Here is a 57,671-nt window from a genome sequence, read left to right as displayed (position 1 = left end):
GGTCTACGACCTGTCCACCGCTCTGGAGTTGCAGTGGTACGAGGATCTCTCGCTGTGCGCGGAGGGTGAGGGCGCCAAGCTGCTGCGGGAGGGCGTCACAGCGCTGGGCGGTCGTACACCGGTGAACGTGAGCGGCGGGCTGGCCTCGTTCGGGGAAGCGGTTCCCGCCCAGGCGCTCGCCCAGGTCTGCGAGGTGACCCGGCAGTTGAGAGGGCAGGCGGGCGGACGTCAGGTGGCCGACGCGCGCGTGGGCATCACCGCGAACCAGGGGTTGTTCGGGCACGGTTCGGCGGTCATCGCGGTGCGGTGAGGGACGGTCGTTCACCGCCGGAGGGCCGCGAGCGAACAAGAAGCGGCAGCCGTCGTCGTACCCGAGCGCCTCCCGTGCGCGTCGTACGCTGTGTGACCAGCTCGGAAGCCTGCATGAACGTCTCATGAACTGGGCCTGGGCAGACGTCGGGAACGCCATCATGCTCCCGTGCGCTCCTGGACGGATACCCTCCGCTTCGCCTTCCAGCCGGTGGTCAACCTGGCCACCGGAGCGGTGGCGGGGCTGGAGATACTCGCCCGCCCGGAGAGCGGCGACATCCTGGCCCAGGCTCGGCGGGACCCCGAACTCGACGGCCAGGTCGCCGTGTTGGCGATCCGGTCCGCGGCGCGCAGGGAGACGCTGTTGCCCCTGCATGTGAACGTGTTCACCGGCACTCTGGCCGATCTCGGCGGGCTCTCCCCGTTGTACGACGCGGTGCGCGAGGCGGGCCGACTGCCGTGGGAGGTGACACTGGACGTCGTGCCGCCGTACACGCACGTGCCCCAGCCCGCGCTCCTGGAGGCGCTGGCCGGACTGCGGGAGCAGGGCTTCCGGATCAGCGCGGACGGCGTCGGCGACGGGGACCTTCCGCTGCGGCTGCTGACGTACATCGCGCCCGACCTGGTGAAACTCGACGCGTCTCTGCTGACCCGGCCGGCCGCGGTGCGGGCGATGCGGACGCTGTGCGACGAGCTGGGGGCGTTGCTGGGCATCGAGGGGGTGGAGACCGAGTTGCAGTGCGCGACAGCCCTGTCGGCCGGTGCGCAGCTCGCCCAGGGTGAGCTGTTCGCGCCTCCGGCCCGGCTGCCCGCAGCGGACGTGTACCTGCCTCCGCGCGCCGTCGACGGCACCTCGGCGCCCCGTTCGGGCCCGTCGGTGCGGGAGTTCGTACGGCCGGCGGCGCTCCTGCCCGCAACCGCTTCCGCCGGTCACGTGCGGGCGCTGCTGACCGGCTCGCCCGACGTGTCCGGGGTGCTGCTCGTGGACCGCACGGGAGTGCCCGTCCGCTCGCTGCACCGCTCGCGCTTCCTGCTGTCGATGTCGGCACGCTACGGACACGCCCTGTACGCCGACCGGCCCGCGGCCAAGCTCGGTGATCCGCCCCGGACGGTCGGCATCGACGCGACGGCGTGGGAGGTCCTGGACGTGGTCGCGGACGGCGACCGGGACCGCACCTCCGACGACGTCGCCGTCGTCGACCGCTACGGGCGGTGTGTGGGCGTCGTCCGTCTGGCCGACCTCGTGCGGGCGCTGGCCGAGTCCCGGGTCGAGGAGGCGGCGGGGCTCAATCCGCTGACGCGGCTGCCGGGTTCGGACGCGATCACCGGCGAGGTGGACCGGCGGATCGCGGACGGCCGGTCCTTCGCCCTGAGCTGGCTGGACGTCGACCACTTCAAACAGGTCAACGACGCCGCCGGGTTCGCCGCGGGCGACGAGTTGATCCGCGCGGTGGGGCGGGCGCTTCAGTGCGCGGCATCCGGCAACACGCGCGTGGGAGCCATCGGCGGGGACGACTTCCTGGTCCTGGCCGATCCGGAGGGCCTGGCTCCGATGGCCGCCTCGGTGCTGGACGCCCCATGGTCGGCGGGTGGGCTTCCGGTCACGCTGTCGCTGGCCACGGTCGTGTGTGTGCCGGGCAGTGTGACGGATCACCGTCAGGCGGCGGCCTGTCTGGCGCCGCTGAAGAAGGCCGCGAAGGCGCTGCGCGGGGCCAGTTGGGTGCTGGGGCGCGCGGGACTGCCGGGGCACGAGATCCGGCGAGGGACGTCGCCGGTCGTGACGGCGGGGCCGGGGTCGGGCTCGGTCGGGGAAGCCGTAGGAGTCGAACCAGGGGCTGTCTGATGCCCCTTCGGGGCGGCGGAGAGGTCCGCGAGGCAGCCGGCGGGCGAGCCTCAGCGGGGCTCCTGGCCTTCCCCGAGGGGCACACCAGAGCGTCGGGGCGCGTCGGACGTTGGTCCGGGCCAGTAATCTCGCCAAGGGCCTGAGAGGCCGCCGTGGAGAGCCTCCCGCGCTCCTCACACGGCGGTGGCGGGCTCCCATGACGTCACGCGCGCAGCGTCCGGCGGGATACCGGCCGCCGCGTGGACGGGTCGTACCCGCGCTCCCCAACCGTTGCCGTCGGCCTCCTTGACGCTCCCTGGACGCCGGTGAACACTTCCCGTTGTCAGCCGACATCGCCGTACATTCTCGGCGTATCCAGGCGTTGCGCCACAAGGGCTCCATGCCCTCATGGCCCCTTCCTCCAAGGGCGATTCGGCTTCGACGGCACGCTCGTCACGGACGCCGGGCGGGGCGCGGGACCCCCTGCCCTGGCTGAAGCGGCCACGGGAACCGCACCCTGCACGGAGCGCCGGGGACCATCACCCGGGCCGGGCCTAGGAGCCGCCATGAGCAACGGAGACATATTCGTCGGCGAGACCATCGGTACCGCCATTCTCATCCTGTTCGGCGCGGGCGTCTGCGCCGCCGTCACGCTCAGATACTCCAAGGCGCGGGCCTCGGGATGGGTCGTAATCGCCTTCGGCTGGGGGTTCGGTGTGCTGGCGGGGGCCTACACCGCGGCGCCGCTGTCCGGCGGGCACCTCAATCCGGCCGTCACCCTCGGGATCGCGGTCGACACGGGCGCATGGGGCAAGGTCTGGGTCTATCTGCTCGGCCAGATGGTCGGCGCGGTGATCGGCGCCGTTCTCGCCTACCTGGTCTATCTGGCCCAGTTCCAGGCGAACGTACGGCAGACCGGCACCACGGAGGGAACGGCCGAGGAACCGACGCCGACCCTCGGCATCTTCTCGACCATCCCCGAGATCCGGAATCCGGTCGCCAACCTGATCACCGAGATCATCGCGACGATCGCGCTCGTCCTGCCGATTCTCGCCTTCGGCCTGACGAAGGGGCTCGGCGAGTCCGGCACCCTCGTGCTGATCGTGTCCCTGCTCGTCGTCGGGATCGGCCTCTCGCTCGGCGGACCGACCGGCTACGCCATCAACCCGGCACGCGACCTCGGTCCGCGCATCGTGCACACGTTCCTGCCCATCCCGAACAAGGGCACCTCCGACTGGGGCTACGCCTGGATCCCCGTAGTCGGTCCGCTGATCGGCGGAGTGCTCGCGGGCCTCCTCTACAACGTCGCCTTCTGAACCCAGCCCAAGGGGTAGCCATGACGGACAACGCCGAGAAGTACGTCGCCGCGATCGACCAGGGCACCACCTCCAGCCGCTGCATCATCTTCGACCGGAACGGCGCCGTCGTCGCCGTCGACCAGCGGGAGCACCGCCAGATCTTCCCCAGGCCCGGCTGGGTGGAACACGACGCGACCGAGATCTGGTCCAAGGTGCAGGCGGTCGTCGCCGGGGCGATCGCCAAAGCCGGCCTGCGCGCGGACCGGATCAGCGCGCTCGGCATCACCAACCAGCGTGAGACGACCGTGCTGTGGGACCGGGCCACGGGCAAACCCGTGCACAACGCGGTCGTGTGGCAGGACACCCGGACCACCGCGCTCTGCAACGAACTGGGCGGCACCGACGGACAGGACCGCTTCCGCGAGCAGACCGGGCTGCCGCTGGCGAGCTACTTCTCCGGCCCCAAGGCGGCCTGGCTGCTCGACAACGTGCCCGGTCTCAGGGACCGCGCCGAGCGCGGCGAGATCGCCTTCGGCACGATCGACTCCTGGCTCATCTGGAATCTCACCGGCGGCGTCGACGGCGGCCGGCACGTGACGGATGTGACGAACGCCGGGCGCACCATGCTGATGAACCTGGAGACACTCCAGTGGGACGCGTCCATCCTCGCCGCGATGAACGTGCCCGAGGCGGTCCTGCCGGAGATCAGGTCCTCCGCCGAGGTCTACGGCACGGCGGTCGGCCAGCTCTCCGGCGTACCCGTCGCCTCGGCGCTGGGCGATCAGCAGGCGGCGGTGTTCGGGCAGGCCTGCTACGACGTGGGGACGGCGAAGAACACGTACGGAACGGGCAGCTTCCTGCTGCTCAACACCGGCAACCGGCCGGTGCCGTCGAAGAACGGGCTGCTGACGACGATGGGATACAAGATCGGCGGGGAGGCGCCGGTCTACTGCCTGGAGGGTTCGATCGCCATAACGGGCGCGCTCGTCCAGTGGTTCCGCGACCAGCTCGGCATCATCCGCACCGCGGACGAGATCGAGACCCTGGCGGCGAGCGTCGACGACAACGGCGGCGCGTACATCGTGCCCGCGTTCTCCGGCCTGTTCGCTCCCTACTGGCGCGCCGACGCGCGCGGAGTCGTCACCGGGCTCACCCGGTACGTCACGAAGGCACATCTCGCGCGCGCGGTGCTGGAGGCGACGAGCTGGCAGACGCGTGAGGTCGTCGACGCGATGTACCAGGACTCCGGGGTGCGGATCACCACCTTGAAGGTGGACGGCGGCATGACGAAGAACAACCTGCTCATGCAGCACCAGGCGGACGTGCTCGGGGTGCCCGTGATCCGGCCCCGGGTCTCCGAGACGACCTGCCTGGGCGCGGCGTACGCGGCCGGGCTGGCCACCGGTGTCTGGAACGACCTCGACGAACTGAAGACGCACTGGCAGAAGGACGTCGAGTGGACGCCGGCGATGGAGGCGTCGGTCCGGGACCGCGAGTACGGCAACTGGCGCAGGGCCGTGGAGAAGAGCTTCGGGTGGCTGGAGGACGGCGAGGGGTAGCCCGGGGCCGGCACACGCGCGTGCGTCTCCACGAGCCGCGGCCCGTACCCCGGTCGGCGGGGGTACGGGCCGTGCGGGCGCCTCAGGTGGTGACGGTCTGTCGGCGGTCGGCGTCGTGGTCCATCGCGTGCTGGACGACACCGACCAGCACGTCCTTCACCGAACTCCGGTCGCGGGCGTCGCACAGCAGCACCGGTACGGCGTCGTCGAGGTCGAGGGCGCGGCGTACGTCCCCGACGGGGTAACGGGCCGAGCCCTCGAAACAGTTGACGCCGATGAGGAAGGGGATGGAGCGGCGCTCGAAGTAGTCGACCGCGGCGAAGCAGTCCTCCAGTCTGCGGGTGTCGGCGAGCACGATGGCGCCGAGCGCGCCTTCTGAGAGCTCGTCCCACATGAACCAGAACCGTTCCTGGCCGGGCGTGCCGAACAGGTACAGCACCAGGTCCTCGCGCAGGGTGATGCGCCCGAAGTCCATGGCGACGGTGGTGGTGTGCTTGCGCTCGACGCCCGTGGTGTCGTCGACCGGCCGGCCCGCCTCGGTGAGGAACTCCTCGGTGCGCAGCGGCCTGATCTCGCTGACTGCGCCGACAAGGGTGGTCTTGCCCACGCCGAATCCGCCTGCCACCAGGATCTTGAGCGTGACGGGCTCGACCGGGGGCTTGCCGCGCTCAGAACGCCCGAAGATCATCGGTTACTTCTCCTGCTCGATGGGGTCGTGGGGCGGTGGGCCGTAGCCTCCGCCGCCGGGGGTCTCGATGACGAGGACGTCGCCGGGGCCGACGTCCACGGAGCCGCTGCCGCCGAGTTCGACGACGGTGCCGTCGGCGCGTTCCACGCGGTTGGCGCCCAGTGCTCCGGGGGCACCACCCGCCATGCCGTACGGAGGGACACGGCGGTGCTGGGAGAGGGTGGAGACGGTCATGGGCTCCAGGAACCGGATGCGGCGTACGGCGCCGTTCCCGCCGCGCCACTTTCCGGCGCCGCCGCTGCCGTGCCGGACGGCGAACTCGTCGAGCCGCACGGGAAGCCGCCACTCCAGGACCTCGGGGTCGGTCAGGCGGGAGTTGGTCATGTGGGTCTGGACGACGCTCGCGCCGGGGAAACCGTCGCCCGCGCCGGATCCGGAGGCGAGGGTCTCGTAGTACTGGTGCCGCGCGTTGCCGAAGGTGACGTTGTTCATCGTGCCGGAGCCTTCGGCCTGGACGCCGAGGGCGGCGTAGAGGGCGCCCGTGATCGCCTGGGAGGTCTCGACGTTGCCGGCGACCACGGCGGCGGGCGGTTCCGGAGCCAGTAGCGAGCCGTGCGGGACGATGATCCTGAGGGGACGCAGGCAGCCGTCGTTGAGGGGGATGTCGTCGGCGACCAGAGTGCGGAAGACGTACAGGACGGCCGCGTTGACGACGGCGTAGGGGGCGTTGAAGTTGCTCGCCTGCTGCGCTGACGTGCCCGTGAAGTCGACGGTCGCGGAGCGGTGCTCGCGGTCCACACGCACCCGTACCCGGATGAGGGCGCCGGCGTCGGTCTCGTAGGCGTACTCACCGCCGTCGAGGGCGTCGATGACGCGGCGCACGGCCTCCTCGGCGTTGTCCTGCACGTGCCGCATGTACGCCTGTACGACATCGAGCCCGAAGTTCTCGATCATGCGGGCGACTTCGTCGACGCCCTTCTGGTTGGCGGCGATCTGGGCGCGGAGGTCGGCGAGGTTGGTCGCGGGATTGCGGGACGGGTACGGCGCCTCGGTGAGCAGGCGGAGGGTGTCGTCCTCGCGGAGGCGGCCGTTCTCGGCGAGCAGCCAGTTGTCGAAGAGGACACCCTCTTCGTCGATGGTGCGGCTGTCGGCCGGCATCGAGCCCGGGGCGATGCCGCCGATCTCGGCGTGATGGCCGCGAGAGGCGACGTAGAAGAGGATCCGCGGGTCACTCTCCGTGGTGCTGCCGCTTCCCATGTCGAAGACCGGCGTGATCACGGTGACGTCGGGCAGATGGGTGCCGCCGTGGTACGGATCGTTGACCGCGTAGGTGTCGCCGGGGCGCATGGCGGGGCCGCGGCGGCTGATGACCTCCTTGACGCTGGTTCCCATGGATCCCAGGTGGACGGGGATGTGCGGGGCGTTGGCCACCAGGTTTCCGTCGGGGTCGAAGAGCGCGCAGGAGAAGTCGAGCCGCTCCTTGATGTTGACCGACTGGGCTGTCGACTCCAGGCGGGCGCCCATCTGTTCGGCGATGGACATGAAGAGGTTGTTGAAGACCTCGAGGAGGACGGGGTCTGCCTTTGTGTCGAGTTCGGAACTCTGTGTAATCGCCGCGCGTTCCATGAGCAGATGCCCGTCGTGGGTCGTCGCGGCTCGCCAGCCCTCGTCGACGACGGTCGTCGCGCTGGTCTCGGTGATGATCGCCGGGCCGGTGACGGTCTGGCCGGGAGGCAGGTCCTCGCGGCGATGGAGGGGTACGTCGCGCCAGGTGCCGCCGGTGTGGAGGCGAACGGTGCGGGGTGCGGCGGTGCGGCCTTCGTACGGGGCGAGGGCGGAGAGATCGGGGGGTTCCGTGACGCCGGTGCATTCGACGGAGAGTGCTTCGACGACGATCGGTCGGTCGAGCGCGAAGGAGTACGTGGCGCGATGACGTTCTTCGAAGGCGTCCCGCATGGTGGCGGGATCGGTCAGCTCGACGGTGAGGGTGGTGTCGGTGCCGTCGTAGCGGAGCTGGGCGCGGCGCGCGACCTGGACGCGGTCGTCGGGGACGTCCTCGGCGCGGAGTTCGGCGCGGGCCGCCGCCTCCAGGTCGTCGGCCGTCTTGAGGATCCCGGGCAGGGAGGCGGCCCCCAGCGGTGCTTCGACGGACTGTTCGCGCATGGCCGTGGTGTCGGCGAGGCCGATGCCGAGCGCGGACAGGACCCCGGCCATGGGCGGCACGAGCACGGTGCGGATACCGAGGGAGTCGGCGACCATGCACGCGTGCTGACCGCCGGCGCCGCCGAAGGTGGTGAGGGCGTAGCGGGTGACGTCGTGGCCCTTCTGCACGGAGATCCGCTTCACGGCGTTGGCGATGTTGGCGACGGCGATCTGGAGGAATCCCTCGGCGACCTGCTCGGGTGTGCGCTCGTCGCCGGTCGTCTCACGGATCTCGCGCGCGAGGGCGGTGAAGCGGTCGCGGACGAGTGCGTCGTCGAGGGGCTGGTCGCCTTCGGGGCCGAACACCTGGGGGAAGTGGGCGGGCTGGATGCGGCCGAGCATCACATTGGCGTCGGTGACGGCGAGCGGGCCGCCGCCGCGGTAGGAGGCGGGACCCGGGTCCGCGCCGGCCGAATCGGGCCCCACGCGATAGCGGGAACCGTCGAAGTGCAGGACGGAGCCGCCGCCCGCGGCGACGGTGTGGATGTCGAGCATGGGTGCGCGCAGGCGCACGCCCGCGATCTGCGTGGTGAATACGCGTTCGTACGCTCCGGCGAAGTGGGAGACGTCGGTGGAGGTGCCGCCCATGTCGAAGCCGATGACGCGGTCGAAGCCGGCGAGCTGGGACATGCGGGCCATGCCCACGATGCCGCCCGCGGGCCCGGAGAGGACGGCGTCCTTGCCCCGGAACTGGCTCCCCTCGGCGAGTCCGCCGTTGGACTGCATGAACATCAGCCGCACATCGCGCAGTTCGTCGGCGATGTGGCGGACATAGCGGCGCAGCACCGGCGAGAGGTAGGCGTCCACGACGGCGGTGTCCCCGCGCGGGACGAGCTTCATGAGCGGGCTGACCTCGCTGGACAGCGAGATCTGCGGGAAGCCGATGCGGGCGGCGAGTCGTCCCACGGCCTGTTCGTGGGCGGGGTGGCGGTGGCTGTGCAGGCAGACCACGGCGACGGCCCGTACCCCGTCGTCGTAGGCCCGTCGCAGCGGCTCCGCGAGGGCGTCGAGGTCGGGGGCGCGCAGGACGGTGCCGTCGGCCGCGATGCGTTCGTCGACCTCCACGACCCGGTCGTAGAGGAGTTCCGGCAGGTCGATGCGACGGGCGAAGATGTGGGGGCGGTTCTGATAGGCGATGCGCAGGGCGTCGCGGAAGCCGCGGGTGATGACGAGGAGGGTGCGCTCGCCCTTGCGCTCCAGGAGGGCGTTGGTGGCGACCGTGGTGCCCATGCGCACGACCTCGACGGGTTCCCGCGCGTCGCCGAGCAGGGCGCGGACGCCGGCGACGGCCGCGTCCGCGTACCGCGCCGGGTTGTCGGACAGCAGCTTGTGCGTCAGCAGCCGGCCGTCGGGGCGGCGCGCCACGATGTCCGTGAAGGTGCCGCCCCGGTCAACCCAGAACTGCCAGCCTGCCACGTCCTCACCCCGCTTCCGCGCTGCTCACAGCGCTCGGAGGCCGTTGATCACGTCGCGCAGAATACTCTCGTCCGGCAGTTCGGCCGGGGGTACGGGCCGGTTCACGTGGACAAATTCGGCGTTCACGAGATCCCCGACGAGGACCCGGACCACGCCGATGGGCAGGTCGAGTCCGGCGGCCAGTTCGGCGACCGACTGGGGGGCGTCCCGGCACAGGTCCACGATGTCGACGTGTTCCGGGGAGAGCGCGAGGTCCGCGTCCGGGTCGTCGGCGTGGGGCTCGGCCACGACGACCGCGATCAGATCGAGTCGGTGCTGGACCGCACTGGTGGTGCGGCCGCGCGTCATGGCGTACGGACGGACGACCGGTCCGGCCTCGTCGTCGAACCAGTGGCTGCTTCCCTGACCCTCTGTGCTCATACCGTCCCACTACCCGCCCGAGGGCAGATCGGTGCGCGGGGCGGTACCCAGATGTACGCCGACCCGCTTCACCAGGAGCGTCATCTCGTACGCCACCAGTCCGACGTCCGAGTCGGCGTCCGAGAGGACGGCGAGGCAGCTGCCGTCACCGGCGGCGGTGACGAACAGGAATGCCTCGTCGAGCTCGACGACGGTCTGGCGGACGCTGCCGGCCTCGAAGTGACGGCCGACGCCCTTGGCCAGACTGTGGAATCCGGAGGCGACGGCCGCCAGGTGTTCGCTGTCCTCCCGGGTCAGGTCCTGGGACGCTCCGGTAGCCAGGCCGTCGCCGGAGAGCACGACGGCCTTGCGGATGCCGGCGACGCGGTCTACGAGGTCGTCGAGGAGCCAGTTCAGTTGGCCGTTGTCGGTCGTGGTGTGGCCGGTCGTCTTCGGTGCGGTCATCGACCGTCCCCCTTGTTCGTTCGTGGTGGTGCTGTGCCGCCGTGGGCATCGTCGTCCGCGGTGTTCTCCGCCCGGCCGCGCTGCCAGCCGCGCTGGAGGGAGGCCATGCGGCTGCGGACCTCGTCAGCGTCCCGGTCAGCGGGTTCCGAGCGCTCCTCGGCGGGTCGCTCGGGGCCCTGCCGCAGCTGTGGGGCCAGGTTCGCCTGCCGTACGCGGCGGGGCAGGGCGCCCGTCCCGGAGCCGGTGTCATGAGGCGCGCTGCCGGGGCTGCCGGTGGCGCCCTCAGGGGTGCCCGGCGCCGGCTCCTCGGCGTGGTGGGGCGCGTCGCGCGTGAGGTCGGCCGTCTCCTCGTCCGGACCGGCGGACCGTCCGCCACGGCTCGGCGGGGCGGGTGGCTGCGACGGCTGGTCGGTGCCGTCGCCGGAGTGCTCGGTGGAGCCGGTGCTCCGTGGGATCTGGGGCGTCGCGCCGCGGCGGCGGGAAGGCAGCGGGGCCGGGCCGTCCTGCTCCGGGCGGCGTCCGGCCGACCACGACGGGGATTCCTCGCCCGCCTCCGGGCGACGGGACCGCTGGTCGGTGACCGGACGGCCGTGCGAGCTGACCAGCTTCGGCGTCCGCCGGCCGGGCAGGGGCACGGGATCGGCAGGGTCGCCCTGTGCGGGACGGTCCGGTTCGCTCCGGAGGTCGGACAGTCGGCGGCGTGGCTCGACGGGGTGGGCCGCCGGTCCCTCCTGCGTACGGGTGAGGGAGCGGCTGGGACGGAACAGGCCGCCCCGCTCACCGCTGTCGTCATCCAGCGGGGCGGCGAAGCCGCCGAAGCTGTCGAGGTCGACCGGGGCCTCCAGCTCGACCGGCCCGTCCAGCAGCGCGGGCGGGCCGGGGAGCGGCACCGGCGTCTGGGCGGGCGCGGACCTGCGGATCTTCCCGGGCTCGGTCTCCTTCGGAGGCCGGGGACGGTCGAGGCGGAAGCCGATGCCGTTCGTGTCGGGGACGTCGTCGGTGAGCAGCGCGTCGGGGATGAAGATGACCGCGGTCGTGCCGCCGTACGGGGAGGGCTGGAGGGAGACGCGGACGTTCTGCCGCTGGGCGAGCCTGCTGACCACGAACAGGCCCAGCCGGTCGGTGTCGGACAGTTCGAACTCCGGCGTCTCGGCGAGCCGGAGGTTGGCGTCCAGGAGGGCCTCGGGCGCCATGCCGAGCCCACGGTCGTGGATCTCCAGGGTGAAGCCGTTGGCGACCCGGTCACCGAGGACCTGGACGGCGGTGTGCGGCGGGGAGAAGACCGTGGCGTTCTCCAGGAGTTCGGCCACGAGGTGCGTGAGGTCGGCGACGGCGGGTCCGGTGACGGCGACGCGCGGGAGGCGCCGGACCTCGATGCGCTCGTAGTCCTCCACCTCGGCGACGGCGGCGCGCACGATGTCCATCAGCTGGATGGGCTTGCGCCACTGCCGCGAGGGGGCTGCGCCGGAGAGGATCACCAGGCCCTCGGCGTGCCGTCGCATACGGGTGGTGAGGTGGTCGAGGCGGAAGAGGTCGGCGAGTTCCTCGGTGTCCTCGGTGCGGCGCTCCATGGTGTCGAGCAGGGTGAGCTGCTTGTGCAGCAGGACCTGGCTGCGGCGGGCGAGGTTGACGAAGACCTCGGAGACGCCCGAGCGCAGCTCGGCCTGTCGGACGGCGGCCTCGACCGCGGCGCGCTGGAGGGTGTTGAGGGCCTGGCCGACCTCGCCGATCTCGTTCTTGTCGTACTCCAGTCGCGGAGCCTCGGTCTCGACGTCGATCTGTTCGCCCGCGGAGAGGCGGCGCATGACGCTGGGCAGCCGGACCCCGGACGCCTCGTGGGCCTCCAGGCGCAGTTGGCGCAGGTCGCGGATGAGCCCGCGGCCGATGCGCACGGAAAGGACGAGGGAGACGAGCAGGGCGATCAGACCGAAGACTCCGGCCACGACCGCCTTGACGATCACCTCGATCGCCACGGGGCGAACGCGGTCCTGGTAGCGGTCGTTGGCCTGTTCGTCGAGGTTGCCGAGTTCGTCGAGGACGTTCGCGGCCGCGATGTCCCAGGTCCTGGCGGTGACCCCGCGGGGCATCTTGCCGGGCTGTGTGGAGACGACCGCCTGTTCCGCCGTGCGCAGGGGGGCGGTGGTGGCGTTCTTCCAGAAGCGCTCGTAGCGTTCGCGCTCCGCGACGGGCAGTTGAGCGAGGCTGATGTCGTAGACGACGTTGCGCTGGGCCTCGAGATCGGAGATGTCACGGATCTCGTCGCGGGTGACCCGGCCCACGACCAGGGCGGAGCCGAGCAGGGCGTCCTCCCGGGAGAGCAGCTCGCGGGCGCGGGCGACGCTGACCAGGGCCCGGTACTGCTTGTCCATCTCCACGCTGTCGACGACGTCCAGTGTGGCGAGCAGGATGTAACAGGGGTCGATCAGACGGTTGTAGAGATCCAGCGCCTGGGCGCGGGTCACGGTCCCCTCTTCGACGCTGCGGCGCAGGGAGTCGACGCCGTCGAAGGCGTCGAGGATCGCCGTCAGGCCCTCACTGTCGTCCTGGTCCAGCACCTCGCGTACGTCAGGGTCCTTGGCGTTGGTGCGGATCTCCGCGAGAGCCTTGTCCGTGGCGGTCCGGGTGCGGCGCAGAGCGGACAACGCGTCGGAGGCGCGGGGGTCGGCGAGGTAGACGAGGGTCTGGCGGCGTTCCTGCTGGGCGATTCGGACAGTGTCCTCGACGGGGTAGCCGACCTTCTCCACGACGTGCGACACCGTGAACAGGCGGCTTGCCTCACGGCCCGTGAGCACCGTGGCGAAGCCCCAGAGGGCGGTCAGGGACACCAGCGGCACGAGCAGCAGCGCCACGATCTTCCGGCGGATCGACTTCCCGCGAAAGCGCATGGACTCCCCCAGCTCGAACCCCCACCGGCAGGGGGTACGCATGTGCGTCAACAAACGGCGCGAGCCTACTACCGACGCACAGTTAACTCGAAGAGGCGTCCGGAATCTGAACGTCCGTATAAGCGTGGGGGCAGGGGGAGTTGTCCGCCCATTGCGGGAGATTGCCTCCCGGAACCAGGTCTTCCGAGCGGTGTCGGATCCGCTCGTCATCGTCGAGGAGTTGGCCAGAATTTTTCGCAGTTCGGGAATCTTCGGGGCGGGTCGGTCGTCCTACTCATTGGGAATTGGGGGCGGAATCGGCCACAGGAGCCGCATGCCGCACCTGGGCGGCGTAAAAGAGCGCAAGCCGGGCAGCCGTTGAGGGGCCGGTTCTTGGAGCCGGGGGCAAGCGGTCTGCCGGCGGTGGGGAGTGACACGTTGATGGGCACGGCGGAGCGGCGCGATGCGCCCGAGGACGGCATGGCTGCGCGCGGTACGGCGTTGCGGGAGCCCGAGGCACCGGATCGTGACATTCCGGTGAAGGGGCGCAGGGCGACGGGGCGAAGTGAGTTTCCGGCAGCCGCGTCGGCCGTCGGCGACACAGCCGAGGGCCCGGCCCGGAGCACCGGTCGGGTTGAGGCGGCCAAGGACGTTGGCGCGTCTCGCACGGAGCAGGAACGGGCCGTGTACCGGCCGTTGTGGGTGGAGGAGCCCGCCCGGCGGCGCCGGCTTCCGGACCCGGTGCGCAGGTCGGCGGTGCGGGCGGTGCTGTTCATCGCTGTGACACTGCTGCAGGCCATGGTCGCTCTCCTGTGCACGCTTGCCGGATCCTGGCTGGCGTTCCCCATGGTCATCAGCAGCGTGGTCAGCACGGTGGTGGCCACCTGGGGAGCGCTGGACGTCTGGGTGACCCGCCAGGTGTGGAACCAGCGCAACGGTGTCGTGTCGACGCCGAGCAGCACCGCGCGAGCATTGCGCCGCGAGCGTCGCCGGACACGTCGGCAGGAGCGGACCGCCAAGCGCGCGCAGGAGCGGATACGTCGCCGGAGCGGCGCCGGGCAGCTGTCCCACTCCTGAGACCTGGAACCGGTCTCCCGAGGCACGCCGCTCAGCCCTCCTGCCACACCGGCCATACCGGCCGCGGTCCGTGGCGTCTGCGTGGGCGGTCGGTCACGTCGTCCCGGACCTCACCCGTCCCTCCTCTCGCGCCAGTTCGCGCCGTACCCGCATGAATGGGCGTGGACGGTCGACGGAGAGCACGGCGGTCGTGCGGCCGTCGCGTTCGTAGAGGGCGAGGAAGCCACCGTCGGTGGGGGCGCCGTCGGTGAGTTCTCCCTCAGCGATGCGGACGGTGTCGCCGTCCCCTCGCCGGCCCGCGAACTGGATGCGTGAGCCGTACTGGTCGGACCAGAAGTACGGTACCGATCGCAGGGTCCGCGTGGTGCGGCCGGCAAGCAGGTTGGCCACGGCGACGCGTGGCTGCTCCGTCGCCGAGGTCCAGTGCTCGGCGCGGGAGCCACCCACGCGGGCGACATCGCCGACGGCGACGACCTGTGGAAGGGCCGTGGCACAGCCGTCGTCGCACAGCACGCCGTCGTGCAGCGCGAGTGTCGAGCCCGCCAGCCAAGCGGTGTTGGGCGTTGCGCCGATGCCGACGATCACGATGTCGGCGGGCAGGGTGCGGCCGTCGGAGAGTTCCACTCCGGTGACGACGCCGGTCCCGCGCAGGCCGGCCACACCGGTGCCGGTGATCAGGTCCGCCCCTCCTCGTCGGTGCAGAGCGGCGCACGCGGCGGCCATGTCGGCGCCCAGTTGGGGCTCGAGCGGAAGCGAGGCCGCTTCCACGACGGTCACGGAGTGACCGAGCGCTGCACAGGAGGACGCGGTCTCGGCGCCGATGAAGCCGCCGCCGATGACGACGATCCGACGGGTGCCCCGGCCGAGGTCCTCGCGCAGCCCCCGGGCGTCGTCGAGGGTACGCAGGGTGTGCACCCCGGCGAGGCCGTCACCGGGGAGCCGTCGGGCCGAGGCACCGGTGGCGATGACCACGCCGTCGGTGGCCACCGTACGGCCGTCGCCGAGGAGGACCGTGCGGCCACGGGCGTCGAGGCCCCGGGCGCGGACGCCGAGAAGCCACTCCGCGTCGAGGCCGTCGGTCTCCTCGGCATCGGTGAGGGCGAGTTGGGCCTCGTCGGCGCGGCCTGTGAGGAAGTCCTTGGAGAGGGGAGGGCGGTCGTAGGGGGCGTGGGGCTCCTCACCGATGATCACCAGGCGTCCGTCGAAGCCCTGGGCGCGGAGTTCGCGGGCCGCGTAGAGGCCGGAGAGGGAGGCGCCGACGACGGTCACGGTCCTCATGGGATGCGATTCCTCTCGGACGGGCAGGGCGGGACGGACAGCTCGGACAGTTGGGGACGGAGCTGGGGAGACCGCGGTGGCGGTGGGGCGTCGGCCGCGACGGGAACGCGCTGCTCCCGGACCGGCGCCGCAGACTTGGACGTGGGCTTGTTCATGCCGCCGTCCCCTCCTCCGCCACCAGGTGGACGTGGACCATGCCGTCGTCGACGGTGACGCGGTGGGTGCGGACGGGGCGGCGAGCCGGGAGGCAGGTCGGTTCGCCGGTACGGAGATCAAAGGAGGCGGCGTGCAGCGGGCACTCGACGAGGCAGCCCTCCAGCCAGCCCTCGGAGAGGGAGGCGTCCTGGTGGGTGCAGGTGTCGTCGATGGCGTATAGCCGGCCGTCCTCGGCGTGGAACACGGCTATGGGCGGGGTGGTGTCGATGCGGACGGACTCACCCTCGGGGAGGTCTTCGAGGCGGCAGACGGGAATCATGGGCCCCCCTCTCGGTCCTGGACACTGGGTCCGGGACCTTGCGGTCCAGACGGATCAAGGAGTTCGCGGCAGTTCTCGGGATACGCGGACCGCCGTCGTCCCGGACCCTCGTTGGTCCGGGCTCGGCCGGTCCGGCCGGCGTCGGCTCGGCTGTCGGCGCGTCCGTCGGCAGCCGGAGTTGTTCGGCCCCTTACGGGCGCCGGACGCTTCGGTAACATGATGTTTCGCACGGCGCACGAGTTCGCGCTATGCGCAACAGAATCCGGGCGGGGCGACCGTCGCGTCAAGGGTTTCCCGCAGATGCGGCCCGAACCGGGCCGACAGGTGGTGAGAGTTGAGCCATGACCCCCACGCACAAGCAGTCCGACCCGAGTGAAGAGAAGAACCCGACCACGGAGAAGCAGAGCGGCAGGGGCTCGGCCAGCGCCGTGCAGTCGGTGGACCGGGCGGTGAGCGTGCTGGAGATCCTCGCCCGGCACGGCGAGGCGGGCGTCACCGAGATCGCCGACGAGCTGGACGTGCACAAGTCGACCGCCTTCCGGCTGCTCGGCGTCCTGGAGAACCGAGGCCTCGTCGCCCAGGCGAAGGACCGGGGCAAGTACTACCTGGGGGCCGGCGTGCTGCGCCTGGCGGGCGCGGCCGCCGTGCGGCTCGACATCTCGCAGGAGGGCGTCCCCGTCTGCCGCGAACTCGCCGACGAGCTGGGCGAGACGGTCAACATCGCCGTGCTGGACGACGACGCGGCCGTGAACATCATGCAGGCCCGCGGCACCGCCTCGGTGACCGCGCAGAACTGGCTCGGCAGACGCACCCCCCTTCATGCCACGTCCAGCGGCAAGGTCCTCCTCGCCCATATGCCGCCCACGCTGCGCGAAGGTCTCCTCGCGCGCCCTCTCCCCCACTTCACCGAGCGCACGATCACCGGGGCGTCCATGCTGCGCGCCGAGCTGGAGGCCGTCGTCGAGCAGGGATACGGCCTCACCGTCGAGGAGCTGGAGCTGGGGCTCGCGGCCGTGGCCGCGCCGATCAGGGCGCACGATGGCAAGGTGATCGCGTCGATCAGCGTCTCCGGACCGGTGTACCGGCTGAACACGGACCGGCTGCCGGAGCTGGCGAAGCGGACGGTCGCGGCCGGCGCCGAGTTGTCGCGCCGGATGGGCTACGGCTTCTGAGGGACCACAGGGCGGACGCCCAAGCGGTTCTCCGGCGGGCCCGGGGCGGGCCGGGGCGGGCCCGCACCGCGATGTCCCGCTTCGGACACCTCTGTTCCACCCCACCACGGCGGCGCGGAACCAGGAGATCCCTGGTCCCGCGCCGCCGTGTGTCCGACACGTTTCGCCGGTCCCGTTCCTTTTGCCAAGGGTTAACTCGCACCTCTTGACGGCCGCTCGGTGGCGTTCCCACTATGTTCCTCATCGCGCAACACATCGTGCATTGCGCAACAGCAGAGGAGGGTGTCGTGCCCCATGAGGTCCGTGCCGTAGTCGCTGTCGAGAAGGGCGCACCCGTCGAGGTCCGGACGATCGTCGTCCCCGACCCCGGGCCGGGAGAGGTCCTCGTCTCCGTCCAGGCCTGCGGGGTCTGCCACACGGATCTGCACTACCGCGAGGGTGCGATCACGGACGACTTCCCGTTCCTCCTGGGGCACGAGGCGGCGGGGACGATCGAGGCGGTGGGCGAGGGGGTCGGCGACCTCCGGCCCGGCGACTTCGTGGTGCTCGCCTGGCGCGCCCCCTGCGGGAGTTGCCGTTCCTGTCGCAGGGGCCGCCCCTGGTACTGCTTCGACTCGCGCAACGCCGTCCAGCCGATGACGCTGCTCGACGGCACCCCGCTCGCCAACGCCCTGGGGATCGGCGCCTTCGCCGAGAAGACCCTGGTGGCGGCGGGCCAGGCCGTGAAGGTCGATCCAGCCGCACGCCCGGAGGCCGCCGGTCTCATCGGCTGCGGCGTGATGGCCGGCTACGGCGCGGCGGTCAACACCGGCAACGTGGGCCGCGGCGACTCGGTGGCCGTCATCGGCTGCGGCGGCGTAGGCAACGCGGCGATCGCCGGGGCCTGCCTCAACGGTGCCATGAAGGTGATCGCCGTCGACATCGACGACCGCAAGCTCGACCAGGCGGAGAAGTTCGGTGCCACACACACCGTCAACTCCCGCGGCACCGACCCGGTCGAGGCGGTCCGGGCCCTCACCGACGGTTTCGGTGTGGACATCGCGATCGACGCGGTCGGCCGCCCGGAAACCTTCGAGCAGGCCTTCTACATGCGGGATCACGCGGGCCTGCTGGTGCAGGTCGGCGTCCCCTCCGCCGAGATGAAGGTCGACCTCCCGCTGATCGACGTGTTCTCGCGGGGCGGCGCGATCAAGTCGTCCTGGTACGGGGACTGTCTGCCGAGCCGGGACTTCCCCTACCTGATCGACCAGTACCTGTACGGGCTGCTCGACCTCAACGCGTTCGTCTCCGAGACCATCGCGCTGGATCAGGTGGAGCAGGCCTTCGGCAAGATGCAACGGGGCGAGGTGCTGCGCTCGGTGGTGGTTCTGTGAGCGCCGCCCGAATCCTCGCCACCGGCTGCGCCGGTCACCTCGACGTCGGTCTACCAGAGCACCTCCTCAGCCCCACCTGCACGCCCTGAACCTTCGGCACTTCCTGAGCGCGTTCACCCCACCCCGGCAAGGAGGGGCATGTCCAGCACGCCTGAAAACCGTCCCCGTACCACCTCCCCCACCCCCCGAGTCGTCGTCATCGGCGCCGGCATCGTCGGCTGCTCCCTCGCCGACGAGCTGACCGCCCGCGGCTGGACCGACGTCACCGTCCTCGAACAGGGTCCTCTGCCCGCCCCCGGCGGCTCCACCTCGCACGCGCCCGGACTCGTCTTCCAGACCAGCCCCTCCAAGACGCTCTCGGAGTTCGCCAAGTACACGGTCCACAAGTTCGGTTCGCTGCGCATCGACGGCGTGCCCTGCTTCAACCAGGTGGGCGGTCTGGAACTCGCCACCACGCCCGAGCGCCTCGCCGACCTCCACCGCCGAGCCGGCTACGCCGCCGCCTGGGGCATCCGCGGCGAGATCGTCGGCACGGCCCGCTGCAAGGAACTCTGGCCCCTGCTCGACGAGTCGATCGTCCTCGGCGGCTTCCACACCCCGGACGACGGCCTGGCCCGCGCCCTCCTCGCGGCCCGCGCCCAGATGGAGCGGGCCACGCAGCGAGGCGCCCGGTTCCTGGACCGCCACACGGTCACCAACATCGAGCGGGAGAGCGGTCACGTCACTGCCGTGGTCACCGACCGGGGAACCTTCCCCGCCGACCACGTCGTCTCCGCGGCCGGCTTCTGGGGCCCCGTGATCGGACGCATGGCCGGTATCGACGTGCCCCTGCAACCCCTGGCACACCAGTACGTGAAGACGAAGGCCCTGCCGGAACTCGGCGACCACACCGAGGAAGCCTCGCGGCCCATCCTTCGCTTTCAGGACCGCGACCTGTACTTCCGGGAGCACACCGACCGCATCGGCATCGGCTCCTACGCCCACCGGCCGCTGCAGGTCGACCCGTTCGCGGTGCCACCGTACGACGAGGCGCGTGCCCGGGGCATGGACATGCCGTCCTCATATCCCCTGACGGAGGAGGACTGGGCGCCGAGCTGGGAGGACTGCCGCCGGCTGCTCCCGGCTCTGCGCGACTCGGACATCGAGGACGGCTTCAACGGGGTCTTCTCGTTCACGCCGGACGGCATGCCGGTCCTGGGTGAGTCGCGGCAGCTCAGGGGTTTCTGGCTGGCCGAGGCCGTCTGGGTGACGCACTCCGCCGGCGTCGCCAAGGCCGTCGCCGAGTGGATGGTCGACGGACGGCCCTCCCTCGACGTCCACGAATGCGACCTCACCCGCTTCGAGGAGGTGCAGCGCTCGCCGGCGTACGTCCGCGCGCGCGGGTCGCAGCAGTTCGTCGAGGTGTACGACGTGCTGCACCCGCTCCAGCCGATGGAGCAACCACGTCCCCTGCGCGTCAGCCCCTTCCACGCCCGCCAGGAGCAGCTCGGTGCGTTCTTCCTGGAGGGCGGCGGCTGGGAGCGCCCGCACTGGTACGAGGCGAACGCGCCGCTCGTCGACGGGCTCGGCCCCGATGAGCCGCCCGTGCGCGACGCCTGGTCGGCCCGCTACTGGTCGCCCGTCGCGGCCGCGGAGGCGAAGGCGACCCGCGAGAAGGTCGCCCTCTACGACATGACGCCCCTGCGCCGCCTGGAGGTCACCGGCCCCGGCGCGCTCGCCTTCCTCGACCGCATGACCAGCAACAACCTCCGCAAGAAGCCCGGCGCGGTGACCTACACGCTGCTCCTGGACGAGACCGGAGGCATCCGCTCCGACCTCACCGTGGCCCGCCTGGCCGCCGACCGTTTCCAGATCGGCGCCAATTCCCCCGCCGACCTCGACTGGCTGATCCGGCATGCCCCGGACGATGTACGGATCGCGGACATCACCTCCGGCACCTGCTGCGTCGGCGTCTGGGGCCCGCTCGCCCGCGACCTCGTCCAGCCGCTGACTCCCGACGACTTCTCGCACGAGGGGTTCGGCTACTTCCGCGCGAAGGAGACATACGTCGGACACGTACCGGTGACGGCGATGCGCTTGTCCTACGTCGGCGAACTCGGCTGGGAGCTGTACACCACCGCCGACCTGGGGCTGCGCCTGTGGGACACGCTCTGGGCGGCCGGCCGGGACCTCGGTGTGATCGCGGCCGGGCGGTCGGCCTTCAACTCCCTGCGGCTGGAGAAGGGATACCGGGCCTGGGGCACCGACATGACCGACGAGCACGACCCCTACGAAGCGGGCGTCGGCTTCGCGGTCCGGATGGACAAGGACGGCTTCGTCGGCCAGGAGGCGCTGGAGAACCGCCCCGAATCGAGCCGCCGCCTCACCCCCCTCCTCCTCGACGACCCCGCCCACGTGGTCCTCGGCAAGGAGCCCGTGCACGTCGACGGCGTCCCCGCCGGATACGTGACGAGCGCGTCGTACGGCTACACACTGGGCCGCTGCGTCGCGTACGCCTGGCTGCCGGTGCTTGCGACCGGGACGGCGGTGCACATCGAGTACTTCGGCGAGAAGGTTCCCGCGACCGTCGCCGAGGAGCCGCTGTTCGACCCGAAGATGACCCGCATCCGCCGCTGAGACGCCATCAGATCCCGACCCTTGATCCCGACCCCGGATGTCGCCCTCAGAAGTCCTAGGAGGCACGCAGTGTCCCCCACCTACGACGTCATCGTCATCGGTCTCGGCGGCATGGGCAGCGCCGCCGCCCACCACCTGTCCGCCCGCGGCGCCCGCGTCCTCGGCCTGGAGAAGTTCGGCCCGGTGCACAACCGGGGCTCCAGCCACGGCGGTTCGCGGATCACCCGGCAGTCGTACTTCGAGGACCCCGCGTACGTACCGCTGCTGCTGCGCGCCTACGAGCTGTACGCGGACCTGGAGCGGGCCACCGGCCGGGAGATCGCGATTCTCGGCGGCGGCGTGATGGTCGGCCGCCCCGACTCCCTGACCGTCTCCGGTTCGCTGCGCTCGGCACGGCAGTGGGACCTTCCGCACGAGATGCTGGACGCGAAGGAGATCCGGCGACGCTTCCCCACCCTCGCCCCGCGGGACGACGAAGTGGCGCTGTACGAGGCGAAGGCGGGGCTGCTCCGCCCGGAGAACACCGTCGCCGCGCACCTCCAGCTCGCCACCAGGCAGGGCGCCGACCTGCACTTCGACGAGCCGATGACCCGCTGGGAGCCGTACCGCGACGGCGTGCGGGTGCACACGGCCGAGGACACCTACACGGCGGCCCACCTGGTGATCTGCCCAGGAGCCTGGGCGCCGCAGCTCCTCACCGATCTCGGCGTCGCGTTCACGATCGAACGGCAGGTCATGTACTGGTTCCAGCCCAAGGGTGGCGTCGAGCCCTTCCTGCCCGAGAACCATCCCATCTACATCTGGGAGAACGCGACCGGCGTCCAGGTGTACGGCTTCCCCGCCATCGACGGTCCCGCCCTCGGCGCCAAGGTCGCCTTCTTCCGGAAGGGGCAGGTCACCACCCCGGAGACGATCGACCGGACGGTGCACGAGGAGGAGGTCAGGGCCATGGCCGACCACATGGCCGGATGCATCCCCGATCTCTCCGGCACCTTCCTCAAGGCGGCGACCTGCATGTACTCCAACAGCCCGGACGAGCACTTCGTCATCGCCCGCCATCCCGGACACCCGGACGCGGTGACCGTGGCGTGCGGTTTCTCGGGGCACGGCTTCAAGTTCGTGCCCGTCGTCGGGGAGATCCTCGCCGACCTGGCCCTGACCGGCTCCACCGCGCACCCCATCGGCCTCTTCGATCCCGCCCGCCTCGCCGCCGCGCCCGCCTGAGCAGCACGCTCGTCCGGCCCGAGCAGCACGCCGTCCCGCCTGAGCAGCACGCTCGTCCCCCTGAGGAGCACGCACGTGACGACGACCCCTCTGTCCCCCAGCCTGATCGCGACGCTGCCGGGCCAGTACTACACGGACCCGGAGATCTTCCGCCAGGAGCAGGAGCACCTCTTCGAGTCGATGTGGTTCTGCGCTGTCCGCAGCGCCGACCTCGCCGGACCCGGCGCCTTCCGTACCGTCCAGGTCGGCCGCGAGAGCGTGCTGGTCACCCGTTCGCGCAGCGGTGAGCTGCGCGCCTTCCTCAATGTGTGCCGGCATCGCGGGGCCCGCCTGTGCATGGAGGATTCGGGCCAGGTCCGCCGCAACCTGCAATGTCCGTACCACGCATGGACGTACGACCTTGACGGTACGTTGATCGCCGCGCCCAACTTGATCAAGATGCCGGACGTCGACCGGGTCGCATACGGGTTGATCAAGGTGGCCCTGCGCGAATGGCTCGGCTACGCCTGGGTGTGCCTCGCCGACGAGCCGCCCTCCTTCGAGGACACGGTGATGCACGCCGCCGTCGAGCGGCTCGGCGACGCGGCCGCCATCGAGCACTACGGCACCGAGAACCTGGCCCTCGGCAAACGCATCACCTACGACGTGAAGGCCAACTGGAAACTGATCGTCGAGAACTTCATGGAGTGCTACCACTGCGCCACGATCCATCCCGAACTCACCGACGTCCTCCCGGAGTTCGCCGACGGATACGCCGCCCAGTACTACGTGGGCCACGGCGCCGAGTTCGGTGAGGACGTCCGGGGCTTCACGGTCGACGGCAGCGAGGGCTTCGCGAAACTGCCTGCCGTCGCCGAGGACCAGGACCGGCGCTACTACGCGATCACCGTCAAACCGACGGTGTTCATCAACCTCGTACCGGACCACGTCATCCTGCACCGCATGTTCCCGCTCGCCGAGGACCGCACGGTCGTCGAGTGCGACTGGCTGTACGCGCCGGAAGTGGTGGACTCCGGGGCGGACGTGTCGAAGTCGGTGGAGCTGTTCCACCGGGTGAACGTCCAGGACTTCGAGGCGTGTGAACGGACGCAGCCCGCGATGTCCTCGCGGGCGTACCGCGGGGGTGGTGTGCTGGTCCCCAACGAGCACCACATCGGGATCTTCCACGAGTGGCTCGTCGAGAAGCTCGGAGGCGGCCATGCCCGACCTGTTCATTGACGGCGCGTGGCGGGCGGCTCTGGACGAGCGGACCCGCGAGATCCGGTGCCCCGCGGACGGCTCCCTGGTGGGGGTCGTGGACGAGGCGGGCGGCAAGGACACGGTCGAGGCGATCGCCGCGGCCCGTCGTGCCTTCGACACGGGCCCCTGGCCGCGCACGGCGCCGGCCGAGCGCGGGGACCTGCTGCTGCGGGTCGCCGGTCTCCTGGTCCGCGACAAGGACGCGCTCGCCCGCGCCGAGTCGCTGGACACCGGGAAGCGGCTGGTGGAGAGCGCGTACGACATCGACGACATCGTGAACTGCTTCCGCTACTTCGGGCGGCTGGTCGCGGAGGAGACCGACCGGGTCGTGGACACCGGCCGCGAGGACGTCGACAGCCGGGTGGTGAACGAGCCCGTCGGTGTCTGTGCGCTCATCACTCCCTGGAACTACCCGCTGCTCCAGACCGCCTGGAAGGTGGCGCCGGCACTCGCGGCCGGCAACACCTTCGTCCTCAAACCGAGCGAGCTGACCCCGCACACCGCGATCCACCTTCTGCGGCTGCTGGACGAGGCCGGGCTGCCGCCGGGCGTGGGCAATCTGGTCCTCGGCGCGGGGCCGGAGGCGGGTGCCCCGCTCGGCGACCACCCGGACGTCGACCTGATCTCGTTCACGGGCGGCCTCCGGACCGGGCGCCGGCTCATGGCGGCCGCGGCCGGGACCGTGAAGAAGGTCGCCCTCGAACTCGGCGGCAAGAACCCCAACATCGTCTTCGCGGACGCGGACTTCGACACGGCCGTCGACATGGCGCTGACCGCCGTCTTCCTGCACTCCGGGCAGGTCTGCTCGGCGGGGGCGCGGCTGCTGGTCGAGGACTCGCTGCACGACCGGTTCGTCGACGAGATCGTCCGGCGCGCGTCGCTGATCCGGCTCGGCGGGCCGTTCGACGAGCGGGCACAGAGCGGACCGCTCATCTCCGCGGCGCACCGGGCGAAGGTCGAGGCGTACGTCGCCCAGGGTCTCACCGAGGGCGCCGTCCTGCGGTGCGGCGGCGCACGGCCGTCCGGGCCGGGCCTGGACGAAGGCTTCTACTACCCGCCGACCGTTCTGGATGGCTGCACGGCCGGGATGAGCGTGGTGCGGGAGGAGTCCTTCGGTCCGGTCCTGACGGTGGAGCGCTTCACCGACGAGGACGAGGCGGTGCGGCTCGCCAACGACACGATCTACGGTCTGGCCGGCGCCGTCTGGACGACCGACGAGACGAAGGCGGCGCGCACGGCCGCCCGGCTCCGCCTCGGCACCGTCTGGATCAACGACTACCACCCCTATGTCCCGCAAGCCGAGTGGGGTGGCTTCAAGCAGTCCGGCTTCGGCCGCGAACTCGGACCCTCAGGCCTCGCCGAGTACCGCGAGACGAAGCATGTCTGGCGAAACACCGCCCCTTCACCACAGGGCTGGTTCGCGTGAGCAGCACCCACAGGCGACCCACCGGTCCCGGCACCCGCAGAGCCGCTCCCACCCCTCCCCCAGGCCCACGAGGAGTCCGCTCATGACGACGACAGCGCAACCACCATCGGACAAGCAAGGCCAGGACGACGCCGAACTCGCCGAGTTCGGCTACAAACCCGAACTCAGGCGCACCCTGGGAAACTTCCACACCTTCGCCGCCGGCATCAGCTACATCTCCATCCTGACCGGCACGTTCCAGCTGTTCTACTTCGGCTACGGCAGCGGCGGTCCCGCCTACTGGTGGTCGTGGCCGATGGTCTTCGTCGGCCAGTTCACGGTCGCCCTGTGCTTCGCGGAACTGGCGGCCCGCTATCCGGTCGCGGGCTCGGTCTACAACTGGTCGAAGAAGATAGGCAATCCGCATCTGGGCTGGCTGGCCGGCTGGATGATGCTGGTCGCCTCGATCGTGTCGATCGCGGCCGTGGCCCTCGCCTACCAGCTGACCCTGCCGCAGATCTCGTCGTTCTTCCAGTTCGTGGGGGACGGCACCGGCACGTACGACGTGGCGACCAACGCGGTGATCCTGGCCGCGGTGTTGATCCTGTTCACGACCCTGGTCAATGCCTTCGGCGTCAAGTTGATGGCCACGATCAACACGGCGGGCGTGTTCATCGAGTTGATCGCCACGGTCGTGTTGATCGTCCTGTTCGCCGTCCACATCACGCGCGGCCCGCAGGTGGTCATGGAAACCCAGGGCACGGGCACCGGTTACGGAGCCGGATACCTCGGCGCGTTCCTCGTGGCCTCGCTGGCGTCGGCGTACGTCATGTACGGCTTCGACACGGCCGCCTCGCTCGGCGAGGAGTCGCTGGACCCGTCGCGCAACGCCCCCCGCGCGATCATCCGGGCGATCGTCGCCTCGTTCGTCCTGGGCGGACTGATCCTGCTGCTGGCGCTGATGAGCGTCTCCAGTCTGAAGGGCGAGAAGCTCTCGACGGACGGGCTGCAGTTCATCGTCCTGGACGTGCTCGGTCCGACGGCCGGCAAGGCGATGCTGTGGTGCGTGCTGATCGCGGTCACCGTGTGCGCGCTCGCCGTCCACACGGCGGCGATCCGGCTGGCGTTCGCGATGGCCCGCGACAACAACCTGCCCGCGTCCTCACGGTTGGCCCGGTGCCACCCGCGCTTCCAGACACCGGTGTTGCCGACCGTGATCATCGGCATCCTGGCGCTGGCGATCCTGGTGGTCAACATCCGCCAGCCGCAGATCTTCACGGTCGTCACCAGCATCGGCATCATCATGATCTACCTCGCCTACCTGGGCGTGACCGCGCCGATGCTGGTGGCCCGGCTGCGCGGCAAGTGGCAGCCCGCGGGTGACGGCAAGTTCTCGCTCGGCCGCTGGGGACTGCCCGTCAACATCATCGCGGTGGTGTGGGGCGCGGCGATGACGATCAACCTGATCTGGCCTCGGGCCTCGGTCTACAACGCGACCGCGCCCTTCCACTGGTACCTCCAGTGGGGTGCCGTCCTCTTCGTCGCCGTGATCGCGGGCGGCGGCTTCGCCTACTACTGGTTCGTCCAGCGGCACAGGACCGGCGTCCTCGCCGAGCACCGGCTGGAAGCGCCCGCCGCGGCCGCCCCTTCCACCACTCCGGCAGCCGACTAGGAGGGCAGCATGAGCATCGACGAGTTCGACTACGTCGTGGTCGGCGGCGGCACCGCGGGCAATGTGGTCGCGGCCCGGCTCTCCGAGGACCCCGCCGTCACGGTGTGCGTGCTGGAGGCCGGCCCGAGCGACGTCGGAGACGACGACATCCTCAGACTGGACCGCTGGATGGGCCTGCTGGAGTCCGGCTACGACTGGGACTACCCGGTCGAACCGCAGGCCAGCGGCAACAGTTTCATGCGGCACGCGCGCGCGAAGGTGCTGGGCGGCTGTTCGTCCCACAACTCGTGCATCGCCTTCTGGGCACCCGCCGAGGACCTCGACGACTGGGCCGCGGCGGGCTGTACGGGCTGGAGCGCGGCCGACCTCTTCCCGCTCTACCGGCGGCTGGAGTCCAACGACGCTCCGGGCGACCACCACGGCCGCACCGGCCCGGTGAAACTGCGCACGCTGAAGGGCGAGGACCCATGCGGCACGGCGCTCCTGGAGGCGTGCGCGCAGGCCGGGATACCCACGACGGTCTTCAACTCGGGTACGACGGTGGTCCGGGGCGCCAACTGGTTCCAGATCAACTCCGACGAGAACAACATCCGCCAGTCGTCGTCGGTGGCGTACCTCCACCCGGTCATGGGCAAGCGGCCGAACCTGGAGGTCCGTACGGGCGTACGCGCCAAGAAGCTCCTGCTGAACGGGCGGCGCTGTGTGGGCGCCGCGTACCTGGACCCCGATCTGGTCCACACGCGCACGGTACGGGCCCGGCGCGAGGTGATCGTCTCGTGCGGGTCGATCGACTCGCCGAAGCTGCTGATGCTGTCGGGCATCGGGCCGGCCGCGCACCTGCGGGAGGTCGGCGTCGAGGTCGTCGTCGACGCGCCCGGGGTCGGCGAGAACCTCCAGGACCATCCGGAGGGCGTGATCATGTGGGAGGCCCGGCAGCCGATGCCGGCCACCTCCTCCCAGTGGTGGGAGGCGGGCATCTTCTACGACACCGAGCCGGGCCTGGACCGGCCGGACCTGATGTTCCACTACGGGTCGGTGCCGTTCGACATGAACACCGCCCGGCACGGCTACCCCACCTCCGAGAACGCCTTCTGCCTCACCCCCAACGTGACCAAGGCCAGGTCACGCGGGACGGTGCGGCTCCGGACGCGGGACTACCGGGACAAGCCGATGGTCGATCCGCGGTACTTCACGCACGAGCACGACGTGCGGGTGATGACCTACGGGCTGCGGCTGGCGCGCCGGATCGCCTCACAGCCGGCGTTGAGCGGCTGGGCGGGCGCGGAGCTGGCCCCCGGGCCGGACGTGCGGACCGACGACGAACTGCTCGACTACATCCACAAGACCCACAACACCGTCTACCACCCGTCCTGCACGGTGAAGATGGGCGCGGACGACGACCCCTCCGCCCCGCTCGACGCGCGACTGCGGGTCAAGGGGGTCGAGGGACTGCGGGTCGCGGACGGGTCGGTGATGCCCGATCTCGTCGCGGTCAATCCGTGCGTCACGACGATGATGATCGGCGAGAAGTGCGCGGATCTCCTCAAGGAGGACGCACAGACGCCCTAGGAGCGGGGGAACCGCGCGACCGGCCGGGACGGCCCGCGGTTCCCCACTCCCGTACGGCTACGGGGCGCTCGGCGCCGCGCGCTTGTACATCCGCGTTGCCGTGATCTCGCTGTGCCCCGCTTCGCCGGAGGTAGCCTGCGGCAGCCCCGGGCGCAGGTGTTCCTCGACGCTGATGTACTTCAGGCCGGCTCGGAGGTCGGCGTCGTTGCGCAGGCGGATGACCAGCGGGAACTCCGCCAGCGCCGTCGTGTCGAACAGGCCGGTCGTGTAGAGGAGCTGCACGCCGAGGGCGTCCGAGACCGCGCGCTGGAGCTCCAGCAGGTACGTCGCGTTGGCGCGGCCGATGGGGTTGTCGAGGAACAGCGTGCCGGCGTACCGGTGTTTGTCGCGGCCCCGGTCGTTGCTCCTGAGGGCCGCCATCGTGCAGTACAGGGCGATGGCCGCGGTGAGGAGCTGGCCGCCGGAGAAGACGTCGCCCATCTGCCCGACGGGCACCCGCTCGGCGCGCAGCACGGCGTCCGGCTTGAGGATCTCGACGGCGACGCCCTTGGGCTGAAGGGCCGCGCCGACGCCCCGCAGCAGCAGGGACATGCCGTCGCGCCGCAGGTCGGAGTTCTTCTTGACGGCGGCGCGGGTGGCCTCGTCGACGACCTCTCCGAGCCGCTCGGTGAGGGTGGCCTGGTCGGGCTCCTCGAAGCGGATCCGGAGGAACTCCTGCCCGGACCACTCACCGAGTCCCTCGGGCAGCCGGGACAGCCGCTGGGCGGAGCGCAGGGTGGCGAGCGCCGACTCCACGAGACCGCGCAGCCGGTCCACGATCGAGTCGCGGTTGCGCTCCAGCTGCTCCAACTCGTCCGTCAGCACGCGGAGCCGGGGCGCGAAGGCGTCCGCCCACTTCTGGGCGTGCTCGGGGAGCGCGGCGGCGGGCAGCTCGCGGATCTGCTGCCGCGCGGGGGTGCGCACCTGCTCGTACCGGGTGGAATTGGCGTGCCGGACGAGGATGTCGCTCGCCTCGCGGACGGCGGCCTCGGCGGCGGACAGGTCGGCGGCGCAGCCGCGCAGTGACCGGCGGGCCTCGGACGCGGACTGGCGGGCCTCCTCCAGGGTGCCGGGGTAGGGATCCGGCGCCTCCTGTTCCTCCTCTGGCGTGTGCTCGCGCAGCAGGTCGCGGAGCATGGCGGCGATCTCGTCGAAGCCGCCGGCCGCGTCCTCGGCGGCGCGGTGGGCGTCCAGCAGCTCGGCGTGCGCCTCCCTGGCCCGGACCGACGCCTCGGTGCGGGAGGCGAGTTCGGCGGTGGCGGTGCGCAGCAGGGACTGCGCGTGCTCGGCGTCGCGCGGCTGGAGCTCCTCGGGCAGTTCGGTGTGGGCCTCGCCGTCCTCCGGCGCGTGCCGTTCGGCCTCTCCGCGCAGCCGGCCGAGCTGCTCGCTCGCGGTGGACACGCGGGTCTCCAGGAGCTGGACCAGCTCCTCCGCGCGCGCGGAGGCCGCCTGCCGGGACGGTCCGTCGGAGCCGTCCGGTGACTGGAGCAGCTGCTCCGCGCGCGTGCGGACCTTGTTGCTCAGCCGGTCCAGTTCCGCCAGGGCCGCGCTCTCGTCGCCTTCCGCGCGGGCCTGTTCCGCCCGCAGGTCGGCGCCGACGCCGACCTTCTCGTACAGCTGGGAGGCGGCCCGATAGGCCTCCCGCAGGGCGGGCAGGGACGCCTTGGGCGCGCCCGGCTCCTCCTCCGGTACGTCGTCGGGGGCGCCGGCGATCTCGGAGCGCTCGGCGCGCAGCGCACGCGCGGTGCGGCGGGAGTCGTCGGCGGCCCGCTGGGCGGCACGGCGGTCCTCGTCGGCGGCGCGGGCGCGCTCCAGGCATGCCTGGGCGCGGGCCTCGGACTCGGCGGCCTCGTCGGCGAGTTCACGCAGCTTGACCTGCCAGCCGGCGCGCTCGCGCAGCCGGAAGGCGAGCCCTGCGAGGGCGTCGGCGGCGCGCCGGGCCTTCTGGGCGGCCTCCTGCCGCTCGTCGCGCACCTGCGCGGCCTCGGCGGCAGCCTCGTCGGCCTCCGCGCGCACGGTCCGTGCCTCGGCCAGCTCGGCCTCGGACTCCTCGGCGAACGCGCGCGCCTCCTCGGCGCTCCGTGCCAGTTCGGTGAGCCGCCCGGCGGGGCAGCCGGTGCGCCAGGAGGCGAGACGCGCCGCCAGTTCCCGGTCCTTGCCGAGGCGGGCCGCGAGCCGGCGGATCTCCTCGTCCCGCTCCGTGGCCCGCGCGCGCAGCGTCCGCCGTTCCTCGTCGGCGGCGTGTTCGTCGTGCATGGCCGGGTTCGGCGGTACGAGGAAGACGTCACCGGTGTCGGTGCCGGGCGCCGGGGTGGGGGCGAGGAGGGCGGCGGCGGTGCCGACGGCCACGGCGGACCGGGGCAGCAGGGCGGCTTCGCCGAGCGCCTCACGCGCGCGGGCGTGCGAGTCGGGGTCGGTGATGATCACGCCGTCGACCAGTTCCGGCCGGGCGGCGAGGACCCGAGCGTGGTCGACGGGGTCGACGGCCTGGGCGAGGTAGCGCCAGCCGGGCAGGGCGGGGATGCCGTGCTCGCCGAGGTACTCGACCGTCGCGAGCACGTCCGGGCCGGGCGGCAGCAGTCCGCCGTCGCCGAGCGCGCCGAGGATGCGGGAGTCGTCGGCGGCGGCGGTCCGCAGCTCGAACAGCTGTCGCTCGGCGGAGGAGACGGTGCCGTCGAGGAGTTCGCGCAGCTCGTCGGCGTAGCGGTCGAGGTCCTCGGGTGTGAGTCCGGTGCCCTCGGCCTCGTTCTCCTGGCGCGGCTGCGGGATGATCCGCGGGGTCGAGGCACCGGTCACGCTCAGCAGTTCGGCCAGCCGCTCCTCGCCGGCGAGGCCCTCGGCGAGCCGGCGCTCGGCGTCGTACGACCGGTGCGCGGCCGACGCCGCGTCGGCCGCGCGGGCCGCGGTCAGCTCGGCCCGCGACTCGGCGGAGGCGGCCTCGCGCGCGTGCTCGGCGGCCTTGCGCGAGGCCTCACGGGCGGTGTCCCAGGCGGCGACGGCGCTCTTCTCGGCGTCGCTGGCGGCGAGGGCTGCGCGCGCAGGGTCGGCGTCGGGCGCGCTGTCGTCGAGCCAGCCGGCGCGTACCGCTTCGGCGGTCTCCTGCTCGACCTCTGTGAGGCGCTGACGCAGATGTCCGGCCTCGCTGCGGGCGCGCTGCGCCTCGGTGGCGGCGGACGTGGCGTCGCGGTGCGCGGCCTCGCCGACCTCCTGGAGGGCCGCGGAGCGTTCCTCCTCCTCGTTGGCGAGGGTCTCGGCGCTCCCGGCCGCGCCGTGCAGGGCGCGGACGAGGTCGACGGCGGCCTTGGCGCGGGCGGCGAGCGCCGGGGCTGCGTCCCGCTCGGCCTCCTGGATGGCGGCGGACACGCGGGCGACCCGGTCGGCGGCGGCGCGCTGCCGCAGGGAGACCTCGGCGGCCTGCCAGGCGGCGTGGAGGGTGCGCGCCTCGGCGAGTTCGCGCTTCTGCGCGGCGGCGGACTTCTCGGCGGCGGCGAGCGCCAGCGAGGCGTGCCGGAAGGCGAGTTCGGCGGCGATCAGCGCACTGCGCTCGCGGGCGCTCTCGGAGTGGGTGACGGCGTAGGCGGCGGCCGTGACCCGCTGGGCCAGGTCGGCGGCGCGGGTGCGCTCCCGCAGCCCGCGCGCGGACAGCCTGCGGGCGAGGGCGCGGTTGCGGCGCTCGGCCCCGGCGTGGATGTCACGCGCGCGTGCCCGCGCGTCGGCGGCCTCGACGATCCGCCCGAGCAGGTCCACCGAGCCGGCGGTGAAGTCCCGTTCGGCCATCAGCTCGGCGCGCCGGCCCAGCTTGTTGCCGAAGCCGCCGACGAGGTCGGCGAGGCCGTCGGTGTCACGCGTGTCCGTGACCGCGCGCAGCAGCAGGTCGGTGAAGTCGGAGTCCTTCTTGACCGCGAAGAGGCCGGCCGCCTCGCCCTCGTCGGCGTTCATCTCACGCTGGTAGCGGAAGAGTTCGGGGTCGAGGCCCAGCTCGCCGAGGTGCTCGATCCACCGGTCGTGGATCTCCTCCCAGTGCACCTCCAGGTGCGGATACGCCTTGCCCGCGTCGGTGAGCGCGTCGCGGAAGCCCTTCATGGTGCGCCGTCGGCCCTGCGCGCCCGACTGGCCCTCGGCGGACGGCCGTACTGCGGTGGACTCGGCGACGGGAAGGTTGTCCAGGGTGAGTCCGGGGCCGGGCCGGAAGGAGTACCAGGCCTCGGCGAACTTCCGCGGGTCGTTGGACACCTGTCGGCCGCGCCACTCGCTGACCTTGCCGACGACCACGCACTCGCCGGTCAGCACGTGCTGCCACTCCAGCGCGACATGGCCGCAGTCGTCGGCGAGCAGGAACTTGCGCAGGACGCCGGAGCTGGCGCCGCCGAGGGTGTTGCGGTGGCCCGGCAGCATCACCGAGAAGATCAGCTTGAGCAGGACGGACTTGCCGCCGCCGTTCTCCAGGAACAGCACGCCCGCGGGCGCGGGCCGGCGCGGCGGGCCGACGGGCTCGTCCTCGAAGAACTCCGCCTGCGTGGGGGCGGGATCGGGCACGACCTCGCCCACGCCCCGCAGGTCGAGCACAGTGTCGGCATAGCGCGCACCGGCAGGCCCGATCGAGTAGAGGCGGACTCGGGACAGCTCGTACATGGCGGACTCTCGTAAGTCTTCGGAAGGTGCGGTGGATCGGTGGATCGGCTTCGGGAACTCCGGGAGCTTCGGTGGGCTCCGTGGAGTCTCAGGAGTGGAACGGCAGTCCGGCGTCGGCGACCAGGTCGAGGTCGTCGGACTCCTCGGGGGGCAGCAGCGTCGGCGTTCCGTCGGTGACCGGGACGACGCCCAGTTCCAGCAGCTCGGCCAGGGCCGCGCTCCCCGCCATGTCCCGGACCTGGAGCTGGTAGCGGGCGGTGGTCCGGTACGTGCCGCCGTTGTCGTCGCCGGTGCGCTGGAGGAAGCCGGAGTCGGTGAGGAACGCGACGGCCTTGCCGACGATGCCGGTCGTCGAACCGGCGAGCCGGCGGGCGTCCTTGGTGGCGCCGGCGGCGCTGCGTCGGGCCCAGATCCGCCAGGCGGCCTCCAGGTCCGGCGCGTCGGTCGCGGGGTCGGTGTTCTCGCCCTGCTCTTCCGCCCGCTCCTCCAGGCGGCGGCAGGCCTGGCGCACGAAGGCGTCCACGCCGTTGACGCTGACCCGGCCGATGTAGCCGTCGTCGGCCAGGTCCTCGGGCCGGGGGAACGCCATCGCGGCGACGGCGAGATGCGCGAGGCCGTGCAGGAACCGGTCTCCGGAGTCCGCGGACGTACGACGGGCGTAGTCGCCCATGCGGACGGCGAACACCGAGTCCTCCGCTGCGGTGACGGCCATCCCCGCGCGCGGGGACACCTCCAGCACGATCAGGCCCAGCCCGGTGGCCACGGCGTCCGCGAGCCGCGCGAACGGCGGGTCCTCGCGGTAGCGCCGGAGCAGGTCCGCGTACTCCTGGTCGCGCGCGGGCTGAAGTCTGGGCTGGAGGCCGAAGGCGACGAGCCGCGCCGCGTCGGCGGCGTCGGCTGGGGTGACGACGGCGGAGGCCGGCGCGGCGGCCTCGGGTTCACTCCGGTCGACGTGCTCGGTCACGGTGTCGGCTCCTTGCTGCGGGGGTGCTCGTGCTGGCGATTCCGGGTCCGGCTCATGCTGCTTCCGTCCGGTCCGCGGCCATCGCCGCCGCGTCCAGCAGCGCCATGCCCACTATCAGGTCGGCCCCGCCGAACTCCGGATCGTCCAGTTCGGTCCCGTCGTCGACAGCGAACAGCAGCTTCTCCTCGCCCTGCCGGTAGGCGGTGCCGACCGCCGGGCTGGCCGCGTGCACCGCCAGCAGCGCCACCAGGTACGGCAGTTCGGGATCTCGCCCGCGTGCTTCCGCGAGGAGCCCCGACAGCCGTCGTGGCGCGTCCGCGGGCAGGTCCAGCAGTTCCATGGCGGCGGCCAGTTGCTCCTCGCTGAACCGGCTGTCGTCGGGAGTCGCGATGAGGTCGGGCTCCGGCATCTCCGCGCCGAGGTTCTCCCGCTCCACCGGCGGCGTCAACAGCAGGTCGATCAGGTCGCCCACCCGCACGGACGCGGGTGTCCGCAGTCCCGTCCCGCGCGCGAAGAACGCGTCGGTGACCCGCACCGCCTGCTCCAGCGGCAACGGCAGCACGGGCGCGACGAGATGGCCGTAGAGGTCTGTTCCCGACGACGTCATGGGGGTGGCGAAGGCCTGCCGGTCCTGCTCGGCACGGAACAGCGGTCCGGCCTCGAGCAGGCGGGACTGCAGCTGGGTGTGCCGGCGGATGCAGTCCTTGACGATGTCGACGAGTTCGGCTGCCCGCCGTTTGTTCTCCGCGTCCTCGATCTCGTCGCGGGCCTTGCGGATGTTGGTGAGGATCGCGTTCTCGTGGCGGTAGCGGTCGGCGACGTGGTCGAGGGCCTCGGCGATCATGTCGGGAACGGCGTTGAGCCAGTCCACCGCGCGGACGTTGCGCCGGGTCGCCTCCAGGGCCCTGCGCAGCGTCTCGGAGTACTGCACGGTCCGGTAGCGGGCCTGTTCGGCGGCGAGTTGGGCGTCGGCCAGGCGACCGCGGCGGATGAGGACCTCGAGTTTGACCTCGGCGGCGATCTGCGCGCTGGTGACGTCGGTGTCGAGGGCGCCCACGAGGACGTTGACCGCCTCGTCCGTCGTACGGAGGTAGACCGTGCCGCCGTACCCGGGGACCTCCTCGATCAGCTTGAAGTCGTAGTCGCGGCGGACGTAGGTGCCGTCCGGGGTGAAGGTGCCGTACACGGCGCGGAAGCCGCGGTCGACGGTGCCGACGTTGATCAGGTTCTCCAGGACCCAGCGGGCGACGCGCTCGTGCTCCTCGGCCTGCCGCCCGGGGGCCTGCGCGGCGATGCGCGGGATCAGGCGGGCGACTATCTGGTCGTGGTCGGCGCCGGTGTCGAAGTCCATGTTCAGGGTGACCAGGTCGATCGCGGCGAGGGCGATCTCCGCCATGCCGTAGACCGAGTACTCGCCGGCGAGGTTGGCCTTGCGTGCGTCGAGGTCGTGGATCGGTGCGGTGCAGGCGAGCGCGCGCAGCCGCCGCGCCAGTCCCTCGTCGGCGGCCGGGCCCGGCGCGGGGCGCGGCCCCGCGCTGAGCTGGGGCGGAACACGGTCCGTCGATGCAGGCGAAGTCACGGTGCACAGACTAGGTCCTCGGTCTGACATCGACCCAAACGACGCAGAAGCGACCCACGTCACAGCGGTGCGCGACGCGTGGCAGGCCGCCCGGGAGCCTCGGCCGGGACCCGGCCGGGGAGCCTCGGCCGGGGTCCGCGAGAGCCGTGGCGGCACACCTCAGCCGTCGGAGGGGTCGTCGCCCACCCGGCGCCGGTACACCTCGACGATCCGTTCCAGTGAGTCGCCCAGATACACGGCGAGCAGCGTCTCCGCCTCCGCCCTGTCGCCGGCCTCGAGCGCCTGGAGGATCTGCCGGTTGCGGGCGAGGTAGGGCTCGTGCAGCCGACGCGGGTCGTCGACGACGTGGAAGGCGAGGCGCAGTTCGGCGAAGACGCTGCGCATCAGCTCGTCGGTGCGCTCGCTGCCCGCGAGGGCGACCAGTTCCCGGTGGAAGTGGATATTGGCCGTGCCCAACGATTTCCAGTCACCTTCGCGCGCCGCCCGCTGCCCCTCCTCCACGGCCTCGGCAAGGTTGCCGAGCGCGTACGGCGGCTCTCCCAGGCCTCGTACGACGGCGCACTCGACGAGACTGCGCGTGCGGTAGATGTCCTCGACGTCGTCGACGGTCAGGACTCTGACGAACACGCCCCGGTTCAACTCGTGGACCAACAGGCGTTCGTGGGTGAGCAGCCGGAACGCCTCACGCAGCGTGTTGCGGGAGACGCCGAGGGCACCGCCGATGCTGTCCTCCGACAGCCGGGTCCCCGGCGGGAAATAGCCCTCCGCGATACGGCTCCTGAGGATGTCCGAGACGCGTTCCGCCGTGCTGGTGCGGCCCAGGAGGGCGCGGTCGTCGGCCAGTCCCGCCAGCTGCTCTGCCATGCCCGGAATTCAACCGCAGACACGAGAACGAAACAACAGGGGTATTGAGGGATCGTTCAACGATCCTCTACCTTGCTGGATACCTTGCTCCGCTCAGCACCCCTCCCGCACGGCACGGCTCGGTCCCAGCACCCCCCGTCATCCCTCTGCGAGGTGCCCATGAGCACGACCCCTCCACCGCAGGCCCCGTCCACCGACGCCCACCCTCCAGCGGCCGAACAGGCCTCCGACGACGGCGCGCTGGGCTGGTTGCGCGCCCTGGGCCCGCGCGGGCGCCGTGCCTTCGCCGGGGCCTTCGGCGGCTATGCCCTGGACTCCTACGACTACTTCACGCTGCCGCTCAGCATGGTCGCGCTGGCCGCCTACTTCGGCCTGGACAGCGGCCAGACAGGCCTGTTCACCACCGTCACGCTGGTCGCCTCCGCGGTCGGCGGCGCCCTCGCGGGCGTCCTGGCCGACCGGATCGGCCGGGTCAAGGCCCTGATGATCACGGTCATCACGTACGCCGTCTTCACCGTGGCCTGCGGCTTCGCGCCCACCTACGAGACGTTGCTGCTCTTCCGCGCCCTCCAGGGTCTCGGCTTCGGCGGCGAGTGGGCCGTCGGCGCGATCCTGGTCGCCGAGTACGCGAGCGCGAAGCACCGGGGCCGCACCCTGGGCGCGATCCAGAGCTCCTGGGCCGTCGGCTGGGGCCTGGCGGCCATCATGTACACGCTCGTCTTCTCGTTCTTCGGCGACGACGTGGCCTGGCGCGTGATGTTCTGGACGGGCGCCCTGCCCGCCCTGCTCGTGGTGTGGATGCGGCGCCGCGTGCAGGACGCGCCGACGGCGGTCGCCGCGCGCGAGCGCCATGCCGGAAAGGGCTCCTTCGCGGCGATCTTCCGGGGCCGCCTGCTGCGTACGACGATCTTCGCGGGCCTTCTCTCCACGGGCGTCCAGGGCGGCTACTACACGCTGGCGACCTGGGTGCCGACGTACCTCAAGAGCGAGCGCGGTCTGTCGGTGGTCAACACGGGCGGCTATCTGACGTTCCTGATCTCCGGCGCCTTCCTCGGCTATCTGACCGGCGGGCATCTCACCGACCGGCTGGGCCGGCGCCGCAACATCTGGCTGTTCGCCCTGCTGTCGGCGGTCTGCATCCTGGCCTACGCCAACATCCCGAGCGGCGCGGACACCCTCCTGCTGATCCTCGGGTTCCCGCTCGGGTTCTGCATGTCGGCCATCTTCAGCGGCTTCGGGTCCTACCTGAGCGAGCTGTACCCGACGGCCGTGCGCGGCACCGGCCAGGGCTTCACGTACAACACCGGGCGTGCCGTCGGCGCCGTCTTCCCCACCACGGTCGGCTTCCTCGCCGACAGCTGGGGTGTGGGCGGAGCCCTGGTCTTCGGCGCGATCGGGTACGGCATCGCGGCCCTGGCGCTGCTGGGGCTGCCGGAGACGCGCGGAAAGGAACTGGAGTGAAGCGTCCGATCATCGTGCAGGACCCTCCTGTGACCCTCGTCGACGAGCACGCGCACGCGTGGAGCCCGAAAACCGCCAGGTCCCGTTTCCGGGACGGCCTGACCGGCCCCACGGCGGGCGTCGCCGCGGGCCACACCCAGGTCAACCTGATCTCGGTGCCGGCGGACTGGGCGTACGACATGCTCCTGTTCTGCCAGCGCAATCCCAAGCCCTGCCCCGTTCTCGACGTCACCGACGCCGGCTCCTGGACGACCGTCCTGGCCGAGGGCGCGGACCTGCGCACCGACCTGCCGCGCTACCGGGTGTGGCGGGACGGCGAGCTGGTGGACGAGCCGACGGACGTGCGTGGGTACTGGCGGGACGACCTGGTGTCGTTCCTCATCGGGTGCAGCTTCACCTTCGAGTGGGCGCTGGCCGGGGCGGGCGTACCGATCCGCCATGTCGAACAGGGGCGCAACGTCCCGATGTACGCGACGAGCCGTCAGTGCCGCCCGGCGGGGCGGCTGCACGGCCCGCTGGTGGTGTCCATGCGGCCGGTACCGCCGGAGCACCTGGCGGCGGCGATCCGGGAGAGCAGTCTGCTCCCTGCGGTGCACGGCAGCCCCGTACACTGCGGCGATCCGTCGGGACTGGGCATCGACGACCTCGGCCGCCCCGACTTCGGGGAACCGGTGGACGCCGAACCGGACGACATCCCGGTGTTCTGGGCCTGCGGTGTGACCCCGCAGGCCGCGGTGATGGCCTCGCGCCCGCCGTTCGCCCTGACCCACGCACCGGGACAGATGTTCCTCACCGACGCCCGCGACGAGCAGTACCGCGTGGCCTGACCAGGAGACAGGCATGATCGATCTCAACGCCGACCTCGGCGAGGGCTTCGGCCGCTGGCGGCTGACCGACGACGAGCAACTGCTGTCCGTCGTCACCAGCGCCAACGTGGCCTGCGGCTTCCACGCCGGGGACGCGGTCACCATGCGGCGCGTGTGTGAACTGGCGGCCGCACGGGGCGTGACGATCGGCGCGCAGGTCTCCTACCGCGACCTCGCCGGGTTCGGGCGGCGCGCGATGGACGTGCCGCCCGCCGAACTGGCCGCCGAGGTGGCCTATCAGATCGGCGCCCTGGAGGTTTTCGCGCGCGCGGCGGGCGCCCGTGTCGCCTACGTCAAGCCGCACGGCGCGCTCTACAACCGGGTCGTGCACGACGAGGAACAGGCCGCGGCGGTCGTCGACGGCGTGCTCCTCGCCGACGCGACACTGCCCGTGCTCGGGCTGCCGGGCTCGCGCCTGCTGGAACTGGCCGGGAAGGCGGAGCTGCCCGCCGTCCCGGAGGCGTTCGCGGACCGTGCGTACACCGAGGAGGGCACCCTCGTGCCCCGCGGTCAGGACGGGGCCGTGATCACCGACCCGGACACCGTCGTCGAACGCTCGCTCAGCCTGGCCCGGCTGGGCGAGGTCACCTCCCGCGCGGGGGCTCGCATCGAGGTACGCGCGCGTTCCCTCTGCCTGCACGGCGACACGCCCGGCGCGGTGGAGCTGGCCCGCCGGGTCCGGGGGCGGCTGGAGGAATCCGGTGTGCGTGTCGAGGCGTTCGCATGAGGGCGCTGCCCGTCGGCGACGACGCCCTGCTCGTCGAGGTGGCCTCCGGCGAGGACGCCCAGGCCCTCCACGCGGAGCTGCTGCGCCGCCGCGCGGAGGGCTCACTGGCCGTCCGCGAGATCGTCCCGGCGGCCCGTACGGTCCTCCTCGACGGCCTGGCCGACCCCGCCCGCTGGGCCGCCGAACTGACGAGCGCCACCGTGCCGCCCGCTCCCCCGCGGACGGGCGAGGTGATCGAGCTGCCGGTGCGCTACGACGGCCCCGACCTCGCCGACGTCGCCGCCCACTGGGACGTGTCCGCGCAGGAGGTGGCCCGCATCCACGCGGCCACCGAGTTCCGCGTCGCGTTCTGCGGCTTCGCGCCCGGCTTCGGCTACCTCACAGGCCTGCCGCGGCGCTACGACGTCCCGCGCCGGGCGACCCCGCGCACCGCCGTTCCGGCCGGGTCGGTGGCCTTGGCGGGCCCGTACACGGGGGTCTACCCGCGCTCCTCGCCGGGCGGCTGGCAGCTGATCGGCACTACACGCGCCGTGCTGTGGGACCACGCGCGCGTGCCGGCCGCGCTGCTGACGCCGGGTACGCGCGTGCGCTTCGTCCCGGCGGACCGGGCGGGTGCGGCATGACCGGCCCGCTGTCGATGCCCCACGGCTACGGCGGGAGTGCCCTCGCCACCGACGCACGGCACCCTTCCGCGTGCGCTGCCCGGAACAGCACGCGGCGCACGCCCGGCCACGCCGCCCGGGGCGCCTGCGTTCGGGAGGGCACCCTATGACGGACCGCGCGCTCGTCGTCGTACGCGCCGGGGCGCTCACCACCGTGCAGGACCGGGGCCGCCCCGGACACGCCCATCTCGGGGTGCCGCGCTCCGGCGCCCTGGACGAGCCCGCGGCGGCGCTCGGCAACCGGCTGGTCGGGAACCCGCCCGAGGCCGCCGTCCTGGAGACGACGCTCAACGGCTGTGCCCTACGCCCGCGTTCGGCGGTCACCGTGGCCGTCGCCGGGGCTCCTTGCCGGGTCACCGTGGACGGCCGGCCGGCCGCCTGGGGGGCGCCCGTGCGGGTGCCGGCCGGGGCGGTCCTGGACGTCGGTCCGGCCGTCTGCGGTGTACGGAGCTATGTGGCCGTGTCCGGCGGCATCGCCGTCGATCCCGTCCTCGGCAGCCGCTCGACGGACCTCCTGTCGGGCCTCGGTCCGGCACCGCTCGCTGACGGCACTGTCCTGCCTCTCGGACGTGCGCGCGTCCCGCACGCGCGCGTGGACGTCGCCCCGCAGCCCGCTCCTCCGGCGGAACTGGTCCTCCGGATCACGCTGGGTCCGCGTGACGACTGGTTCACACCGGAGGCGGTCCGGCTGTTCACCTCGGGCGCGTACCGCGTATCGGCGGCGAGCAACCGCATCGGGCTGCGCACCGAAGGACCCGCTCTGAACCGGGCGGTGACGGGCGAACTCGCCAGCGAGGGGATGGTCCTGGGCGCCGTACAGGTCCCGCCCGACGGCAGACCGGTGGTCTTCCTGGCGGACCATCCGACCACCGGGGGCTACCCGGTGATCGGGGTGGTCCGCCCCTCCGACCTCCCGTCCACCGCGCAGGCGACACCGGGTACCCCGGTCCGCTTCGTGGCGGTACGCCGACGCTGACGCCCGGTCGGCGTCGCTAGGCCGCGTCCGGCTGCCGCTCCGACACCGACAGGGCGGCCAGGGCCGCCGACATCGCCGCGGAGGTGCGCAGGTCGAGGCGGGCGCTCGTGCCCCGCGCGCGGTGCCGCTTCTCGTCGACGGCGAGGGCCAGCAGCTGCGGCACCAGGTCGGTGCATCTGCGGGCCAACCAGCCGGTGCCCCCCGTCGCCAGCCACCACGGACCGGCCGACCTATCCCAGCCCTCCGGCCACGAAGGGACGAGACGGTGCCGTCCCGTCGTGCGCGTCGGGACGGGCCCGTAGCGTCGCCTCACCCGCGACGGAACGGACCGGTAGCGTCGCCTCGCCCACGTCAGAACGGACCGGTAGCGTCGCCTCGCCCACGTCAGAACGGACCGGTAGCGTCCCATCGTCCGGGCCAGAACGAGACGGCACCGTCGCCTCGCCCTCACCGGAACGGAACAGCCCCGTCCCACCGTCCGCCCCAGAACGGAACAGCCCCGTCCCGTCGCCCACGCCACGACGGAACGCCACCGTCCCGTCGTCGCCCACCCCCGAGCCGCTCAGCACCCCCGCGTCGTGCGCCGCCAGGAACGCCTCCACCGCCGTCCCCCACCCGAAGCACTCCGCACGCGCGCGTGCCGCCTCGCGCCGCTCCACCGGAGGCCGGTGGAGCAGCCGCTCCACCGCGTCCGCGAACGCGTCCCCGTGGTCCGAAGAGGTCGCCCCCGCGGCCCCGATCACCTCGGGCAGCGCCGAGGAGGCGCTGGCGACCACGGGGGTGCCGCAGGCCATGGCCTCCAGCGCGGCGAGCCCGAAGGTCTCGGCGGGCCCCGGGGCGAGGCACACGTCGGCGGAGGCCTGGAGAGCACCCAGCAGGCCGCGGTCGGAGACATGCCCCAGGAAGAGGACCGGCAGCCCGCGGCCCCGTGCCCGCTGCTCGAGCCGACCCCGCAGCGGTCCGTCCCCGGCCACGACCAGCACCGCGCGCGTGCCACGGCGCACCAGGGACTCCAGCGCGTCCAGCGCCGTACCGGGGCGCTTCTCCACGGACAGGCGGGCGCACATCACCAGCAACACCTGGTCGTCGCGGGCGTACCGGGCCCGCAGTCCCGTGTCGGCCAGCGCGGGGTGGCGCTCGGTCAGGTCGACGCCGAGCGGCGCCCGCACCACGTTCCGGGCGCCGATCCGCACGAACTCGCGCTCGGCGTACTCGGTCGTGCAGACCACGCGCGCGTAGGCGTGCGCCGTACGGACGTTGAGCGAGTCGGCGGCCCGCCGGGCGGCTCCCTCCGGCAGACCCCACGTGCGCAGCACCCCGTCGGCGGTCTCGTGGGAGACCATCACGGCGGGCACCCGGGCGCGCCGCGCCCACTTGCCGGTCCAGCGCAGCGTCGTACGGTCGGAGACCTCAAGGCGGTCCGGTGCCAGGTCCGCGAGCAGGCGGGCGAGGCGTCGCTTGTCGGTGAGGACGCGGTAGCCGCCGGTGCCGGGCAGCAGCGGTCCGGGAAGGGTGATCACCCTTCCCTGTTCGGTGTCGCGGTCGCCCGCCCGGTCGCCGGGCACGACCAGGACCGGCTCGTGTCCGGCGGCGCGATAGCCCTTGCCCAGTTCGCGGAGCGCCGTGCGCAGTCCGCCCGAGGCGGGTGCGACGAAGTTGGCGAGGCGGACGATCCGCAGAGCGCCGGCGCTCATGCGGCCACCACCGGGCGGCGCGCGGCGAGCACATCACCGTAGTGGCCGATCAACTGGTCGCCGACGGCGGCCCAGGTGCGGCCCTGGACCATGGCCCGTCCGGCGTCGCCGTAGGCCGCCCGGCGCGCTGGGTCGGCGGCCAGGGCGGCGACCGCGTCGCGCACGGCGCCGGCGTCGCGCGGCGGGACGAGCAGCCCGGTGCGCCCGTGGGCGACCAGGTCCAGCGGTCCGCCGGCGGCGGGCGCGACGACCGGGACGCCGCTCGCCATGGCCTCCTGCACGGTCTGGCAGAAGGTCTCAAAGGGCCCGGTGTGCGTGAAGACGTCCAGCGAGGCGAAGATGCGGCCGAGTTCGTCACCGGTACGGGGGCCGAGGAAGACCGCGCCCGGCAGTGCCTCGGCCAGCCCCGGCCGGGTGGGCCCGTCGCCCACCACCACGACCCGCACGCCGTCCAGACCGCAGACGCCGGCGAGGAGTTCGACCTGCTTCTCGGGGGCCAGCCGCCCGACGTAGCCGACGATCACCTCGCCGTTCGGCGCGAGTTCACGGCGCAGCGCATCGTCGCGGAGGTCGGGGCGGAGGCGGACGGTGTCCACGCCGCGCGGCCACAGCCTGACCCGGGGCACGCCGTGCGTGTCGAGGTCGTGCAGGGCGGCTCTGGAGGGGGCGAGGGTGAGGTCGGCGGCGGCGTGCACGGAGCGGATGCGGCGCCAGGCGGCCGCCTCGCCCGCGTGTACGTAGGTGCGGGCGTATCCGGCCAGGTCGGTCTGGTAGACGGCGACGGCGGGGATGGCGAGCCGGGCGGCGGCGGCCATGCCGCGTACGCCGAGGATGAAGGGGCTGGCCAGGTGGACCATGTCGGCCCGGTGGTCGACGAGGGCCGCGGCGACGCGTCGGCTGGGGAGGGCGACGCGGACCTGGGGATAGCCCGGGAGCGGGAGGGAGGGGACACGGACGACGGGGCAGGGCGCTTCGGTGTCCGGCCCGGGACCGGCGGCGGTGGCCGGCGCGACGACGAGCGGGAGGTGACCGCGATCTACGAGGTGCCGGGCGGTCTGGAGCGCGCAGTGGGCCACGCCGTTCACGTCGGGGGGAAAGGATTCGGTCACGATGACGACACGCATACGGGTGTTGTCGCCTCGCTGGACGTGGACGCGTCAACGTGGATCTTTCCGGACGCCGAACGTCCCATGAGCGTTGCGCTGCACGCCCGAGCAGGTCAGACGGCGTCCATGCCCGTCTGACCCGCGGGTCATCCGCCGTTCACCCGGCGGGTACGCCTCTGCCGTCGATCACATGGCGGAGGCGGCGTCCGGCCCGATCCGGCTGCGTACGGCCGTCTGGACCTCGTCCTCCTCGGCCGGGTCGGCGGCGAGGCGGCGGAGCCGCTCCACGACCCGGGCGTCGCCGGTCTCGGCGTGCCGGGCGGCGATCTCGCGGGTGGTCTCCTCGCAGTCCCACAGGCACTCGACGGCGAAGCCGGTGGCGAAGGAGGGGTCGGTGGCGGCCAGTGCGCGGGCGCAGCGCCCGCGCAGATGGGACGAGGCGGTCTCGCGGTAGATATGGCGCAGCACCGGGGCGGCGCAGGCGATGCCCAGCCGTCCGGCGCCGTCGACCAGGGTCCACAGGGTCGGCGCGTCGCAGCCCTCGCCGCGCACGGCCTCGCGCAGGGCGCCGAGGACCAGGTCGCTGTCACGGCCGCCGCCCCGGCAGGCGAGCACCCGCCCGGCGGCGGCCCCGAGCGCGTCGGGCCGGTGGGCCCAGCCGCGGGCCCGGTCGACCGCGGCGACGCTGCGCATGCGTTCGAAGGCGTCGACGGCGGCCTCCACGACGAACCTGCTGCCTGTCGCCACGGCCTGTTCGATCAGGTCGGGGGCCTGGGGGTCGTCGTGGTCGGCGAGATAGCGCAGGGCGGTGCACCGGGCTCCCTCGGTGCCGTCCTCGGCGGCCTGCACGATCTCCGCGCGGTCCTCGGGCCCGGCCACGGCGGTGAGACAGCGGGCGGCGGGGACATGGAGCGCGGCGCCCCGTTCGATGCCTTGCTGGGCCCATTCGAAGACGGCGCGCACGCTCCAGCCGGGGCGGGGCCCGGCGGGGCTCATCTGCCGCTGCCAGCGGTCGAAGCAGCCGGCTTCCTGGGCGGCACGCACGCGTGCGGAGACGTACTCGCGGGGATCCTCGGCCCACAGCCGCCAGGGCCGTGGCTCGAAAGCGTCCCGCACGACGGCGGCGAGTTCGGCCTCGCCCTCGGCGTCGGTACCGAACCGCGCGAGCACGGGAGCGGCGAGGGCACGCAGGCCGGCGTCGTCGTCGCGCAGGGCGAGTTCGTCGAGGGCCCAGGCCCAGTTGGAGCCCGAGGCGGCGTACCTGCGGAGCAGGTCGAGGGCGTCCCGCCTGCCGTAGGAGGCGAGGTGGCCGAGGACGGCCAGGGACAGGCCCGTGCGGCTTTCCTCGGTGTCGAAGGCGTCCTCGACGTCGAAGAGGTGTGTCTCGATCTCGTCGAGGTCGCCGTTGAGGTCGAGGTAGAGACGGGCGTAGTAGAGGGAGCGGTTCTCCACCTGCCAGTCGTGGCGCGGATCGCGCAGCACGCAGTGGTCGAGTGCCGCGAGCGCCTCGGAGCGGGGGGCGGTGAGCGCATGCAGTGTGCCGTCGCCGCGGCCCCGCTGGAGCAGGCCGAGCAGCGTGCCGCTGGGCGCTATGAACGGATCGAACATGGGAAACAGCCTCACATCAAGCGTCGACGCAACCGGGGGACGTGCATTACCTGGCCGCGTGACAACACGTCGGGGCGCCCGCCGTTTCCTGCTTGCTGTAAGCCATCTTCCTCTGCCTCTCGTCGGTGGCCCATGCGGACCGCATCACGGCCCGCGCGGTGCGGCAACACCTGCCCGGCCATCGCGTCCGTGAATCACGTCGTCATGATGACTCGGCACGTCAGGCTGCCGCGACCGAAATTTCCGGCGGCCCCGTACCGCCTCCCCCGTGGTCGTCGATTTACCTGGTCAGGAACTGTGTTCTGCCCGCTCAGGAACTCCGGCTCATTGCACGCCGAACAGCTCCAGGAGCTCCGTCTTGCCGAACATGCGGGCCGTGTCGACGGCCGAGGGGGTGCCCGCGGCCGGGTCGGCGCCGGCCTCCAGGAGCGCCTTGATGACGTCCGTCTCCCCCTTGAAGACCGCCCCGGCGAGGGGGGTCTGGCCCCGGTCGTTGATCCGGTCCGCCTCGGCTCCCCGGGCCAGCAGCGCCCGGACCGCCTCGGCGTGGCCGTGGTAGGCGGCGAGCATCACGAGCGAGTCGCCGCGGTCGTTGGTGAGGTTGGCCGGCACGCCCGCGTCGACGTAGGCCACGAGCGCCTCGGTCTGTCCCCGGCGGGCAAGATCGAAGATCTTGGTCGCCAGTTCCACGACCTCGGGGTCGGGGACTTCGGTCATCGGCCGGACCGCCTCTCGTTGCAACCGTTCAGGTGAATCGCCAGGGTACTGGCTCACCGGACACATGGCGGGACCCGCCGGAGGCAACGATCACGGCGGGATCCGTTCGCCGCAACTCTTCTGCTCGCACGGCTCGCCTGGACCTCCACCATCCGGGGGAAATTCTCCGAATTTCACCCAGTTGCACCTTTTATCGTATGGATACATCCTGTGAGCCTGGAAGTACTCATGGTGACTGTCCCCCGCGAACCAGGAGAACAGAATGATCCTGTCCATCTCAGGCGTGGTCCTGCTCGGCATCATCGTCTTCCTCTTCTTCCGCAAGGACGGGCTCAAGGCGTCGCACGGCGTCGTCTGCGCCCTGTTCGGCTTCTACCTGGCGAGTACGGCCATCGCCCCGAGCATCAAGGCCGGCGGCGAGAGCCTGGCCAGCCTCCTCGGCGGCATCAAGTTCTGACGCCGCCTTTCCCCGCCGTCCGTCCCTTCCGTACGCACCTCCAGGAGACAGCAGTGGCCCGGCGCCCCCTCCCTCGCATCCTGAGCACAGGCAGCGCGCAGATCGCCCGGAGCCGGGAGCTGGCCCGGACGGCGGCCGACAGCGCCACCGACATCCTCCACCCACTGATCACGGTCACCCGCGGTCTGCGCCGGCTGGCCTCGGCCGGGCGGCGCAAGTGGGCCGAGACCCCCAAGGACAGGCGCGGGCCGCTGCTGTTCCTGGTGGCCTCGGTGATCCTGGTCGTGGCGCTCGTACCGTACGGTCCGCTGCTCGCCGTCATCACACTGATGTCGGCAGCCGCCTGGCAGGGCCGGGACCGCATCCCACCGGCTCCCGACGGCCCCGACGAGTCGCAGACCCAGCGACTCCAGGCGCTGTACGAGGCCCTGGTGCCGTACTTCTCCACGACGGAGGACCCTTCTCCCCTCTACGCCCACGGCGGCGAGTGGGAGAAGGCCTTCCCGTCGTACGAGTTCGACGGACCGGGCCGGATCACCCAGCTGGAGATCCGCTACCCCGCGTACTTCCCGGACGGCGAGGGCGAGGCACGCGCGCGTGTCGAGCATCTGCTCACGGCCAAGTCCGGCCGGGGCCGCGAATACCACTTCGCCTGGGACGAGGAGGGCAACACGCTCACCGTGTCGGTGCTCGCCCCGCTCCCCACCGACCTCGCCGCCCAGCGCTTCGTGACCGCGCCCGGCGAGACCGTCCTCGGCTTCACCGACCCCTCCCAGGTCCAGCGCACGCTCCCCCTCACCCACGGCGAGGAGCGGCGCGACGTCCCACCGGTCGTCTGGCGCACCGGCCTCCGCTCCACCGAGCCGCACCTGCTGGCGGTCGGCCAGCCCGGCAGCGGCACCTCCACCCTGCTGCGCTCGATCGCCCTCCAGGCCCTCCGGTACGGCGACGTCCTGGTCATCGACGGCGGCGGCACCGGCGAGTACGCCTGCCTGACCGGCCGGGACGGCGTGCTGGGCGTCGAGGTCGGGCTCGCCGGGGCGCTGGCCAGCCTGGAGTGGGCGGCGCACGAGACCGAGCGCCGTCTGATCGCCGCCAACCGCGCCCGCCAGGAGGGCCACCCCCCGCCGGACGACACCAAGCGCCCCCTGTGGATCCTGCTCGACCGTCCCACGGCGTTCACCCACCTCGCCGACGCGGACGGCCGCAAGGACCCGCAGGTCCTCCTCCAGGTTCCCCTCCGACACGGCCGCGCCGCCCAGGTGACGGTGGTGGTGGCCGAACAGTTCGACAGCCTCGACACGCTCAGCGACGCCGTACGGCAGCACACGCGCGCGCGGGTCGTCCTCGGGCCCGCCCCGGCCAGGCAGCTGGAGGCGGTCCTGGGCGTCCGCCCGCACACCACCCCCGCCGAGCACGTTCCACCGGGGCGCGGGTACGCCCGGCTGGGCACCGGCCCGGCGCACCGACTCCAGGTGCCGGCCACTCCGGACCCGTACGACGACGCCACCAGCGACGCGCACCGGCAGGCCGTGCTGGACCTGCTGCCGCCGCGGACGACCCCGGCGGACGGCGAGAGCCTGCCGGTGCCGGCCGAGGCCGTGGCGGCGGAGAGTTCCTAGAAGGGCCTGTCGCGCAAGCGATGACTCCGACGGGCCGCGGACGGGTGATCCCACACCCGTCCGCGGCCCGTCAGGCGACGAACGTGCGGGGGCCCTCGCCGCCCGCGGTCCCCCCGCTCTCCACGATCCGGGCCGCCGCGGCCAGTCGCGCCGCCGCCTCCTCCGCCACCGCGCCCCCCACCGTGAACGGCAGCCGCACATACCCCTCGAAGGCGCCGTCGACGCCGAACCGGGGCCCGGACGGCACCCGTACCCCGACGCGCTCCCCCGCCTCGGCCAGCCGCGACCCGGACAGTCCGCCGGCCCGCACCCACAGGGTCAGTCCGCCCTTCGGCACGGCGAACTCCCACTCCGGCAGCTCCCGGCGCACCGCCGCGACCAGCGCGTCCCGGTTGCCCCTGGCCTGTTCGCGCCGCAGTTCCACGGCCTGCTCCCAGCCTCCGGTGCTGAACAGCCAGTTCACGGCCAGCTGCTCCAGGACCGGCGTGCCGAGGTCGGCGTAGGCGCGGGCCGCGACCAGGCTGCGGATGACGTCGGGGGCGGCCCGGACCCAGCCGATGCGCATCCCGGCCCAGAAGGCCTTGCTCGCCGAGCCCACGGTGATCACCGTCGATCCGGCCGGGTCGAAGCCGCACACCGGACGGGGCATCTCGACGTCGTCGTCGAGCCACAGCTCGGTCATCGTCTCGTCGGCGACCAGCACGGTCCCGGCCGACCGGGCCGCCTCGACGAGCCGGCGCCGCTGGTCCTCGTCGGCGAGCGCGCCGGTCGGGTTGTGGAAGTCGGCGACGACATAGGCGATGCGCGGCGCCGCCTCGCGCAGGACCTGCCGCCAGCGGTCCATGTCCCACCCGGCGAGCCCCTCGGCCATCGCCACGGGCACCAGTCGGGCGCCCGCCTCCCGCATCAGCTGGAGGATGTTGGCGTACGAGGGTGATTCGACGGCGATGCGCTCGCCGCGGCCGCCGAAGAGATGACAGATCGCGTCGATGGCGCCCATCGCGCCGGTGGTCACCATGATCTGCTCGGGCATCGTCGGGATCCCGCGCCGGGTGTACCGCTCGGCGATCATCGCGCGCAGGGCGGGCAGACCGGCCGGATAGTCACCGTGCGTGTGGGCGTACGGGGGCAGTTCCTCCAGCGCGCCCTGGACGGCCCGGGTGAGCCACGGCTCGGGGGCGGGGAGGGCGGCGCAGCCCAGGTCGATCACCGAGCCGAGGGCCTCGGGCGGCAGGGGTTCGAGCCCGCGCGCGGGCACCGGGTTTCCCGCGGGGACGGAGGTCCAGCTGCCGGCGCCCCGCCGGGACTCCAGGAACCCTTCCGCGCGCAGCGCCTCGTAGGCGGCGGCGACGGTCGTACGGCTCACGGACAGGGCGAGGGCCAGTTCGCGTTCGGCGGGCAGCCGGGCGGCGACGGGGACCCGCCCCTCCAGGACGAGCAGCCGGACGCCGTCGGCGAGCGCGCGGTAGGCGGGCGGACGCCGGGTCCCGGGGCCGGCCGGCCGGTCCTGCTGGGACGTGAGAAGCCGCGCGAGCTGTGCGGCCCCCACCGCGGAGGTCCACTGCGCCATGAATATCAGTCCACCTTCCCGGGATTGGCCATGGTTGGCCATGCCTTCCACGCCACAGAGTGACATGCGCAAGGCCACTACCACCACCAGGGGTCCACTTGTCCGAGCCGCCTTCGCCGACCGTCCCGCCGAACGGCGGCCTCCCCCGCCGCCTCACCCAGCTCTACGCAGGGCTCGCGCTCTACGGCGCCAGTTCCGCGCTTCTCGTGCGGGCGGGCCTCGGTCTGGAGCCCTGGAACGTGCTCCACCAGGGGCTCGCCGAACGGAGCAACCTGTCCATCGGCGTCGTGTCGATCATCGTGGGCGCCGCCGTTCTGCTGCTGTGGATCCCGCTGCGCCAGCGTCCGGGCCTCGGCACCGTGTCGAACGTCTTCGTGGTCGGCCTCGCGATGGACGGCACGCTCGCCCTGGTCCCCGAGGCGCACGGTCTGGCCGTGCGGGTGCCGCTGCTGGTGGCGGGCATCGTCCTCAACGGCGCGGCCACCGGCCTCTATATAGCGGCGTCCTTCGGGCCGGGTCCGCGCGACGGGCTGATGACGGGGCTGCACCGGCGCACCGGCCGGTCGATCCGCCTGATGCGGACGGCCGTCGAGATCACGGTCGTGGCGACCGGCTTCGCCTTGGGGGGCACCATCGGCGTCGGCACACTGCTGTACGCGCTGTCGATCGGACCCCTCGCGCAGCTCTTCCTGCGGGTGTTCGCCGTACCCCCGGCATCCGGCGGCGGCACGGTCGTTGCCACCGGGCCACCGCAGGGGGCGATACTGCGTCCGTGAGCACCCTCATACGCCACCCGTACCTCGACCATCCGGGCCCCATCCCGTTCGCCCACCGCGGCGGAGCCGCCGACGGTCTGGAGAACACCGTGGCGCAGTTCCGGCGCGCGGTCGAGGCGGGCTACCGCTACATCGAGACGGACGTGCACGCCACGCGGGACGGCAGACTCGTCGCCTTCCACGACGCGACGCTGGACCGGCTGTCCGACGGCGCGGGCCGCATCGCCGATCTGCCGTGGGCGGACGTACGGGACGCGCGCGTGGCGGGCAAGGAGCCGGTCCCGCTGTTCGAGGAACTCCTGGAGACCTTCCCCGAGGTCCGCTGGAACGTCGACATGAAGGCCGAACCGGCGCTCCACCCGCTCCTCAACCTCATCGGGCGCACGAACGCATGGGACCGGGTCTGCGTCGGCTCCTTCTCCGAGGCCCGCGTCGTGCGCGCCCAGCGGCTGGCCGGCCCTCGCCTGGCCACGTCGTACGGCACCCGGGGGGTGCTCAATCTGCGGCTGCGGTCCTGGGGGGTGCCCGCGGCGCTGCGCCGGTCGGCGGTCGCCGCCCAGGTGCCGGAGGCCCAGTCGGGCATCCAGGTCGTGGACCACCGCTTCGTGCGTTCCGCCCACGCGCGCGGGCTCAAGGTGCACGTGTGGACGATCAACGAAGCGGATCGGATGCACCGGCTCCTGGACCTGGGGGTGGATGGCATCATGACCGATCACATCGACACGTTGCGCAAGGTCATGGAGGACCGGGGCGTCTGGGTCTGACCCGGTCCTCCCCTGGTCCGCGGCCCGCGCGCGACATCCGGGGCGGGGAGGCGAGGGGCGGGTGGGCACGGAGACCGTGCGGACGGAGGCGTCCGACGACGCCGCCGGGCGGCGGCGCGAGCAGCGCGGCTGGTACTTCTACGACTGGGCGTGCTCCGTCTACTCGACGAGCGTGCTCACCGTGTTCCTGGGCCCGTACCTGACCTCGGTCGCCAAGGAGGCCGCCGACCCCGGCGGCTATGTGCACCCCCTGGGCATCCCGGTCCGCGCGGGCTCCTTCTTCGCGTACTCGGTGTCGCTGTCGGTGATCGTGGCCGTCCTGGTGATGCCGCTGGTGGGCGCGGCCGCCGACCGGACCGGCCGCAAGAAGCCCTTCCTCGCGGCCGCCGCCTACACCGGGGCCGCCGCCACGACGGGCATGTTCTTCCTGTCCGGCGACCGTTATCTCCTCGGCGGTGTGCTGCTCGTGGTGGCGAACGCGGCCCAGTCCGTAGCGATGATGCTCTACAACTCCTACCTGCCCCAGATCGCCCCGCCCGAGGAACGCGACGCGGTGTCCTCACGCGGCTGGGCCTTCGGATACGCGGCGGGCTCCCTGGTCCTGGTCGTCAACCTGGTCCTCTACCTCGCCCACGACTCCTTCGGCGTCTCGGAGTCCACGGCCGTGCGGATCTGCCTCGCCTCGGCGGGCCTGTGGTGGGGCGGCTTCGCACTGATTCCGCTGCTCCGGCTGCGCGACCGCCCGCCGGCGGTCACCTCCGCGGTGCGCCAGGCGGCCGCCCCGGGCCTGCGCCAGCTCGTGGCCACCTACCGGGACATGCGCCGCCACCCGCTGACCCTCGCCTTCCTGCTGGCCTATCTGGTCTACAACGACGGCATCCAGACGGTGATCTCCCAGGCCTCGGTCTACGGCTCCGAGGAACTAGGCCTCAGCCAGTCCATCCTCATCGCCGCCATCCTGCTGGTCCAGGTCCTGGCCGTCGCGGGCGCCCTGACGATGGGCCGGCTGTCGCGGAGATACGGCGCGAAGCGCACGATCCTCGGCTCGCTGGTGGCCTGGACGCTCACCCTGGCCGTCGGCTACTTCCTGCCGTCCGGCGCGCCGGTGGGCTTCTTCCTGCTGGCGGCGGCGATCGGACTGGTCCTCGGCGGCAGCCAGGCCCTGTCCCGCTCCCTCTTCTCCCACCTCGTCCCGCCCGGCAAGGAGGCCGAGTACTTCTCGGCGTACGAGGTGAGCGACCGTGGGACGAGCTGGCTCGGCCCGCTGGTGTTCGGGATCACCTACCAGGTGACCGGAAGCTATCGGGACGCGATCATCTCGCTGGTGATCTTCTTCGTCCTCGGTTTCCTGCTGCTCGCGCGGGTCCCGGTGCGGCGGGCGATCGCCGACGCGGGGAATCCCGTACCCGAAAGGATTTAGCACTCAAGGCGAAAGGGCGGTAGTGTACGCGTTTGGCCTGCCAGGCGTACCGTTACTGCGTGTCAAAGATGCCGAAACGCTGGGTGACATCTCCTTTCAGATGTGACAAACCGGGCGCCGGTGGGTACTGCACTGGTTGACAAGGCTGCGGCTACGACGGCGACGCACGACCCGGAACGGGACTCCGAACGGGAATCTTTACCGCCGACCGGACGTTGACCGGATGACGACGACAGCGACACCTGTCCTGTGGGCGACAAGCCCGGGAGGCACGATTCATGAGTGAGCGAGCTCTTCGCGGCACGCGCCTCGTGGTGACCAGCTACGAGACGGACCGCGGCATCGACCTGGCCCCGCGCCAGGCCGTGGAGTACGCATGCGAGAAGGGGCACCGCTTTGAAATGCCCTTCTCGGTGGAGGCGGAGATCCCGCCGGAGTGGGAGTGCAAGGTCTGCGGAGCGCCTGCGCTTCTCGTGGACGGCGACGGCCCTGAGGAGAAGAAGGCCAAGCCCGCGCGTACGCACTGGGACATGCTGATGGAGCGGCGGACCCGCGAGGAACTCGAAGAGGTCCTCGAGGAACGGCTGGCCGTTCTGCGTTCCGGGGCGATGAACCTCGCGGTTCATCCTCGGGACAGCCGCAAGTCCGCATAGTTCTGCGGAGCTGGGGCTGGTTCACAGCGCACGACAATGACCGCGGGCGCCGTACGTGATTGCACGTACGGCGCCCGCGGTCTTTGCGCTGCTGCGGGGTCCGGGGGCTGCGCCCCCCGACCGGCCGGCTCACCGAGTCAGCGGAGGACGCTGTTCCTCCCGGCCCTCACCGCGCTCGTCGTGCTTGATCACCTCGCCCTGGACCACCTTTCCGTCCGGGCGGTGCATACGGGCCTGCTGGAAGGCGTCGCCGAGGGTGCCGGGGGTCGCCGCGCGGAGCTTGCGGTCGACCGTGCGTTCCGCATAGCGGCCGACGGCCTTCTGGACCGGCGGGAGGAGCAGCAGCAGGCCCAGCGCGTCGGAGGCCAGGCCCGGAATCATCAGGAGGAGACCGCCGAGCATCATCAGGCCGTTGCCACCGCCCGAGGAGGGGGGTGTGCCGCGCTGGAGCGCCTCGTTGAGGTTCTTGAAGGCGCGTCGGCCCGCTCGCTTGATGACCACCGAGCCGAGCAGGAAACCGGCGAGCAGGAGCAGGAAGACGGTGAACCCGCTGGTCGCTCCGGCCACCACGGTCAGCAGCCAGATCTCCAGCACCAGCCACGCGGCGAGCCCCAGCGACAGGAACGTCCGCAGACGCGAGCGCCTGGGCCGGGCGTTGGGGGGCGTGGGAGTCTGAGCGCCAGTCGTCATGCTCCCAGTGTGCCTGGCCCCGGCTCAGAGCGGCATAAGGGGCTGATCAGCGGTTCCTGTGCGATCCCGCCGGGTGGGTGCCCAGGACTACGACGACTGCTGCGACGAGGGAGAGGACGGGGAGGACTGTGACGGGGCGGGCTGCGGCGGGGACTGCGGCTTCTCCTGCGCGCCCGTCCGGCCCGCGATCTTGCCGACGCGCTCTCCCACGCCCCAGGCGGTGACCCGCCAGAGTGCCTCCACGAGGATGTCGCGGCTCATCTTGGAGTCGCCCAGCTCGCGCTCGACGAACGTGATGGGGACCTCGACGACGTGGTAGCCGGCCTTGACCGCCCGGCGGGCGAGGTCGACCTGGAAGCAGTACCCCTGGGAGGCGACCTCGTCGAGGCCGAGGCCTTCGAGGGTCTCGCGCCGGAAGGCGCGGTAGCCGCCGGTGATGTCGCGCAGCGGGAGGTCCAGCGCCAGGCGCGAGTAGAGGCTGCCGCCGCGGGAGATGATCTCGCGGGATCTGGGCCAGTTCACGACCCGGCCGCCCGGCACCCAGCGGGAGCCCAGCACGAGGTCGGCCCCCTTCAGGGCGGTGAGCAGGCGGGGCAGTTCCTCGGGCTGGTGGGAGCCGTCGGCGTCCATCTCGACCAGGACGCCGTAGCCGTGCTCCATGCCCCAGCGGAAGCCCGCGAGGTAGGCGGCGCCGAGGCCCTCCTTGCCCTTGCGGTGCAGCACCTGGACGTGGTCGTCCGCGGCGGCCAGTTCGTCGGCGAGTTCGCCGGTGCCGTCGGGGCTGTTGTCGTCGGCCACGAGGACGTGCGCCTCGGGGACGGCCTCCCGCACCCGGCCGACGATGCTCTTGATGTTCTCCGCCTCGTTGAAGGTCGGAATGATCACCAACGCCGTGCCGAGCGGACCGAACTTCCTCCCCCGGTCCTGTGCCGCGCGGGTCGCGTCGCCGTCGTTCACTGCTGCCCCTTCGTGTCCATACGCAGGGGACCACCATAGTGGCCGCCGCCTGCGGTGACGTGACAGGACGTTCGTATGGTGGTGTCGTTTCCACAAGAGCGGGGTATGAGTGTGCCTTTGGGCTTGTATGTCCGAGCGTACTGCCTGGGGCAGTGCCCGTGCGGTCCTGCGGATGGGGGCCCGGCGCCCTTCGGGCCGACCTGGGACCCGCCGGCTGCGGGTCGACCTGAAGCCGTTGTCTACTGAGCGTCCGGGCCCCACCCGGGTCACACCTCCCCGACCGGCCGGAACGTTCCCGCGCCCTGGTGCGGCGCTGAGCCTGGCTCCCAGTGGCGGTGCGCCGGTGCGGCACACCGTCCCTGACCCAGCGGCGCCCCGGCGAGTGCGCGGACGTTCCCCGGTGGGGCGTCCGGTGGTGGACCCGGCCGAACCTACCGGCCCCCCGCGGTCGGCTGTCAACAGCCGTTCGACCTGCGACTCTTCGGGTAACGCGCTGGTCAGCGGGCGGTCGGCGGCTCTCTCGGGACGCCGCGCGGACGGGTGATCTTCCGCGCCGCGCCCCGGCGGATCACTCGCCCGGCCGTACGAACACCGACCGGCCGCCGACGACCGTACGCAGGCACACGGGCGACTCCGTGCCGGGTGTCAGGTCGGGCAGGCCGGGGGTGCCGGAGCGGGGGTCGGTGGACCAGCGGGCGACCCGGTCGTCGGGGGCCTGCACGACGAGCGCGCCGGTGCGCCAGACGGCGTAGTCGGCGGGGGCGCCCGGCACCAGGACGCCCGCGTCGTCGCGGCCGACCGCGCGCCAGCCGCCGCGGGTGTGGGCGGTGAAGGCGGCGCGTACGGAGACCCGGTGCTCGGGCGTGCGGTGGAAGGCGGCGGCCCGGACCGTGCCCCACGGGTCGAGGGGGGTGACCGGGCTGTCGGAGCCGAAGGCGAGCGGGACGCCGGAGCGCAGCAGGGCCGCGAAGGGGTTGAGGGTGCGGGCCCGCTCGGCGCCCAGGCGCTGGGCGTACATGCCGTCCTCGCCGCCCCACAGGGCGTCGAAGGCGGGCTGGACAGAGGCGGTGAGGCCCAGCTCGGCGAAGGCGGCGATCGTCTCCGGGGTGAGCATCTCGGCGTGCTCGACCCGGTGCCGGGCGGCGCGGACGCGGGCCAGGCCGACCTTGTCCGCCGCCGCGCGCACCCCCTCGACGACGGCGGTGACGGCGGCGTCGCCGATGGCGTGGAAGCCCGCCTGGAGGCCGGCCTCGGTGCAGGCCGTGACATGCACCGCGACGGCGACGGCGTCCAGGTACGCGGTGCCGGTGTGGGCGGCGTCGGTGTACGGGTCGTGCAGGCAGGCGGTGTGCGAGCCGAGGGCCCCGTCGACGAAGAGGTCCCCGGCGGCGCCGAGGGCGCCCAGTTCGCGGGCCTTGTCGACGTCCTGCTCCGCCCAGTAGCCGACGACCCGCGGGCCGGGCTCCTCGGCGGCCAGTCGCAGCAGTGCGGTGAAGTCGTCCTCGGAGGAGATCTCGGGACCGGCGCACTCGTGGACCGAGCCGATGCCGAGCGAGGCGGCGTGCGCGAGGGCGGCCCGCTGGGCCTCGGCGCGCTGGATCGGCGTCACGGCTGCGAACGCGGCGGCGCGGACGGCGTGGTGGGCGCCGGCGGTGAGCGGGGCGTCGAGCGGCCCGTCCGTCGCGCCGAGGCCGGGGGCCAGGTCGAGCAGGGCGGTGGTGACGACCGCCGAGTGCACGTCGATCCGGGACAGGTAGAGGGGCCGACCGCCCGTGGCCTCGTCCAGTTCCGCACGCGTCGGGGGGCGGCCGCCGGGCCAGCGCGAGGCGTCCCAGCCGTGGCCGAGCAGGACCTTGTCCCGTGGTCGGGCCGCGGCGAAGTCCCGTACCCGGGCCAGGGCCGCCTCCAGGTCGGGCGCGGTCGACAGGTCGAGGCCGGTCAGGGCGAGGCCGGTGGACGTGGTGTGGACGTGCGCGTCGGTGAACGCGGGGGTGACCAGGGCGCCGTCCAGGTCGACCACCTCGTCGACGCCGTCCGCGAAGGCGTCGGCCGCGCCCTCGGAGCCGACCCAGGCGACCTGGCCGCGCTCGACGACCATCGCGGTCGCGAACGGGTCGGCGGGGCTGTGCACCTCTCCTCGGCGGAGCAGGACGGTCTTCGGGTCGGGCGTGCGCTCACTCATGGCACCAGTTTCGCGCCTCGCCCGTGCCGGCCGGCACGGGGGACCCCTGGTACCGGGAGCCGCCTGGGGACCGTCCGGTGCGACGGCCCTCAGATCCGGGGCGGGCGTGCCTCGTACGGGGTGGACAGCACGACCGTGGTGCGCGTGGAGACGCCCGCGAGGGCCCGCAGCCGCCCCAGCAGCTCCTCGAGTTCGTGCGGGGTGCCCACCCGCACCTTGAGGATGTAGTTCTCGTCCCCGGCCACGCTGTGGCAGGCCTCGATCTCGGGCACCCCGGAGAGCCGGTCGGCGATGTCGTCGGGCGCGCTGGGGTCGAACGGTTTCACCGAGATGAAGGCGGTCAGGGGCAGCCCGACGGCCTCGGCGTCGACGACGGCCGCGTAGCCCCGGATGACGCCGCGCTGTTCCAGCCGGCGCACCCGCTGATGCACGGCCGACGTGGACAGGCCCGTGGCCTTGCCCAGGTCGGTGTAACTCATCCGCCCGTCCTTGACGAGCAGCTGCACGATCTGTCGGTCCAGCTCCTCCATGACGCAAGAACCTACAGGGCCCGTGATCTCTTC

Annotated in this window: 42 protein-coding genes and 3 pseudogenes (1 of these 45 running past the window's edge); 24 read left to right on the top strand and 21 right to left on the bottom strand. The window is 72.3% G+C overall.

The window, feature by feature from the left end:
* From ACFWJX_RS34960 to glpK, 4 genes are all read left to right on the top strand, one after another.
* On the top strand, window positions 1–310 hold the end of the coding sequence (locus tag ACFWJX_RS34960; RefSeq protein WP_383250347.1) for a lipid-transfer protein. It extends 881 nt beyond the left edge of the window; only the last 310 of its 1,191 coding nucleotides appear in the window; the start codon falls outside the window, past its left edge; the stop codon is at window positions 308–310.
* Window positions 311–478: 168 nt separating this feature from the next.
* Entirely contained in the window at window positions 479–2,152 is a 1,674-nt protein-coding gene (locus tag ACFWJX_RS34955) for an EAL domain-containing protein (RefSeq protein WP_383250346.1), read from the top strand.
* A 545-nt stretch (window positions 2,153–2,697) separates the two neighbouring features.
* Window positions 2,698–3,447 carry an MIP/aquaporin family protein gene (locus ACFWJX_RS34950; protein ID WP_383250345.1) on the top strand — a complete coding sequence of 250 codons (750 nt, stop codon included), beginning with the start codon at window positions 2,698–2,700 and terminating at the stop codon, window positions 3,445–3,447.
* A 20-nt stretch (window positions 3,448–3,467) separates the two neighbouring features.
* Window positions 3,468–4,988 (top strand): glycerol kinase GlpK, encoded by a 1,521-nt coding sequence (gene glpK / locus ACFWJX_RS34945; RefSeq protein ID WP_383250344.1) that lies wholly within the window; start codon window positions 3,468–3,470, stop codon window positions 4,986–4,988.
* 82 nt (window positions 4,989–5,070) lie between these two features.
* On the opposite strand, the gene ACFWJX_RS34940 is transcribed toward glpK, so the two are convergent.
* From ACFWJX_RS34940 to ACFWJX_RS34920, 5 genes and pseudogenes are all read right to left on the bottom strand, one after another.
* On the bottom strand, window positions 5,071–5,676 hold the full coding sequence (locus ACFWJX_RS34940; RefSeq protein WP_383250343.1) for an ATP/GTP-binding protein: 606 nt from the start codon (window positions 5,674–5,676) through the stop codon (window positions 5,071–5,073).
* Window positions 5,657–9,294 (bottom strand): annotated as a pseudogene (locus ACFWJX_RS34935) (hydantoinase B/oxoprolinase family protein). Before ACFWJX_RS34935 ends, ACFWJX_RS34940 begins: the two are co-directional and overlap by 20 nt.
* A 24-nt stretch (window positions 9,295–9,318) precedes the next feature.
* The gene (locus tag ACFWJX_RS34930; RefSeq protein WP_383250342.1) at window positions 9,319–9,714 is read right to left on the bottom strand and encodes a DUF742 domain-containing protein; all 396 of its coding nucleotides are present in this window, start codon (window positions 9,712–9,714) and stop codon (window positions 9,319–9,321) included.
* Between the two features lie 9 nt (window positions 9,715–9,723).
* A complete protein-coding gene (locus tag ACFWJX_RS34925) occupies window positions 9,724–10,158 on the bottom strand; it encodes a roadblock/LC7 domain-containing protein (protein WP_383250341.1) in 435 nt (144 codons plus the stop codon).
* Window positions 10,155–13,043 (bottom strand): nitrate- and nitrite sensing domain-containing protein, encoded by a 2,889-nt coding sequence (locus ACFWJX_RS34920; RefSeq protein WP_383250340.1) that lies wholly within the window; start codon window positions 13,041–13,043, stop codon window positions 10,155–10,157. The genes ACFWJX_RS34925 and ACFWJX_RS34920 overlap by 4 nt, the downstream gene beginning before the upstream one ends.
* A gap of 420 nt (window positions 13,044–13,463) precedes the next feature.
* Between ACFWJX_RS34920 and ACFWJX_RS34915 the strand changes: the two genes are divergently transcribed.
* Window positions 13,464–14,099 (top strand): hypothetical protein, encoded by a 636-nt coding sequence (locus tag ACFWJX_RS34915; RefSeq protein ID WP_383250339.1) that lies wholly within the window; start codon window positions 13,464–13,466, stop codon window positions 14,097–14,099.
* A 93-nt stretch (window positions 14,100–14,192) separates the two neighbouring features.
* On the opposite strand, the gene ACFWJX_RS34910 is transcribed toward ACFWJX_RS34915, so the two are convergent.
* Both ACFWJX_RS34910 and ACFWJX_RS34905 read right to left on the bottom strand, forming a co-directional pair.
* Window positions 14,193–15,377 carry an NAD(P)/FAD-dependent oxidoreductase gene (locus ACFWJX_RS34910; RefSeq protein WP_383250338.1) on the bottom strand — a complete coding sequence of 395 codons (1,185 nt, stop codon included), beginning with the start codon at window positions 15,375–15,377 and terminating at the stop codon, window positions 14,193–14,195.
* Window positions 15,378–15,528: 151 nt separating this feature from the next.
* On the bottom strand, window positions 15,529–15,852 hold the full coding sequence (locus ACFWJX_RS34905; RefSeq protein ID WP_383250337.1) for a bifunctional 3-phenylpropionate/cinnamic acid dioxygenase ferredoxin subunit: 324 nt from the start codon (window positions 15,850–15,852) through the stop codon (window positions 15,529–15,531).
* A 341-nt stretch (window positions 15,853–16,193) separates the two neighbouring features.
* On the opposite strand from ACFWJX_RS34905, the gene ACFWJX_RS34900 reads away from it, so the two are divergent.
* The 8 genes from ACFWJX_RS34900 (at window position 16,194) to ACFWJX_RS34865 (ending at window position 28,122) form a co-directional block, all read left to right on the top strand.
* Entirely contained in the window at window positions 16,194–17,024 is an 831-nt protein-coding gene (locus ACFWJX_RS34900) for an IclR family transcriptional regulator (protein WP_383250336.1), read from the top strand.
* A 287-nt stretch (window positions 17,025–17,311) separates the two neighbouring features.
* Window positions 17,312–18,397, top strand: a complete 1,086-nt coding sequence (locus ACFWJX_RS34895; protein WP_383250335.1) for an S-(hydroxymethyl)mycothiol dehydrogenase — start codon at window positions 17,312–17,314, stop codon at window positions 18,395–18,397.
* A gap of 138 nt (window positions 18,398–18,535) precedes the next feature.
* Window positions 18,536–21,013: an FAD-dependent oxidoreductase gene (locus tag ACFWJX_RS34890; protein WP_383250334.1), complete on the top strand. Its 2,478-nt coding sequence runs from the start codon at window positions 18,536–18,538 to the stop codon at window positions 21,011–21,013.
* 69 nt (window positions 21,014–21,082) lie between these two features.
* Window positions 21,083–22,237: an N-methyl-L-tryptophan oxidase gene (gene solA, locus ACFWJX_RS34885; protein ID WP_383250333.1), complete on the top strand. Its 1,155-nt coding sequence runs from the start codon at window positions 21,083–21,085 to the stop codon at window positions 22,235–22,237.
* Window positions 22,238–22,312: 75 nt separating this feature from the next.
* Entirely contained in the window at window positions 22,313–23,455 is a 1,143-nt protein-coding gene (locus tag ACFWJX_RS34880; RefSeq protein WP_383250332.1) for an aromatic ring-hydroxylating dioxygenase subunit alpha, read from the top strand.
* Entirely contained in the window at window positions 23,436–24,902 is a 1,467-nt protein-coding gene (locus tag ACFWJX_RS34875) for an aldehyde dehydrogenase family protein (protein ID WP_383250331.1), read from the top strand. The genes ACFWJX_RS34880 and ACFWJX_RS34875 overlap by 20 nt, the downstream gene beginning before the upstream one ends.
* A gap of 82 nt (window positions 24,903–24,984) precedes the next feature.
* Window positions 24,985–26,553: an APC family permease gene (locus ACFWJX_RS34870; protein WP_383250330.1), complete on the top strand. Its 1,569-nt coding sequence runs from the start codon at window positions 24,985–24,987 to the stop codon at window positions 26,551–26,553.
* Between the two features lie 9 nt (window positions 26,554–26,562).
* Window positions 26,563–28,122: a GMC family oxidoreductase gene (locus ACFWJX_RS34865; RefSeq protein WP_383250329.1), complete on the top strand. Its 1,560-nt coding sequence runs from the start codon at window positions 26,563–26,565 to the stop codon at window positions 28,120–28,122.
* Between the two features lie 57 nt (window positions 28,123–28,179).
* Here ACFWJX_RS34865 and ACFWJX_RS34860 read toward each other — a convergent pair whose 3' ends face one another.
* The 4 genes from ACFWJX_RS34860 to ACFWJX_RS34845 form a co-directional block, all read right to left on the bottom strand.
* Window positions 28,180–32,793 carry a hypothetical protein gene (locus ACFWJX_RS34860; protein ID WP_383250328.1) on the bottom strand — a complete coding sequence of 1,538 codons (4,614 nt, stop codon included), beginning with the start codon at window positions 32,791–32,793 and terminating at the stop codon, window positions 28,180–28,182.
* Between the two features lie 88 nt (window positions 32,794–32,881).
* Window positions 32,882–33,757 (bottom strand): hypothetical protein, encoded by an 876-nt coding sequence (locus ACFWJX_RS34855; protein ID WP_383250327.1) that lies wholly within the window; start codon window positions 33,755–33,757, stop codon window positions 32,882–32,884.
* 52 nt (window positions 33,758–33,809) lie between these two features.
* Window positions 33,810–35,336 (bottom strand): hypothetical protein, encoded by a 1,527-nt coding sequence (locus ACFWJX_RS34850; protein ID WP_383250326.1) that lies wholly within the window; start codon window positions 35,334–35,336, stop codon window positions 33,810–33,812.
* Window positions 35,337–35,495: 159 nt separating this feature from the next.
* Entirely contained in the window at window positions 35,496–36,200 is a 705-nt protein-coding gene (locus ACFWJX_RS34845) for a GntR family transcriptional regulator (protein WP_383250325.1), read from the bottom strand.
* Between the two features lie 159 nt (window positions 36,201–36,359).
* On the opposite strand from ACFWJX_RS34845, the gene ACFWJX_RS34840 reads away from it, so the two are divergent.
* The 5 genes from ACFWJX_RS34840 (at window position 36,360) to ACFWJX_RS34820 (ending at window position 40,892) form a co-directional block, all read left to right on the top strand.
* Entirely contained in the window at window positions 36,360–37,661 is a 1,302-nt protein-coding gene (locus tag ACFWJX_RS34840; protein WP_383250324.1) for an MFS transporter, read from the top strand.
* Window positions 37,658–38,488, top strand: a complete 831-nt coding sequence (locus ACFWJX_RS34835; RefSeq protein WP_383250323.1) for a putative hydro-lyase — start codon at window positions 37,658–37,660, stop codon at window positions 38,486–38,488. Before ACFWJX_RS34840 ends, ACFWJX_RS34835 begins: the two co-directional genes overlap by 4 nt.
* A 13-nt stretch (window positions 38,489–38,501) precedes the next feature.
* Window positions 38,502–39,254: a LamB/YcsF family protein gene (locus tag ACFWJX_RS34830; RefSeq protein WP_383250322.1), complete on the top strand. Its 753-nt coding sequence runs from the start codon at window positions 38,502–38,504 to the stop codon at window positions 39,252–39,254.
* A complete protein-coding gene (locus tag ACFWJX_RS34825) occupies window positions 39,251–39,877 on the top strand; it encodes an allophanate hydrolase subunit 1 (RefSeq protein ID WP_383250321.1) in 627 nt (208 codons plus the stop codon). Before ACFWJX_RS34830 ends, ACFWJX_RS34825 begins: the two co-directional genes overlap by 4 nt.
* 145 nt (window positions 39,878–40,022) lie before the next feature.
* Window positions 40,023–40,892: a biotin-dependent carboxyltransferase family protein gene (locus tag ACFWJX_RS34820; RefSeq protein WP_383250320.1), complete on the top strand. Its 870-nt coding sequence runs from the start codon at window positions 40,023–40,025 to the stop codon at window positions 40,890–40,892.
* Between the two features lie 16 nt (window positions 40,893–40,908).
* Here ACFWJX_RS34820 and ACFWJX_RS34815 read toward each other — a convergent pair.
* From ACFWJX_RS34815 to ACFWJX_RS34795, 5 genes and pseudogenes are all read right to left on the bottom strand, one after another.
* A pseudogene (locus ACFWJX_RS34815) lies at window positions 40,909–41,124 on the bottom strand (SGNH/GDSL hydrolase family protein); the annotation flags it as partial.
* 334 nt (window positions 41,125–41,458) lie between these two features.
* A pseudogene (locus tag ACFWJX_RS34810) lies at window positions 41,459–42,586 on the bottom strand (glycosyltransferase); the annotation flags it as partial.
* Complete coding sequence (locus ACFWJX_RS34805) at window positions 42,583–43,710, bottom strand: glycosyltransferase family 4 protein (RefSeq protein WP_383250319.1); 1,128 nt, start codon at window positions 43,708–43,710, stop codon at window positions 42,583–42,585. The pseudogene ACFWJX_RS34810 and the gene ACFWJX_RS34805, both read right to left, overlap by 4 nt.
* Window positions 43,711–43,878: 168 nt before the next feature.
* Window positions 43,879–45,300, bottom strand: coding sequence for a HEAT repeat domain-containing protein (locus tag ACFWJX_RS34800; RefSeq protein ID WP_383250318.1), 1,422 nt, complete (start codon window positions 45,298–45,300; stop codon window positions 43,879–43,881).
* A gap of 324 nt (window positions 45,301–45,624) precedes the next feature.
* Window positions 45,625–46,017, bottom strand: a complete 393-nt coding sequence (locus ACFWJX_RS34795) for an ankyrin repeat domain-containing protein (RefSeq protein ID WP_383250317.1) — start codon at window positions 46,015–46,017, stop codon at window positions 45,625–45,627.
* 262 nt (window positions 46,018–46,279) lie between these two features.
* Here ACFWJX_RS34795 and ACFWJX_RS34790 point away from each other — a divergent pair, with 262 nt between their 5' ends.
* Both ACFWJX_RS34790 and ACFWJX_RS34785 read left to right on the top strand, forming a co-directional pair.
* Window positions 46,280–46,474, top strand: coding sequence for a hypothetical protein (locus ACFWJX_RS34790; RefSeq protein WP_073492896.1), 195 nt, complete (start codon window positions 46,280–46,282; stop codon window positions 46,472–46,474).
* Window positions 46,475–46,527: 53 nt separating this feature from the next.
* On the top strand, window positions 46,528–48,096 hold the full coding sequence (locus ACFWJX_RS34785; protein ID WP_383250316.1) for a hypothetical protein: 1,569 nt from the start codon (window positions 46,528–46,530) through the stop codon (window positions 48,094–48,096).
* 70 nt (window positions 48,097–48,166) lie between these two features.
* Here the strand turns inward: ACFWJX_RS34785 and ACFWJX_RS34780 are convergent, their stop codons facing one another.
* Entirely contained in the window at window positions 48,167–49,666 is a 1,500-nt protein-coding gene (locus ACFWJX_RS34780; protein ID WP_383250315.1) for a PLP-dependent aminotransferase family protein, read from the bottom strand.
* A gap of 98 nt (window positions 49,667–49,764) precedes the next feature.
* Here ACFWJX_RS34780 and ACFWJX_RS34775 point away from each other — a divergent pair, with 98 nt between their 5' ends.
* The 4 genes from ACFWJX_RS34775 (at window position 49,765) to ACFWJX_RS34760 (ending at window position 53,279) form a co-directional block, all read left to right on the top strand.
* Window positions 49,765–50,442, top strand: coding sequence for a YitT family protein (locus ACFWJX_RS34775; RefSeq protein ID WP_383250314.1), 678 nt, complete (start codon window positions 49,765–49,767; stop codon window positions 50,440–50,442).
* Window positions 50,439–51,206: a glycerophosphodiester phosphodiesterase gene (locus tag ACFWJX_RS34770; protein WP_383250313.1), complete on the top strand. Its 768-nt coding sequence runs from the start codon at window positions 50,439–50,441 to the stop codon at window positions 51,204–51,206. The genes ACFWJX_RS34775 and ACFWJX_RS34770 overlap by 4 nt, the downstream gene beginning before the upstream one ends.
* Window positions 51,207–51,267: 61 nt before the next feature.
* Window positions 51,268–52,626, top strand: a complete 1,359-nt coding sequence (locus tag ACFWJX_RS34765; protein WP_383250312.1) for an MFS transporter — start codon at window positions 51,268–51,270, stop codon at window positions 52,624–52,626.
* Window positions 52,627–52,904: 278 nt separating this feature from the next.
* Window positions 52,905–53,279, top strand: coding sequence for an RNA polymerase-binding protein RbpA (locus ACFWJX_RS34760; protein WP_020128921.1), 375 nt, complete (start codon window positions 52,905–52,907; stop codon window positions 53,277–53,279).
* 129 nt (window positions 53,280–53,408) lie between these two features.
* Here the strand turns inward: ACFWJX_RS34760 and fxsA are convergent, their stop codons facing one another.
* From fxsA to ACFWJX_RS34740, 4 genes are all read right to left on the bottom strand, one after another.
* Window positions 53,409–53,969, bottom strand: a complete 561-nt coding sequence (gene fxsA, locus ACFWJX_RS34755) for an FxsA family membrane protein (protein ID WP_383250311.1) — start codon at window positions 53,967–53,969, stop codon at window positions 53,409–53,411.
* A gap of 87 nt (window positions 53,970–54,056) precedes the next feature.
* Window positions 54,057–54,926 carry a polyprenol monophosphomannose synthase gene (locus ACFWJX_RS34750; protein WP_383250310.1) on the bottom strand — a complete coding sequence of 290 codons (870 nt, stop codon included), beginning with the start codon at window positions 54,924–54,926 and terminating at the stop codon, window positions 54,057–54,059.
* A 568-nt stretch (window positions 54,927–55,494) separates the two neighbouring features.
* Window positions 55,495–57,108, bottom strand: a complete 1,614-nt coding sequence (locus tag ACFWJX_RS34745) for an amidohydrolase (protein ID WP_383250309.1) — start codon at window positions 57,106–57,108, stop codon at window positions 55,495–55,497.
* A gap of 89 nt (window positions 57,109–57,197) precedes the next feature.
* On the bottom strand, window positions 57,198–57,638 hold the full coding sequence (locus tag ACFWJX_RS34740) for an Lrp/AsnC family transcriptional regulator (RefSeq protein ID WP_073498861.1): 441 nt from the start codon (window positions 57,636–57,638) through the stop codon (window positions 57,198–57,200).
* Window positions 57,639–57,671: the final 33 nt, after the last annotated feature.

This window comes from Streptomyces sp. NPDC058335 (assembly GCF_042723915.1).
Classification (GTDB): Bacteria; Actinomycetota; Actinomycetes; order Streptomycetales; family Streptomycetaceae; genus Streptomyces.
The sequence above is the reverse complement of the archived record's forward strand: the minus strand, read 5'-3'. Positions and strand labels throughout refer to the sequence as shown.

Bases quoted from the DNA above. Each gene is read 5' to 3' on its own strand.
- fxsA (WP_383250311.1), bottom strand. From the start codon at position 53,969: ATGACGACTGGCGCTCAGACTCCCACGCCCCCCAACGCCCGGCCCAGG.
- ACFWJX_RS34890 (WP_383250334.1), top strand. From the start codon at position 18,536: ATGTCCAGCACGCCTGAAAACCGTCCCCGTACCACCTCCCCCACCCCC.
- ACFWJX_RS34830 (WP_383250322.1), top strand. From the start codon at position 38,502: ATGATCGATCTCAACGCCGACCTCGGCGAGGGCTTCGGCCGCTGGCGG.
- ACFWJX_RS34905 (WP_383250337.1), bottom strand. From the start codon at position 15,852: ATGATTCCCGTCTGCCGCCTCGAAGACCTCCCCGAGGGTGAGTCCGTC.
- ACFWJX_RS34820 (WP_383250320.1), top strand. From the start codon at position 40,023: ATGACGGACCGCGCGCTCGTCGTCGTACGCGCCGGGGCGCTCACCACC.
- ACFWJX_RS34925 (WP_383250341.1), bottom strand. From the start codon at position 10,158: ATGACCGCACCGAAGACGACCGGCCACACCACGACCGACAACGGCCAA.
- ACFWJX_RS34760 (WP_020128921.1), top strand. From the start codon at position 52,905: ATGAGTGAGCGAGCTCTTCGCGGCACGCGCCTCGTGGTGACCAGCTAC.
- ACFWJX_RS34825 (WP_383250321.1), top strand. From the start codon at position 39,251: ATGAGGGCGCTGCCCGTCGGCGACGACGCCCTGCTCGTCGAGGTGGCC.
- ACFWJX_RS34845 (WP_383250325.1), bottom strand. From the start codon at position 36,200: ATGGCAGAGCAGCTGGCGGGACTGGCCGACGACCGCGCCCTCCTGGGC.
- ACFWJX_RS34940 (WP_383250343.1), bottom strand. From the start codon at position 5,676: ATGATCTTCGGGCGTTCTGAGCGCGGCAAGCCCCCGGTCGAGCCCGTC.
- ACFWJX_RS34780 (WP_383250315.1), bottom strand. From the start codon at position 49,666: ATGGCGCAGTGGACCTCCGCGGTGGGGGCCGCACAGCTCGCGCGGCTT.
- ACFWJX_RS34795 (WP_383250317.1), bottom strand. From the start codon at position 46,017: ATGACCGAAGTCCCCGACCCCGAGGTCGTGGAACTGGCGACCAAGATC.
- ACFWJX_RS34915 (WP_383250339.1), top strand. From the start codon at position 13,464: ATGGGCACGGCGGAGCGGCGCGATGCGCCCGAGGACGGCATGGCTGCG.
- ACFWJX_RS34930 (WP_383250342.1), bottom strand. From the start codon at position 9,714: ATGAGCACAGAGGGTCAGGGAAGCAGCCACTGGTTCGACGACGAGGCC.
- ACFWJX_RS34950 (WP_383250345.1), top strand. From the start codon at position 2,698: ATGAGCAACGGAGACATATTCGTCGGCGAGACCATCGGTACCGCCATT.
- ACFWJX_RS34870 (WP_383250330.1), top strand. From the start codon at position 24,985: ATGACGACGACAGCGCAACCACCATCGGACAAGCAAGGCCAGGACGAC.
- ACFWJX_RS34865 (WP_383250329.1), top strand. From the start codon at position 26,563: ATGAGCATCGACGAGTTCGACTACGTCGTGGTCGGCGGCGGCACCGCG.
- glpK (WP_383250344.1), top strand. From the start codon at position 3,468: ATGACGGACAACGCCGAGAAGTACGTCGCCGCGATCGACCAGGGCACC.
- ACFWJX_RS34900 (WP_383250336.1), top strand. From the start codon at position 16,194: ATGACCCCCACGCACAAGCAGTCCGACCCGAGTGAAGAGAAGAACCCG.
- ACFWJX_RS34860 (WP_383250328.1), bottom strand. From the start codon at position 32,793: ATGTACGAGCTGTCCCGAGTCCGCCTCTACTCGATCGGGCCTGCCGGT.
- ACFWJX_RS34805 (WP_383250319.1), bottom strand. From the start codon at position 43,710: ATGCGTGTCGTCATCGTGACCGAATCCTTTCCCCCCGACGTGAACGGC.
- ACFWJX_RS34740 (WP_073498861.1), bottom strand. From the start codon at position 57,638: ATGGAGGAGCTGGACCGACAGATCGTGCAGCTGCTCGTCAAGGACGGG.
- ACFWJX_RS34910 (WP_383250338.1), bottom strand. From the start codon at position 15,377: ATGAGGACCGTGACCGTCGTCGGCGCCTCCCTCTCCGGCCTCTACGCG.
- ACFWJX_RS34800 (WP_383250318.1), bottom strand. From the start codon at position 45,300: ATGTTCGATCCGTTCATAGCGCCCAGCGGCACGCTGCTCGGCCTGCTC.
- ACFWJX_RS34875 (WP_383250331.1), top strand. From the start codon at position 23,436: ATGCCCGACCTGTTCATTGACGGCGCGTGGCGGGCGGCTCTGGACGAG.
- ACFWJX_RS34745 (WP_383250309.1), bottom strand. From the start codon at position 57,108: ATGAGTGAGCGCACGCCCGACCCGAAGACCGTCCTGCTCCGCCGAGGA.
- ACFWJX_RS34840 (WP_383250324.1), top strand. From the start codon at position 36,360: ATGAGCACGACCCCTCCACCGCAGGCCCCGTCCACCGACGCCCACCCT.
- ACFWJX_RS34790 (WP_073492896.1), top strand. From the start codon at position 46,280: ATGATCCTGTCCATCTCAGGCGTGGTCCTGCTCGGCATCATCGTCTTC.
- ACFWJX_RS34920 (WP_383250340.1), bottom strand. From the start codon at position 13,043: ATGCGCTTTCGCGGGAAGTCGATCCGCCGGAAGATCGTGGCGCTGCTG.